Genomic DNA, 57,671 nt, shown 5'->3' on the forward strand with positions numbered 1-57,671 from the left:
CCAAGTTTATGAGATGGCTCTTTTTTTATTGTCTCCTCAGGCCGTCTCGGCGTTTATGTGCTTCATAGTTTGTCCGCCGAAAGTACTTGGCTGGGGGTGAATATGCCGGTGGCATATTCACCGGAACAAGACAAGCACCTGCTTCTGTTGTTCCGCGGCGTTAAAGCCCGGTGGCATATTCACCGGAACAAGACGGGTGCCATCCCGTCTTGCTCCGCGGTCGGCCTGGGACAGTGAAGTATTGTCCTGAATCAGGAAAGAAGTACTGTCTTTCGCGTCGCCACTTCACTAAAACAATTTTTTGCCATATTAAATTAGCGGAAAAGTCAAAACTCGCTTCGCTCAGACATTGACTTTTCTCGCTAAATTGTTTGAATACCAAAAAATCGTTTCTTTACGTTCAGTGGCTAAATGCTCAATACAGTAACTTCTTTCCCTTTATATCTGTTCCAACATATTTCTTCAGATGTGACAATTCACGCTCTGCTTATTCATGAAATCACCCGCATGTCACCCGCGTCTTTAATATGCTCAATACAGTATCTTCTTTCCTGTTATGTCACCCGCAACTTTTTTGTCTGTATAAAGGATTACGCCCACAAGTATCGAATATATCCACCCAAGGAGGGATAAAGATGAATTTAAAGCGGAAAATTCTTGGTTCTCTGTTGGGTATCACGATGTTGGCTACGGGCTTTGTGTCTGTAGGCCAGGCTTCGACGGATTTTCATGTGGATGCGTCAATAAAGCCTGTGCAGCTTTATGTAACCACTCAAACTACTGTGGACAGCGATGAAGATGGTGAGGTATTGCGCTCATCCATTGCTACCGTGGATATGGTTGGTTCGGGGGAGGATTTGGGCGTGGAGGCCCTTAAAAAGGCTCTGAACACCTATAACATTCAGGAAACAAAAAAATATTATGACATCAGAAATGGCATGATAAAGCAATCTGTCGCAGAACAGGTGATGCGCAAGGAAGGTGGCTCCACTTTTTTCCCGGTATATGAGGCCATGAAGGACGTCTATGTCAGACGGGCTGATACTGTGGCAGTAAGCCTTTTGGAGTTTTGCAGCTCCTATGAGGGTGGTGTCCATGGCATGTACGGTGTCTGGGGACGCAACTTTGATTCCAAGAGCGGCAAGGAGCTGAAGCTGAAGGACGTAATTAAGGATAAGAGCCTTTTAATTGCAGCTGTTGAAAACCAACTGCGGAGAGATTATCCAAATGCTTCCTTTATGGAAAGCAATAGCACTCTGATGCAGGAAACCGTGGAAAACATGATAAAGGATGATGTTATTCCTTGGACACTGGATCCTTGTGGCATTACTGTATATTTTAACCCTTATGCCATAGGCTCCTACGCCGAGGGCATGTTTACCTCCACCATTCTTATGGATGAATTTCCTGAGCTTTTCAAGGTAAAATATCGCAGCAGACCTGCATCCTACTGTATGGAGATTTACTCATATATGCCGTTACGGACAATTTTTGCAGATGGCAGCGGTACTTCCCTGTTTATTAATGATCTCTATGATGGTATTGTGGTTCAGACAGGCCCTAACCAGCTTAAGGATTTTAAAAAGAGCAGCCATATACGGTCTCAGTTAATCAGCCTGGCTGATGGCCGGCGTTATCTTTATGTTGATGGCATAGATGATGGCCTGGCATGGGAAAAGACCAGAATTTACGATATTACCTCCGGTGATCCGACGCCTGTATCACTTACTCCATGGTTGAACAGACGTGGGGATATACCTGAGAGGTTTAATCTGATAACGAAATATGATGCTTCCAAATGTGTATTTTACCCTATTGCCAATCCGGAGAATTTCGCCATGTCAGTGCTGGATGAAGGTTCCGGCAAGGCCAGCTTCCATTATTTCCGCATTGGCAATGATGGCAGACCGGTGCAGAAGGACATTGTAGATTGTAATTGTCCATAAAAGAATACTACACAAAATAATACTCCCCTATACTCAACAGGACTAAGCCTGCCAGTATAGGGGAGTTTTTATGTATATTTTTATTTGGATTCGTTCTTTAATTCCTTTTCGCTTCTATGGATGTCCAGAATCAGGTGCTTTACTACAACTATGCACGGTACTGCCATAAACATACCGGCGGTGCCCAGAATTTCTCCTCCCAGGACAACACCCAAAATAGTGGTAATAGGGTGTATATCCAAAGCCTTGCCCACAATATTTGGATAGATGAGATTGTGGTTGATCTGGGTCATTATGAGGTAGAAGCAGGCCGTCTGAATGACAAGATATGGCGTATCAGTGGCTGTCAGGGCTATACCGAAAATAGAAGCAACCGTTGGACCAAGGACTGGAACAAATTCGCAGATACCGCTGAGAACGGCGAATACAGAGGCGTATTTGTTGTCCATAATGGAGAAATATGAGTAGACTATTACGCCGGTTATACAGCACATGAGAAGCTGGCTGCGGATATAAATCTGCAGGGAGTGCAGTACGGCAGTGAAAAGATGGAAAATTCTAATCTTATCCCGCCGTGGGAAAAGATTGGCAATAAAATGCAGAATAGCCCGGCCATCCTTGAGAAGATAGAAGGTAACAAAAATTATGATTACAAAATCCACAACCTTATTGAAGGCAGATACTATAATCCTAAGGGATTCCCGCAAAAGATTGGAGCCCATTGAGGCTATTTCGCCCCACATATCATCAAAGCCGTTGTTGATGGATGGTATATTCTGAACGATTTGCATGTTCTGTATTCTGGCTGCCAGCCTAGGTAAATCCATAATAAAATTGGAAAAGGTTGGTACGAAGGATACAGAAACCACAGTGGCCAGCCCGAAGAGCATCAGCAGAAAGATGCCCAAAGCAAGGCCGGCGGCCGCAGGTCTTGGGATTTTTTTGGATAATTTATTGACCGGCTCTGCCAACAACAGTTGAATTAAAAGGGAAATAAAAAATATAAAGGCAAAGGCCGGGAAAAACCAGAAGCCTGAAGCAAGCGCCACAAAGGACACAGCCAGGACTATGGAAGTTTGACGGGCAGATATCATAAATTGCCCTCCTTTTATCAATTGGTGTACAGACTTAATTATACAGCAGTCCTTCAAATTTTTCCCTTTTTACAAGGAAAAAACTTCTAAAATAAAATATCATGTAAACAAAAACACTATACTGCTAAAAAATAAAGCCTTATCATGTATATTATATCATTTTAATAGGATTTTTAAAACATTGGCTTGCAAGGGATGCTTTTTCGGTATAATATTGTTTATAATGTTAAAAGAATGATTTTGAGGAGTATATTATATGGATAAGCTTTTAAATAAATATGCAAAATTGGTAGTAAAGACCGGTGTAAATCTGCAAAAGGGTCAGCTTTTGGTAATTAATTCCCCTATTGAGTGTGCGGACTTTGCCCGTCGGGTGGCCAAGGAGGGCTTTGAAGCCGGCTGTTCTGATGTAAAGATTAACTGGAGTGATGAAAAATTTTCCCGGATCCGCTTTGATGGGGCTGCCAATGAGATTTTCGATGAATTCCCTCAGTACCGCTACGATATGTTCATGAGCTTCAAGGAAAAGGGTGCAGCCATCGTGTCCATTCATGCCTCTGATCCTTCTATTTTCAAGGGTGTGGAGCAGGACAAGCTAAGACGGGCCCAGATGGCAGCAGGCCAGGCTTTGCTGGAATACCGTGGGGCTCTTATGAATAATGAGCTTCGCTGGTGCGTGGTATCCATTCCAACGGCCGCATGGGCCTCCAAGGTATTTAAGGATGCAGCCAATGCTGATGAGGCGGTGGACAAGCTGTGGCAGGCTATTTTTGCAGCGGTTCGCATTGATGAGAGCAATGACCCGATTGAGGCCTGGAATACGCATACGGCCTTTATGAAGAAGGCTACGGATTTCCTTAACGGGGAAAAGCTGGTATCACTGCATTATACCAGTGGTTTGGGAACTGACCTTACGGTTAAGCTGCCAAAGGGCCATATTTGGGCCGGCGGTGCTGAAATAGCCGCTGACAAGGTGGAATTTGTGGCCAATATGCCAACTGAGGAAGTATATTCCCTGCCGGACCGTAACGGAGTTGACGGTGTGGTTTATGCTTCCAAGCCGCTTATCTATCAGGGGAATGTAATTGATGGCATCCGCCTGGTATTTAAAGAGGGTGAAGTGGTGGAGTACAGTGCCACCAAGGGACAGGATTTCCTGAAGCAGCTGCTGGAAACTGATGATGGGGCCAAGCATTTGGGAGAGGTGGCATTGGTGCCGTATGATTCACCGATTTCCAACAGTGGAATTCTCTTTTATAATACCCTTTTCGATGAAAATGCTGCCTGCCATCTGGCCTTTGGCAAGGCTTATCCAACCTGTCTGGAAGGCGGGGAGAAGATGGATACGGTGGAGCTGGCAAAGCACGGGGTAAATGATTCCCTGGTTCATGAGGATTTTATGATTGGTACCGCGGATATGGAAATTGTAGGAACCAGAGCAGATGGCAGTACCGTTCAGATATTTTCCAAGGGTAATTTTGTAAATATTTAACATTATTTTAAGGTTAAATAAATATTATGTGATTAGTTGGTCGGGGGAAGTCGTTTTATGGGTGAGTATTTTAACAAGCAGGTGTTCAAGGCAGTATGGCCCATATGCTTTGGCTATATTCCCTTGGGGGTGGCCTGCGGTATATTGGGGCAGAAGGTGGGTCTGGATGCCTTTTTGATGGCCATGATGTCCATATTTCTGTTTGCCGGCAGCGGCCAGTTTATTGCCTTGGCCATGATAGGGGCAGGAACGGCCATTATTCCTATTGTAATAACCGTTGGCATTGTAAATCTCCGTCATATGCTTTATGGTCTTATTTTAAATCAGTATATTTCCAAGGAATCCTTACTGTACCGCATGATTTATGCCCAGGAAATAGTGGACGAAACCTTTGCGGTAAACAGTATCGAATTTCAGAAGCCCAACAGTACATGGAACCCGAAAAAGGCGACAGCCCTGAATTTTCTGGCTCACATGAGCTGGATGCTGGCAACGGTGGCCGGGGTACTGCTGGGAAGTGCAGTGTATATAGATACTGGTCTGGTAAGCTATGCCCTTATTGCCATGTTCATTGGCTTGTGGTCCTTCCATTTTAAGTCCGCCAAGCTGATTGGCATTGGTGTTCTGGGAGGCGGTCTGGCCTTGTTATTATCACTTTGGCTGGATAATATGCTTAATGTGGTGGTGGCCACCATTGTGGCAGCTGCCATTGGCGCGGTTATAGATAATGGCGAGGGGGTGGAAAAGAAATGAGCTATACGGATATACTGCTTTGTATCTTCGGGCTTTTCTGTTCCTCCTACATTTCCCGGATTTTGCCTCTGGCTGTCCTGGGACGGCGCCCGTTGCCAACCTTTCTTTCCCTCTGGCTGAAGTATGTGCCAACGGCGGTATTTGGTGCCCTTATTTTCGTGTCGATTTTTGGTGACGCCAGCAGCGGCTTTAGATTCAGCTGGACCAATGTGGAATTTTTGGCAGCGATTCCGGTGCTGATTGTGGCGGCAAAAACCAAAAGCCTTGCCTACAGCATAATTGTGGGCCTGGCCGGGTATTGGATACTGCAAAATTATATGGGATAAGATTAATCCGACAAAACTTAACTAAATAATCCTTAAAAAATATAGTCCCCGCGGGTAATAACGCCTGCGGGGACTTTTTATAGTTTGTGATGCAGTTACTTATTTTGTTGATGGCTTGGTGTCTTTCAAGGCCTGTACAACATCCATATATTCCTTTGATGTATCCTTGTCCATTTGATTTTTAATTTCCTTTTCGGCTTTTTTTATTGCTGAAGGGTCGGCCTTCTTAAAAATGCTTTTGGCACTGAGAAAAATGGATTTAAGCTCCTCCTGCCTTTGAGTCATACATTCTCTGACTATCTTTTTAAGATAATCATCAGTCAGGGTTTCCCTGTCGGCGGTTTTGGTGATGGACAGTATATGGTAATAAATAATGGCTACCACATATATTTCCGCTGCCTCAGAAGCAGCCCGCAGCATTCCACCGGCCAAGGCTCCAAAGCCCGGGAGGAATTTCACCATTTCAAAAATTCCTTTTTTGGCCAGCCAGAAAGCACCCAGCTCAGTTCCAATGGCAATAGCGATGGTTTTTATCTGGCTGTTACTGAACCTTATTCCCAGGCAATCGTTTATTTCCTTGAACATATAGAGATCATTTGCATATAAGGCCGCAAGGGAAGCACCGGGTATAGGTATAAATGAAGCTCCCATGGCCATCATGGCGTGCTTTTTTACAATGGCATTTATTTCTTCGGATAAAACGTGATTCCCCAAAGAATCAAACTGCTCCAGGGAAGATTGCAGTATTGTTGGGATTAAAATGTTGTCACCCATAATATACCTCCATAATCCAGATGCTTGATAATTACTTCGACGAATATATTATTTTTCCTTCCCGTTCATATTAGGCATTATTAGTAGTATAATTACCCCAAAAGGGAAAATATAGAAATGGTGGTGGATTACCGCAATGAATTTTGGACTTGAATGGAAAGAGCAGGATGCCATAAATTTACAAAACCGGTTTCGGGTAAAGCCAAACCAGATAATTTGTCTGAGCTTTGTGCTGATGATCAGCATTGGTACACTCCTGCTGACCTTGCCCATCAGTACCACCAACAATATGGGGCTGCATCCCGTGGATGCTTTGTTTGTTTCCACCTCGGCCTCCTGTGTGACGGGGTTGACGGTGGTGGACCTGAAAAATGATTTGACCCTGTTTGGAAAGATAGTTATGCTGCTGCTTATTCAGGTGGGGGGCCTGGGCATCATGACCCTGGGAACCTTGGTGGTTCACAGTATGGGGTACAGATTCCGCCAGTCAGAAAGCATGGTGCTGCAGGAGTCCTTAAATCAGGATTCTCGTACGGGCCTGTTTTCCCTTATCCGTCGCATGATAAAATACACCTTTGCGGTGGAGGGCTTTTTCTCTGTGGTTTTGGCCTGGCATTTTTACCCTGAGTACGGGTGGGACTGTATCGGCTATGGGATATTTCACTCTGTTTCCGCCTTTTGTAATGCGGGCTTTGATTTGTTCGGAAATTACGAAAGCCTGTCGGGGCGGCCGGATGACCTGTTTTTGATGGGCTGCCTTGGCACCCTTATTGTACTGGGCGGTATCGGCTTTACGGTAATGTATGATGTTATGCAGAACCACAGCTGGAGAAAATTTTCCCTCCATACCCAGATAGTGCTGGCTACAACAGTAGTTCTTATTGTGGTGGGGGGCTTGTTGATTTTCCTGGTGGACGGGCAAAATCCAAAAACATTGGCAAATCTGCCCCTTGATGTGCAGCTGGCCCAGTCCTTTTTTACATCCGTATCCTGCCGTACTGCCGGCTTTAACACCTTTGATCTGGGGGCATCTACCCAGATTACCCAGCTGGTGATGATAATTCTCATGTTTATCGGTGCTTCCCCACTGTCCACTGGTGGCGGTATCAAAAGCACTACATTTTTTATAATTATGCTGTCCATGTGGACTGTAATTCGGGGGAGAAACCAAAATGAAGTCTTTGGCAGAAGAATAGGCAAGAAATTGGTGTATCAGTCCTTTGCCATTTTTACCATTGCCACAATCTGGGTGGTAGCCGTGGGAATTGTACTGTCAGTTATTGATGGTGAGGTCCATGAGCTGGAAATGGTGATATTTGAAACTGTGTCGGCCTTTGGTACTGTTGGCATGGGAATAGGTATTACCAACGAGTGGAATATGTGGGGAAAACTGCTGCTGTCCCTTACCATGCTCATGGGCAGGGTAGGTATTCTGACATTTATTATGGCAGTTATCAAGCAAAAGGAATCTATTATTAAGTATCCAGAGGGTAACATTATGATAGGTTGAGGTAAAGAATATGAGAAGAAAAAGACAGTTTGCGATTCTTGGAATGGGACGGTTCGGCATAAGCCTTGCCGAAACCCTGGAAAGCATGGGCTATGAGGTTTTGTGCGTTGATGTGGATGAAAATCTGGTAAGTAAATTGGCCGAGCAGGTGTCAAGGATAGTCAGCTTTGATATACGGGATGCCAGGGCTTTTGACCAGGTGGGGATAGAGAGCTTCGATACGGTTATTATTTCCGCCAAAAAACTGGAGGCAAGCCTGATGGCCACCATGCTGTGCAAGGAGCGCAATGTTCCGGATATAGTTGTGAAGGCCATTGATGAGCGTCATGCTGAAATGGCCAAGAGAATGGGTGCCACCCAGATAATTTTCTCCGAGCGGGATATGGCCAGACGGCTGGCACTGCATCTGGTGGCTCCTAATGTTCAGGATTATATTGAAATAAACGGGGATATTAAGATTATTAACTTTAATGCCCCTGAAGATTTGTGGGGTAAAACCCTGCGGGATGCCAATCTGCGTGAAAGATATGCCTTAAATGTTATTGCAATAATTCATGAAAAGGCAACCCTTATTACGCCACCGCCAAGCTACGAATTTTGTAAGGGAGACAAGATTTTTGCCATAGGCTCCAACGAGGTGCTGGCCAAGTTCAGGCAGAATGTTTTGGCTTCCATGGAACAAGAATAGAGCATTTTGATTGTATTTGTGATATAATGTAACGTAGCATGTAAGTTAGTAAAATATTTTTGTTTTATAGGGGGATGACTATGTCTAATAAGTTTTGTCCAAGTTGTGGTCAGGCAGTTGAAGATAATGTAAGCTTTTGCCCAAATTGTGGCAGCTCTATCCAGGAGACTGTTCCTTCAACTAATGTAAATGAGAGTAATGGTTTTCAGCAGGATAACTCCTTTCAGCAGAATGACCAGATGAATCAGAATTACTACCAGCCAATGGGTGAGGCCGGCACTGCTTGGGGCCTTGGCGATGATAAAAAGCTGGTAAATAAGATTGCTTACGGTATTTTGGCAATTCTTTTGGGTGGTTTTGGTATTCATAAGTTTTATTCAGGCAAGACCATGTGGGGAATTATTTACATTCTGCTCTGCTGGACCGGTATTCCAGCCATCTTGGCTCTGGTAGAAGGTATTATTGGCTTGACCACCAAGGACGACGGTCAGGGCAACATCTATGCCTGATGATGAGCTTAAATTTATAATGCTCTTGTGATAGTTGCGCCCTGCATTGCGGGGCGCTTTTATATTTGGTGAATGGCAAGGGAAACGGAAGATATGGCAAAGATAAATTAATAGCAGGAAATAGCCTCCCATATATAGAATGATACGACATACATGAACTGTGCGGAGGCTTGTGATATGAAAAAAGTAATTACAATAAATAAGGATATACATTTATTTAAGGTTGTGCTGCGGGCACTTCTGTGTTCATTGCTTGCAATTTTTATCCTTTCGTCTTTTTCGCCAACTATGGCCAAGGACGAGACAACATGGATAATGGGATGGCATTATCTGGATCCCGCAAGCCTTCAATTCAGCGACAATTATCTTTATGCCAGTGATATTTATAATAATGGCCGCACCTCCCCAAAGGTAAATCAGCGGCGTTTTTATTTGGATACGAAAACGAATCGTGTAGTCTATGATTTTAATGATAAGGTTTTTGGCTGGTGCTTTAAAGGCCGGGTCAGGGAGAATGCCTTCACCTACAAAATGTGGCAGGTGATGAAGCCCTATATGAAAAATTTCCCAGTTTCCAGCTGGCGCCTTTGATTTTGCGCTAGTATGTTATATGGAGAGCAAGGCATGGATGGTCAGTGGGTTACAGATAATAAAATCAGCAAGGGTACGGGGGAATACTGGCGGGCCATTATTGCTCTTTTTTGTGGCAGTCTGGTAACCTTTGGGGCTGAGTATTGTGTTCAGCCGATTATTCCTGTGTTTACTGATGTTTTTGCCCTGGAACCGGCTACGGCCAGTCTGGCAGTTTCCTTTGGTACCGGGGGAATGGCCATAGCAATGCTGTTTATTGCGGAATTTGCCAAAAAGCTGCCCAGAAAAGCTGTAATGTCCATCGCTCTCATCGTATCGTCAGTTTTGGCTGTGGTTATGGCCTTTAGTGACTATTTTGGGCTGATTTTGCTGCTGCGGTTTTGCCAGGGCTTTCTGCTGGCAGGATTTCCTGCCATGGCCACGGCCTATATAAGCGAGGAATTTGACAGTGCCATTGTGGGGGCTGTGGTCGGCATATATGTTAGCGGCACCTCCATAGGCGGCCTTGCAGGGCGGGCACTGCTCAGCTTTTTTACGGATTTGTATTCCTGGCGCATGGCCCTGATCATACTGGGAGTGGCCTATGCCATAATCGGTGCAGCCTTTGTGTTTGTTTTGCCCAGAGCCAGGCATTTGATTGATGCAAAGGCTCCCATTTCCGGCATTGGTGAGTTCAAAAAGCTATTTGCCAACAGGAGATTAATGGCCATTTATGCCATTGCCTTCATGCTGATCGGTCCCTTTGTCTGTGCCTATAATTACATCAGCTACGTACTTTTGGCGGAGCCTTACAATCTTAATCAGACCACAGTGGGGCTCTTTTATCTTCTTTATCTGGTGGGGACTTTTTCCTCCACATTGATGGGCTGCTTATCGGACCGTATTGGAAATGGCAAAACCATCCTCGTTTCCATTGGGGGTATGCTGGGGGGAATAATATTGTCACTTTATCCGTCCCTGATGGGGATAATTGTGGGAATGGGAATAATGACATTTGGCTTTTTCGGGGCCCATGCGGCTGCCATCAGCTGGTCCTGCAAGGTAGATAAGAGTGATAAGGCCCGGATTACGGCACTTTATATGTTCTTTTATTATATGGGATCAAGCCTTATCGGGTCCGGGGGCGGCCTGTTCTTTTCCCGCTTCGGCTGGCCGGGAATAGTGTTCTTCCTCGTTGCAATACTATCCGTGGCCCTGACTGTGAGCTGGATATTATTAAAGCATGAGAGTTGATGCAGTATATTAATTGAATTTTCCTCCCGATTCCTATATAATATATGGGTATATTTTTTAAAAGACGAGATAATAAGTGAATTAAGTGGAGGAATAAACTTTGTCACAGTTGACTGATGAAATAAAGAGACGGCGGACCTTCGCCATAATTTCTCACCCGGATGCGGGTAAGACTACCCTTACGGAGAAGCTGCTGCTGTACGGTGGTGCCATTCATCTGGCAGGCTCTGTAAAGTCCAGAAAGACTGCCCATCATGCAGTTTCTGACTGGATGGAAATCGAGAAGCAGCGCGGTATTTCTGTTACTTCTTCCGTATTGCAGTTTAATTATGGCGACTATTGTATCAATATCCTTGATACCCCGGGCCATCAGGACTTTTCCGAGGATACCTATCGTACCCTTATGGCCGTGGACAGTGCCGTTATGATTATCGACGTGGCAAAGGGTGTTGAGGCACAGACCAAGAAGCTCTTCAAGGTCTGCAAGCAGCGGGGTATTCCAATTTTTACCTTTGTAAACAAGCTGGACCGCTTTGGCAAGGCTCCTATTGACCTGATGGATGAGCTGGAGAATGTGTTGGGCATCCGCTCCTATCCAATGAACTGGCCAATTGGCACTGATGGCAAGTATTTTGGCGTGTACGACCGCCAGAAGAAGCAGATTGAGCTCTTTGAGGATGATACCTCCCATGGTCAGAATACCCGTGCTTCCGTGACCGGTTCCCTTGATGATCCTGAGTTTGCCCAGATGCTGGGCCAGGAAGCCCATCAGACCTTGATGGACGATATTGAGCTGCTGGATATGGCCGGCGAGGACTTTGATCTGGAGAAGGTGGCCCGTGGTGAGCTGACCCCAATGTTCTTCGGTTCTGCCATGACCAACTTCGGCGTGCAGAATTTCCTTGAGGAATATCTTAAGCTGGCTCCGGAGCCACAGGCCCGTCAGTCCTCCGAGGGACTGATTTCCCCTGAGGATGACAAGTTCTCCGCCTTTGTATTCAAGATTCAGGCCAACATGAATCCGGCCCACCGTGACCGCCTGGCCTTTATCCGCATCTGCTCCGGCAAGTTCGAGCGAGGCATGAGCGTATATCATAAGCGCAGTGGCAAGGCTATCAAGCTGGCCCAGCCACAGCAGTTCATGGCCCAGGACCGTCAGATTGTGGAGGAAGCATATCCGGGGGATATTGTTGGTCTCTTTGATCCGGGTATTTTCGGCATTGGCGATACTCTCTGCGATAATTCCAAGAAATTTGAGTATGAGGCATTCCCGGTGTTCCCACCGGAGAAATTTGCCCGTGTAAGCGCCAAGGATACCATGAAGCGCAAGCAGTTTGTAAAGGGTATTGAGCAGCTGACCCAGGAGGGTGCCATTCAGCTATTCAGACAGGCCGGTGCCGGCATGGATTCCTTTATTGTGGGTACAGTTGGTACCCTGCAGTTTGAGGTATTGGAATATCGTCTGAAGAATGAGTACGGCGTGGATATCGAAATGAACATGCAGCCGTATGAGGTAGCCCGCTGGATGTCCTATGAGGATGGCCGTGAGGTGACTCCTGCCAGCCTCCGCGGTGCTGACCGCGGTATGTTCGTACTGGACCGTCGGGATAATCCTGTTCTGTTGGTCAACAATGAGTGGGCCTTGGGCTGGATTACGGACAATAATCCTGACCTGGAGCTTCATACAGTGCCTCTTGACCGCAAAGAAGTTTAATGACCAGAGGTAGGTAAGAACGTGGCTAATTTTTACATTGATTATGAAAATGTTCATAATGAAGGCCTGAAGGGCGTGGAAAAGCTCACTCCCGATGATACCATGTATCTGTTTTACAGCGACAAGGCAGATACCTTGAAGATTGATGTGGTGCAGAAGCTGCTGGCTACCCAGGGCAATATCCGTTTTATGAAGATTGAAAACGGTGTGGAAAATGCCTTGGATTTCCAGCTGATTACAGCTTTAATGTGCGACTACTCTGCTGACAACAATTATTACATCATCAGCCGGGACAAGGGCTACGATGCGGCCATCGCCATGGCCCAGCAGCGGGACCGCCGGGAGATTTTCCGTTGCAAGGACATAAGCTGGGCTATAAAGCATCAGAACAATGAGGCCATTGATGAAAGCGACCCTGAGGTGATTACGGAAATCACCGATGAGATTGAGATAATCCAGACTGTGGAGGAGCTGCTTTCAGATAATGACTATGGGGAAAAGGCAGACAGTTTGACTGAGGAACAGTCTCCGGCTCCGGAGGCGATGGAGGAGTCTCAGCCTGAGATTTCTGCTGAGGAAAAGGACAAGCGCTCCTATCAGTCCATCTGCACCAAGATTTTAAACACCATTAAAATCAATCATAAGGTGCCTCTTAATTATCATCAGGCAGAGCAGGTCTACAAGGCCTTGCAGCAGACCTCCACCAAGATGGAGTTTTACCGCAGCCTGAACAGCATCATGGGCCGCAAGGAGGGCAGTGACCTTTATCAGAAGATTAAGGCCATCTACAAGACCCTGCGGGGTATTTACAAGGCCTCTGTGGCGGCTGCTGAAATGGTGGAGGCAACTCCTGAGGCCATGGAGGCGGCCATCAAAAAGGAGCCTGCAGTTCGGGAGATTAACCTTGAGGGTATTGATTCCCAGCAGACCATGATGGAAATTGTTATGGAGGCTCTTTCTGAAGAAGCCCTGGCCGGTGAGGATGTGGAGGCAGAAGCGGCAGCCATTGTGGCGGCGGTAATGCTGGCATCCAAGGGACAGCCTTCCGAAGCACCGGCTGAAAAGGAAGCTGCCGGAAAAACGGCAGAGCCTTCAGCCAAACCGAAAAGAAACTATCGTCGTCCAAGGACACCAAGAAAAACGGCGACCAGAGGAGACAACAAGCCCGAGAAGGAGCAGCAGACAGAACCGGATGCCAAGTCCGAGGAAAAGACGGCACGGCCACGCCGCAGCTATCAGCGTCGCGGTACCCGCCGTACCGGAGCGGCAAATCGCCGAAAAACAGCACCAAAGGCTGAAAAAGGCACTGCTTCCAAAGAGTAATATTTGCAAAAATAGCAAATATAGCAACAATAGCAATAAATGAGACCCGATGGAGGGAATTTTTCTGTCGGGTTTTTCATTTTTATTCATAAATATGCAGGAATAATGGGCCCCTATAGAGAATTCAGAATTGTGTTTATTTTTTGCAAGATTGGGGGACCTAAATATGGAAATTAAGAACATTGGCTTTATTGGTACCGGAGTAATGGGCAGCAGTATGGCCCGTCATCTGAAAAATGCCGGCTTTAACGTGTCTGTGTACAACAGGACAAAGTCCAAGGCCCAGCCCCTTGTGGATGAGGGCATGAAATGGTGTGATACCCCGGCTGAGGCGGCAAAGGATGCGGATGTGGTGATTTCCATAGTAGGCTATCCGAAGGATGTGGAAGAGGTATACCTTGGGGATGAGGGTATCCTTTCAGCCAAGAAGGGTGGCATAGTCATTGATATGACTACCTCCAGTCCGTCACTGGCCAAGAAAATCTATGAGGCGGCCAAGGCGAAGGGGGTACAGGCTCTTGATGCGCCTGTGTCCGGCGGTGATCTGGGGGCAAAAAATGGTACCCTTGCCATTATGGTGGGGGGAGATGAGGGTGCATTCAATGATGCACAGCCAGTATTTGAGGCCATGGGGAAGACCATTAATTTCTTTGGCCCTGCCGGTTCCGGACAGTATACCAAGATGGCCAATCAGATTGCCATTGCGTCCGGTATGCTGGGAGTAGCTGAGGCTTTGTTCTATGCCAAGAAAATGGGATTGGACCCTCAGAAGGTGCTGGAAACTATCGAAACAGGGGCTGCCGGCTCCTGGTCCTTGTCAAATCTGGGACGACGCATGCTGAAGGAGGACTATGCTCCGGGATTTTATATCAAGCATTTTCTGAAGGACATGCGTATCGCCATTGAGTCCGCTGAGGAGGCCGGACTTGAACTGCCAGGACTTTTAAAGACAAAGGAGCTTTACGACATTCTTTCTGACAGGGGAATGGATGATAACGGCACCCAGGCTATTATCAAATGGTATTTAAACCAATAACTTAGGAAGGAACCTGGAAATCTTGAATATAGAAATTCAATTATGCAGTCTTTTTGTGGTAATTCTGCTGTCTGCGCTTTACTTCAAAAACAGGCGGTTGAAGCTTTATAAGGGACAGCTGTTTGTGGGTGTGCTTATAATATCCATCATGAATCTGTCCCTGGATATAATATCCCTGGTGTTTATTCATTTTAGGGATTATTTTACGGTGCCAGTAACACATACGGTGTGCAAGCTGTATCTTGTGGTGCTTATTCTGGAAATATGGATGGCCATGTGCTACACGACCTGTGATTTGATGACGGAGGTGCGCCACAGGAGATTTTGTCGCAGTCTTGGCATGATTACTCTGGTCTTTGGCCTGGTGACAATGCTTCAGGATATTGGAATTTATGACGTGGCCGGTGTGGTGTATACCTATGGTCCGGCTGTGTATCTTACTTATTTTTATGCCCTGATTATGTTGCCTGCCATTATACTTTGCACCATTATTTACAAAAAGAAGATGAACAGGCACCGCTGCCTGGGCATGAGGTATTGGATCACGGCCCTTGTGGTGGCGGCGCTTGTTCAGTTTGTGTACAACGATTTGTTGCTGGTGGGCTTTGCCACCTCTGTGGGCATAATTGTGTTGTTTGTAGGCCTTGAAAATCCGGAGCTGCAGCTGGACCGTCAGTATGGCTGCTTCAATAGTGCGGCTTTGGCAGAATTATTGAAGCAGTCTTTGGAGCGGAGAGAGAAATTTGCCCTGTGTGATATTGCCCTGGATAATGTAAGCATACTTAAAAACAAGACGGTTGATATCACCAAAATCCGCAAGGTGGGCAATAAGGTTATGGGCAGGAACCCGGATGTACTGGTTTTCAATAATCTGGATATGAATATTATCCTTATTGCAAAGGATATTAACGCTATAAGAAGGATTTTGCAGGATTATGTCAAATACTTTGGGGAGATGTCCCCTACAGGATTGGAATCCACCATCAGCATCATGCCCCGGGGGAATCAGATAAAGTCCGTGGATGACCTGCTGAAGCTCTTTGGCTATTGCCGCAGTCAAAAGAGTGCATCCATCAGCAATAATGTGCTCTTTGTCACCGACAAGGATGTAAGGGAATTCCATCTGATTGACAGCATGCGCTCCGAGATTACGACAGCCCTGGATGAGGACCGGGTGGAGATATTCCTTCAGCCGATTTACAACATCAAAAAGGGGAAATATACCGCTGCTGAATCCCTGGTGCGTATCAGAAAGCATGATGGGGAGTATCTTATGCCAAATCTGTTCATACCTGTGGCGGAGGCCAATGGCATGATTCTTGATCTTGGCAAGCGGGTAGTGGACAAGACCTGTTCCTTCCTGGCAGATGGCAAGGCCGTGGATCTGGGCTTGGAAACTCTCGAGATTAACCTTTCCATTTTGCAGTGTGAACAGCCTGATCTGCTTGAGGATGTGCTGGCTGTTATTGCCCGTCACGGCATTGAGCCCAAGTATCTGTGCATGGAGGTAACGGAAACGGCCTCCATTAATTCCAAAAAGCTTATTTTAAGCAATATGGAGAGCTTCAGGAATATCGGCATCAGATTTGCCCTGGATGATTTTGGCAGCGGCCAGTCCAATTTCACTTATTTGGCGGATATGCCTTTTGATATTCTGAAGCTTGACATGAACCTGATCAAGTCATACCAGGTAAGTGATCGGGCCCGCCACGTCATACAGGCTGTGGAGCGTATGGCTCACGAAATGGGCCTGGAGGTGGTGGCAGAGGGTGTCGAAACTGAAGAAGAATTTGACAACATGAAGAAATGTGGTGTAGACTCCATTCAGGGCTTCTATTTTTCAAAGCCATTGCCGGTTCCTGAATATATGAAATTTATTCGGGAGCACAACAGGGATGTATAGATGCTGTGGCCCTGGTATGATATTGTATGAAAGACCTTTAAAACTGTATCAGAAGTGGGATGATGAGTTTATATAGACATATTTTCCCATTTTTTTGATAAAAATTTAGTCTTAATTGGACAAAACACTTTCACTATGCTATTATACTAGCAGTGTAAGTAACTGAGAGGAGAAATGAACACTATGACAAAAGCAGAATTAGTTGCAAAGATTGCAGAGAAGGCAGAATTGACTCAGAAGGATGCAGGTGCTGCATTGAAGGCTACCATGGAAGCAATCCAGGAAGCTCTCGTTGCTGGCGACGCTGTACAGATGGTAGGCTTTGGTACCTTCAAGGTAAATGAGCGTGCTGCACGTACTGGCCGTAACCCTCAGACTGGTGAGGAGATTAAGATTGCTGCTGCAAAGGTTCCTGCTTTCAAGGCTGGTAAGGCTCTGAAGGATGCAGTTAACAAGTAATCTTTTACTAAAACTGTAAAACATGGCATTTGCCTAAAAACCCCTGATTTTGTATCAGGGGTTTTTGTTTTGCCAGCCTTGCAGGATTTTCCTGTCTGCCGTCGAAGTAAAAAAAGAATACCATATAGTGCAATGGAATTAATTTGCTGTAAGGACGGTGGTAGCAGTGCAGGATAGCGACAAGGAAATGGAAGTAACCATGGAAGAATTGGAGCCCACTCCCACTCTGCTGATTGTAGAGGACAATATTGTTAATAGGGAAATACTGTGCAATATTTTGGGGAAGCATTTTCATATAATTACAGCGTCCAATGGTTTGGAAGGGCTGAATTTTCTGCGGGAGCACCACAAGGAAATTTCTGTGGTGATTTTGGATATCAACATGCCGATTATGAACGGCTATGAGTTCATAGAGGCGGTAAAGGATGATATAAATCTTTTCAAGATACCTATTGTGGTCACTACTGTCCACAGCAGCATCAATGAAGAAATCCATTGTCTGGATATGGGAGTCTTTGACTTTATAGCCAAGCCCTATATTCCGAAGCTGATTCTTACCCGCATCAACAATATTATTCGTCTGCTGAAAAGTGAGCAGTCCATTGTGGATTCTACCACGGATGCCCTTACCGGCGTGAAAAACCGCAAGGGGTATTATGAGGACATTGAGCGCTTTGCAGCCTTGCCGGATGCGGACACCAGAAGCCTTGGCATTGTGTATCTGGACATTAACGGCCTGAAGCTGGTGAATGATGAGGAGGACCATACTGCCGGGGACCTTCTGATAAAATCCGTTGTTGATATTACCAGACAGGTATTTTATGATGCGGAAATTTACCGCGTGGGGGGCGATGAGTTCATTGTCCTGTCCTTTGATGAAAGTGAAAGCTCCCTGGGGAAAAAGGTCATGAAGCTGAAGACCTGCTGGACGGAAGCCATTTCCGCCTCTGTTGGCATGGTCCTGGTACATGGCCTGAAGGATATTGAGGCCGGTGTGGCAGAGGCTGACAAGAATATGTATGAGGACAAGAACAAGTTCTATGAGGGGAAGCCTGATCACAGCCTTTTCTTCAAGAAGGTTCTCAACACTGATATGGTACGGCTGATTGGCGCCATGGCCGACTTTTTGCCGGGAGGCTTTCTGGCATTTCGTCTGGATACGGGGGAGCTGGTGCATAACAACAGAGATGTTGCCGAGACCTTGGGCTACGATTCTGTGGAGGAAATGCAGCAGCTGGTTCACAACAACATAAAGTATATCGTTCATGCCGATGACTATAACCTTCTCCGGGCCGGCGTCAACGTGGTAAAGCACAGGGCTGGCGGCATCAACAGGGTGGAGCTGCGGCTTACCATGAAGAACGGCAACCTGAAGCTGGTAAAAATGGGCATAAAGGCAGTAAACACCGTTACCTTTGGTGAACTGGCATATGTATTCCTGATTCTGGACAGATTTTAGACAGGGATAGCAGTTGTCTTGGCGAATTAAATTTTATATAATTATAATAACTTAAAGGCAATGGGCGGAATGGAGGTGCTGAAGATGGAGATTGGTGGACTTGGCGGTTATGCGGTACAAGGCTATCAGGTCACTGATGGCAAGGGCGTGGGTCCTGAGCATCAGATCAAGCCCGGCAAGAAGTCTTCTCCGGCAGAGTGTGAAACCTGTAAGAACCGCAAATATACAGATGGCTCTGATGAAATGGTATCCTTTAAGGCCCCTGGACATATTGACCCTAACAATGCTGCGGCAGTGGTACTGGGCCATGAGCAGGAGCATGTTTCCAATGCCTATAATAAGGCCAGAAATAACAACGGCCATGTGGAACGGGCTACGGTCCGCCTGAAGACTGATATTTGTCCGGAATGTGGGCGTTCCTATATTTCCGGTGGCGAGACCAACACCCAGATAAAGTATTACAATGAGGATAATCCTTATCAGAAGGATTTAAAGCAGACTGATGCTGCCAAGTATCGGGGTGCTCATGTGGACATTGCCGCATAAGATTTGACGTAATAAAAGCCGGTTGCAGGATATGTGCAACCGGCTTTTTGGTGTGCCGTGAGTTTTATAACGAGCTTTAAGATGTCACCCCCCTCTTTAGGTGGGGGAAAACAAACTACAACAGCTGGCGAGCATATCTCCCAGCTCGTTGCGACACGAACGAAGTGAGTTAGTCCTTTAGGGAAACGCTAATTGGAAGATTTTTCTTCTAAAGAAGAAAAATTTGAACAATGGCGTTATATAATTTATGTTTCTTTGAGGGTGAAGGCGGCCAGCAGTCCCACCAGGGCGAAAACCGGCAGAATATAGAAGACGTATTCCAGACCCTGATTATCAGCCACCCAGCCCAGCATAGGCGCAATGACACCGCCGGCACTGAAGCCGATGCCCAGGGTAACCCCGGAGGCCATGCCGATATTTTTCTTTAAATATGTCTGTCCCAGCACTACCATCGGGCCCACACTGGCGTAAAGGGCGAAGCCGGCACAGCCCACAATAATGTAAAGCATGGCAGTATTATGGTTGAAATTAAAGGCTATCAGGGCCAGCCCCATAATAATCATGGAGACCTTCAGCACAAAGCTGTTGCCATGCCTGTCAGCGGCATAGCCACCCATCCAGTTGGTAAATATGCCCACCAGGGCCAAAACTGTAATGGTGACACTGCTGACAGTCTCGCTCTGGTTAAGTATATTAACGCAGTATAGAGGCAAAAAGGTGGTCAGGGAGGTGTAAAGGGCGGCCCGGACAATTACAAAAACCGTCAGACGGCTAAAGGCACTCCAGTCGTTTTTCGCCGGCAGAGGATTATCGGCAGCATTCTTTTTGGCAAGGTGCTTCACCATGCGGCCCATTTTTGGCATGAGCAGGGCTATGGCTGAGCTCATAATAATGCAGAATCCGCCAAAGAAAATAAGGGCATCCATTCCCCAGATGCTGGCCAGGGAAGCACCCAGAACAGGCCCGATACAGAAGCCTGCGCTGCCTCCTGTGGAGAAGATACTCATGCTGAGGGCCTTGTTGCCTTCTGCCAGACCGTTTACCATTTTGGCCGCCTCCGGGTGAAATATGGCATTGCCGATGCCCATAAGGGTTATGGAGACAAAAATAAGGGTGTAGTCATGTATAAAGGCTACGGAGCCCAGTGACAGGCCGCTGAGAAGAATTCCCAGGGGCATGAGATAGGCATAGGATTTTTTATCGGAAATGTAGCCTATAAGGGGCTGGATAATGCTGGAAAGAAAGCTGGAGGCAAACATAAGCCCGGCGGCCAGCTTGTAATCCATGCCGTAGATAGCCACAAAAAACGGCAATAAGCCCGGCAGGGCACCGGTATTTATATCACAGCTGAAATGACCAGCCGATAAAACGTAAAGATACTTTTTGTTCATGCCTCCATCCTTCCTTTCATGGTAAAAAAGCAAATAGCATCTTGCTAATGCAAAATGCTATGGGGTACTGAAGATGTTTAATTGGTAAAATACTCTTTCATTGATTCCAAAGAGATTTCAGACTGGTATTTTTCGTAGGCCTTTTTCCAAGGGTCCTGTCTGGTAATGATATCCCGTAACTGGGAAAGGGATTTTTTGTTGCACTGTTTTACAACTTCGTCGATAAGGGAACTGTCACCAATGTCAGGAATTTCCTCTCCATCATGTGGGATAAGTCCACCTTCAAATTCTTTGTATTCGTTGAAAACGTCTGTGACGACAACCCCCAGACTGCTTGCCTCCATGGTCTGCTCAAAGCATGGCTTGTTCAACTCCAGTAGGTACTTTGCCTGAATGAAATACAAAACATTTTGCAGCTTTGGATTTGTAATGTAGTACTTGTTTACAATGTAATCTGCGACTTTCCTTGCGTCCATTGTGGGTAAATCAATCCTTTCCTTTCTTTGTGCCCAACTTTTCCGGGTTTTATATTAAATGTACAAAAAAAATAATCATTTATGAGTGTTACAAAAACATCTGATAAATCAGCGATAAAATGTTATCAAATTCGAATGATGATGTCAACGAAAATAATATTTTACAAAAAAAGAGTCACATGATGTGACTCTTTTGTAGATTGCCTGTTATATTTTCGTGATTTATTAAAAAAGGTTAAAAATTTTCTCTGACAAAATTCTGGGCAAAATCCTCACATTCCTTTAAGCCATCGGCGTCAGGAGTGTTGTTTATCATTACCCCTTCCTTATAAACTTTTGCACCGTGCTCCCTGCAGCGCTGATGCCAATCCTGCAGCCATTCTCCGGAGCCCCAGCCGTAGGAGCCGAAAAGGCCTACAGGAATATCCTGGATATTGTTTTCTGCCTCCTGAAAGAATGGCTCGAATTCTGCTTCTTCCAGCACCTCACAGCCCATGGCAGAGCAGCCAAAGAGGAACCCGTCATAGCCGGCCATTTTATCAGCACTGAACTGGTCTACGGAATAAAGGTCTGTTTCTGCCCCGGCAGCCTTGGCACCGTCCGTCATGGATTCGGCCATGGCCTTGGTATTTCCGGTTCCGGACCAGTAAACAACAGCAATTTTCATAAATCATCAACTCCTATACATTTTTTAAAATATGAATATCTATAATTATGCGGCACTTATGAGATCCTGAAGACTTTCCCCGGACTTCAGGCGGGCACACATATTATTGATACAGTTGTTGTAGCACTCAAAAAGATGCTTTTGGGCAGCTTCGTTGGAATATACCTTCCAGAAGCCACTGTAGAGATAATTCTGCCCCTTGTTTTTGATAAAGCCCTGAACATCTGCCGGCGGGTACCCAAGAAAAATACCGATTTCATGGGGGAAGCCGTCACATTCCGCAATGCGTTTTTTCAGCCTGTCCAACAGGACTGGAAGGGATTCTTCACTGATTCCCTTTTCTACAGGGTAACCAAAGCTTTTTAGGATATCAATAGCCAGGGGGCGACGAAGAAGGCGGGTCAGGAGTTTTGGCCTGTAAAAAAGCATCAGGGCGTGGCGCTTTTGCCTGGACAGCATGAGATACTTTATCCCGTGGCACTTAAAGCACGTGTGGTGTTTTTGCATAAAATCCTGGAAGGAGTCATCAGAATTTATTTTGAAGGCCACCATGCTGCCGCATTTAATACCCTTGATGGTAGGTGCGCAGTGATACGCCATTTGATGCTCATAATTGTCATATAAATTATTCTTATTCATGGAAATTCACCCCCTTGGCTATTTGATATTCTTTCTCAATTACAGCTTTAGTATAGCATATATGAGAATGGTTATCAATAGCAAAAAGACAAATTGTTCAATATCTTTTTGGGGGTATAAAAAAAGAGCCACATAATGTGACTCTTTCTGGTATTATTTTTCGCCCAGCTCCAGCATCAGCCTTGCCACCATGGCTTCACTGGTGAGCATGCCGCCGGATATTACCCCGTGCTTTAGGGCGGTGATGCCCACCTCGTAGCGGTCCATGTGGACGCCGTCGTTTATGCATTGGGTGGCACCGACGATTTTTACTCCCTTGGAGATGGCATAATCAATGGCTGGCAGGAGGTTGCCCGGTGATTCAACTCCCGGAATGCCGCCGGAGCCAAAGAGATTCAGCACCATGCCGCGGCAGCCTGCGTCCACCAGTGCCCTGATATACTCATTTTTATAGCCGGGCACCAGATCCACAACGACCACTCTGGTATCCATTTTGTCCCGTATCCGCAGCTTGTCGCCCGTTGACGGGTGTGGATTTTCTTCCAGATATTTGTCGTATTCCGGGTTAAATTTCAGTACGCCGTCCTTCAGCTCGGCCACCTCAGGGGCATTAATGCTCTTAAAGGCATAGAATGCCTCCGTATGTAGCTTCTTGACAGTATTGCCCTGAATAAGCCTGCCGTAAAAGGCCAGATATACACCGGGGCGTCCCTTGGCAGCCGCAGTAAAGGCCGTGATGAGGTTGTCGGGGGCGTCGGAGCCTTCCTCGGTAAGGGAAAGCTGGGAGCCTGTTATGATAACCGGCTTGTTTAGATTCTCCAGCATATAATACAGGGCCGAGGATGTAAAGGCCATGGTATCCGTGCCGTGGCTGATGACAAAGCCGTCGTACTTATCGTATTGGTCCTCCACGGTGCGGGCCATCTTAACCCAATGCTCCGGCTGGATATTGGTGCTGTCCAGCTTCATCAGCTCCAGGGTGTCAATGTGGCAGATTTCCCGCAGGGCAGGGACATGCTCAATAAGGCCTTCCCCGTCAAGGCCTGGCATCATGCCCTTTTCGGTCTGGACGGAAGCAATGGTTCCGCCGGTTGCAATAAGCAGTATTTTTTTCATGTCAAAAACTTCTCCTTCGTCTCCATCAAAGGAATCTTATTCTAATAATGATTATACTGCTGTTATGTAAATTTTCCAAAAATTATCTGTATAGGCAGGAAAAATAGGGCTTGGTAGTGAATAATAGAAACATGCTTAAAGTGTGTCCCTATGTATGTATTTTGGAATTTTGAATTGCAATAATCTATAGATAGGAGTGATGTGTATGGCAGAGCCTATGGTTGAAGTCTTCATATTTGAGACCAGACAGTTTCTGGAACAGCTGGAACAAATTGCTCTTGGCAGTGAGGAGCAGGGCGGTTTCAGTGAGGAAGACGTCAACGAAATCTTCCGTGCCATGCATACTATTAAGGGCTCAGCGGCTATGATGATGTTCGATCAGGTATCGACATTGGCTCATTCTGTAGAGGATATTTTCTTTTACATTCGTGAGCTCAAGCCTGCCAAGGTAGACGCTACAGCCATTACCGACATTGTCCTCAATGCCGTGGATTTCATGCGCATTGAAATGGACAAGCTGGATGCCGGTGGTACTCCGGACATGAGCAGTGAGGAGCTGAGAGCCTATACCAAGGATTTCCTCAGGAACATGAAGCTGGACAACGGCCATGATCCTGATATTGACCTTCGTAAGGCCAAAAATGCCAAGAAGAGCAGCGAAGCCACCGGGGAGGGTGCTTCGGCACCGGCTCCTGAGCCTGAGCCGGAGAAAAAGCAGTACTACATTGGTGCGGCCAAGCCTGCGGCTCCTGCACCGGCAGCAGAGGGCACCAGCGGCACACAGCACGTTTTTGAAGCCACCGTTTTCTTCCAGCAGGGCTGCGAGATGGAGGAGGTTCGTGCCTTCGGCGTAGTCAACAACATGAAGGAAAAGGTTAAGGAGCTTCATTATCTGCCGGAAAAAATTCTGGAGGATGAATCAGCCACTGACACTATCCGCAATATGGGCTTCCGCCTGTTCTTTACTACGGACCTGAATTATGATGAGGTAAAGGCAGAGCTGGACCAGACCATTTTCCTTGACCGCCTTGAGCTGAAGGAAGTGGGCAGCGTTGCTGAGCTGGAATATTGGCCTTCCCAGGAGACCATTGCCATTACGGCTTTGGAGAATTCTGAGCCTATTAAGCCGGATATGCCACCGGTTCAGCGGGATTTGTCCGGTCCGGTGAAAAAGCCGGCACCAGCCAAGGGCGGTGATGGAGCGCAGATGATTACCGTCCGGGTGGACAAGCTGGACAAGCTCATGGATCTGGTGGGCGAGATGGTTATTGCCGAGGCCATGGTTACCCAGAACCCTGACCTTAAGGGCATGGAGTTGGACAATTTCGCCAAGGCTGCCCGTCAGCTGCACAAGATTAACGGGGAGCTCCAGGACAGCGTTATGGCCCTTCGCATGGTGCCATTGGAGGGTACCTTCAAGAAGATGAACCGCATTGTCCGGGATATGACCAAGAAGCTGGGCAAGAAAGCCCGTCTTGTGCTGGTGGGTGAGTCCACAGAGGTGGACAAGAACATCAACGAGCATATTTCCGACCCGCTTATGCATATTGTCCGCAATTCCGTGGACCATGGCATTGAAATGCCGGAAGTGCGGGTAGAGGCCGGCAAGGAGGAAATGGGTACGGTTATCCTTTCCGCGGAAAATGCCGGCGGCGAGGTTGTTATTAAAATCAAGGATGACGGCGGCGGACTTAACAAGGAGAAGATTTTGGAACGGGCCCGCAAGAACGGAATTCTCACCAAGCCGGAATCCGAGCTTACAGACAGAGAGATTTATTCCTTCATATTTGCCCCTGGCTTTTCCACCAAGGAGGCTGTTACGGAGTTTTCCGGCCGCGGTGTTGGCATGGACGTGGTTGTGTCCAACATCAAGTCCTTGGGGGGCAAGGTTATTGTGGACAGTGAGCCTGGTCAGGGCAGTACCACCACCATCAAGATTCCGCTTACCTTGGCCATTATTGAGGGAATGTCAGTTTCCGTGGGCGGTTCCCGCTTCACGGTGCCAATAAATTATATCAGCCGTTCCTTCCGTCCGGAGGACGGGGCCATTTTCAGGGATCCGGACGGCTCCGAAATGATTATGGTTCAGGGCAAGTGCTGTCCTGTAGTAAGGCTGTACGATATGTATGGTATTCCTGATGCAATTCACGAGCCGACTGACGGCATATTGCTGCTGTTGGAGACGGGGGATTCCCGGTTTGGAGTGATGGCCGATGAGCTTCTGGGAGTACAGGAAATTGTGGTTAAGCCTGTACCGAAGTACATCAGCCGCATGATGAAGACTACCGGCATCAGTGGCTGTACCCTGTTGGGTGATGGCAGCATCAGTCTGATTATTGACCCGCAGCAGGTACATAACATTATTTTTGACTAACCGGGAGGGATAATAGTGGAAGATGACAAGCTGTTAATGGAGGATGAGGACACCCAAAAGGACAAGTACCTCACTTTTACCTTGGGGGACGAGGTTTACGGTATCGACATAAAGGTTGTAATTGAGATTATCGGCATTCAGAAAATTACTGTGGTGCCGGAGGTACCGGAATATGTCAAGGGTATTATCAATCTTCGGGGCAAGATTATTCCTGTGGTGGATATGCACCTTCGCTTCCGCCGTCAGGGCAAGGAATATACTGACAGGACCTGTATTGTGGTCATTGATGTCAATGATGTGCTGATTGGCCTTATTGTGGACGGGGTTTCCGAGGTGTTGACCATTGATGAAAAGAATGTGGTTCCACCGCCGGAGCTTAAGGCCTCCCAGAACAAGTATATTCGCAGCATCGGCAAGATTGGCGAGAGCGTAGTCCTTCTTCTGGATTGGATGAAGCTTTTCAGCGAGGATGACCAGAGCCTGTTTGATGATATGAGCTCCGAGGAGACCGTGGAACAGGCAGCAGAATAAGAGATATTTGAGAAAATGGAGTGTATTCAAAATGATGTTTTTCAAAAATCTTACAATTGGTGCTAAACTAATAACCCTGGTTGTTGTTCTTGAGTTGATAATCGTGGCTGTATCCTGGCATGGCATTTCCAACACCATTACAACAGCCGAAAAATATGATAATTTAATAAAGATGGATACCCAGGCGGCCATCAGTGCCAATTCCATGGGTATGCATCTCAATTCCGCCCGCAACCATTACATGATGGCTATGGACAAGCTGGATAATGCCGAAACTCAGGCCTATCTGGCAAAAATGAAGAAGGATTTGGAGGAGTGCGACAAGGATCTGGCTGACCTTAGTGCCATGGCTGAGAGCCAGGCAGGCAAGCAGATGATTGCCGGCATTCAGAAAAATTTTGAGACCTATCGTACTGGGGCCATTTCCAGCATTAACCAGAAGCTGGAAGGCACCCTTACGGAGTATGATGCAGTGGAAGCAAGACAGGACAGAATTGCAGAGAGCCTTTACGGGGAAGTAAAGAAAATCGCTGATATGGGCGAGCAGGCTGCTGCCCAGGAGGTTGTGAAAATCTCGGATGAAAACCGCAGCAGCATTACCAAGAATATTGTTATTGCCCTGGTTTTGATTATTATCTCTTTGGCCGCCGGTGTGTATTTCTCCCGGGATCTGTCCTCCCGCTTAAAGGAGCTGGGGGCTGCAGCTGAACGAATTGCTGAGGGTGATCTCACCACTGAGGTCAAGACCAGCACCGGTGATGAGCTGGGAGACGTGGCCGCCAATTTTGAGATCATGCGCCAGAGAGTCCATGAGTCCGTGTCGGATATTCATAATGTGGCAGACCAGGTGGCTGCAGGGGCCAAGAATGTTTCTGATGCCAGCCTGGGCCTTTCCCAGGGGGCTACAGAACAGGCGGCTTCTGTGGAGGAATTGTCTGCTTCCATCAGTGAGATTGCCTCCCAGACTGCCAGCAATGCAGAAAATGCTGAGCGGGCCAATGCCCTTACCCATAATTGCCGCAGCCATGCAGAGCAGGGCAATGAGGACATGAAGTCCATGCTCAATGCCATGGAAGAAATCAATAATTCTTCCAACAATATTTCCAAGATTATTAAGGTTATTGATGAAATCGCCTTCCAGACCAATATCTTGGCCCTTAATGCCGCTGTGGAGGCCGCCCGGGCAGGACAGCACGGCAAGGGCTTTGCTGTGGTAGCTGAGGAGGTCCGCAATCTGGCGGCCCGCAGTGCCAAGGCGGCCAAGGAAACCACGGATATGATTGAGGGTTCCATCGACAAGGTTAATGTGGGACGCAATATTGCCAATAAGACTGCTGAAGTTCTTGGGGCTATCGTTGGTGATGTGGCCGATGTGGCTGATATTGTAGAGGGAATTGCCAAGGCCTCCAATGAGCAAAAGCTGGCTATTGACCAGATAAATCAGGGGGTTAACCAGGTTTCTCAGGTGGTACAGTCCAATTCTGCCACCTCTGAGGAGGCTGCTTCCGCCAGCCAGCAGCTCAGTGCCCAGGCTGACCGCATGAGAGAGCAGGTTAGACATTTCAAATTAAGCTCCTCCGTGGTAAACTTTAGACATAAGGACACACCAAGTGCTGTTCCTGTGTATCCGGATAAGCCTAAGGAGGCAGAGGTTCAGTCCAGTGTCCGGAGAAATGAGGTCAAGCCAATGGTTAAGCCGGCTGCACCCGGTGTAAAGCCAAAGACTATTGCTCTTACAGATGAAGAGGGCTTCGGTAAATACTAACTTTTACGAGATTTCGGAGACACCACACTATGAACCAGTCCTTGTTCCAGCAGTTTGCGGCTTTGGTGACAGCGAATTTCGGTATTCAGCTGCCACCGGAGAAAAAAGCTCTTTTGGAAAGCCGTTTATTCAAATTAAAAAATGATAATTTGGGCAGACCTGAGCTGGCCAGTGACGAGGCCTTTCTGAAATATATCAAGGAAGACACCACTGGCAAGGGCTTGGCCATGCTGGCAGAGGCTATAACTACCCACCATACGTTTTTCATGCGTGAGCCGGATCACTTCTCATTCTACGAGAAGGAGGTTCTGCCATATCTTGAGAAAAGCATCCGTGATGGAGATGTAAGAACCTGGTGTGCGGCTTCCTCCACCGGGGAGGAGGCCTATACCCTGGCCATGATGCTTGAGGACCACTTTGGTTCCATGACTGGCTGGGAGACTACTCTTTTGGCCACTGATTTATCAAAGGATGTATTGGAAAAGGGCAAGGCAGGCATTTATGCCGCCGAATCTGTCAGGACATTGCCTGCAATTTGGCAAAACAGCTATTTCCATCGTGTTCCCGACGGGAATTATCAGGTGGTGGACAAGCTGCGCCAAAAGGTGTTGTTTCGTCAGTTTAATCTCATGACACCGGTATTTCCATTCAGGAAGCCTTTTCATGTAATTTTCTGCAGAAATGTTATGATATATTTTGATGCTCCCACTAGGGAAAATTTGGTCCGGAGATTTGCAGATTTTCTGGAGCCGGGAGGTTATCTTTTTATTGGTCATTCAGAGGTTATTGACAGGCATAAGAGTGATTTTGATTACGTTATGCCGTCCATTTATAGAAAGAAGGGGGCGTTCACATGAGTGATTTGAAAATTCTTATTGTGGATGATTCCCTGTTTTTTAGGGAAGCCCTGGCAAGGGGACTGGCTTCCAATATTTCGGGTACCATAGAAATAGAGAAAGCTGAAAATCCATTTGAGGCAAGGGACAAGATATTGTCCTTTGACCCGGATGTTATGATTCTTGATGTTGAGATGCCTAAAATGAACGGCATTGAGTTTTTGCGCCGTCTTATAGTGCAATATGCATTGCCCACAGTGGTATTGAGCTCCAGGCCTGCCTACAAGAATCTGGCCTTGGAGGCCGGAGCCTTTTCCTTCATAGAAAAGCCTTCCATGACCTTGGGCAGCGGCGATTTTATGAAGAAAGTGGCAGAACAGGTGGTAATGGCCAAAAAGCATGAGGAGATGCTTATTTCGGAAAGCCAGGGGCAGGATAACGCAGCTGAAGCACCACCAGCCCCGGAACCAAAGCCTGAGCCGGTGCAGCCTTCTGTGTCATCCATACAGCAGGCTAAACCAGCCGTACAGCCACCCAAAACGGACGTACAGCCCACCAGATCTGCTTCGGATAAGGTGGTTACACCGCTGTTTCAAAACTATGGCAGCCACGAACAGGTTTCGCAGCACCTTAACCGCGTGGTATCCAACATGAAGGCCATGACGGAAATTGCCAAGCAAATGAAAAGCGATAAGCCGGAGCCACAGTCGGTGCCTCTCAGTTCTCTGAAGACACCTGTACCGCCCAGAAAAGTGGAGCTTATTGCCATAGGCGCCTCCACCGGTGGTACGGAGGCTCTGTCAAAGATATTGCGGGAGTTGAGACCGCCCCTGCCGCCTATTGTTATTGTGCAGCATATACCACCCATGTTTTCCAAGCTGTTTTCTGACCGCCTCAACAATGAATGTGTGGTCAATGTCAAGGAGGCGGAGGACGGGGACCGTCCGGCGCCGAACTGTGTTTATGTTGCTCCAGGCAACAAGCAGATGCGGGTAAACAGCGTGGGCGGTTTGATGTCCCTGGATGTTAAGCCGGGACCTAAATACGGTGGTCATTGTCCGGCAGTTAATGTATTATTTAAGTCAGTGGCCGAGAATATTGGCGATCGGGCCATGGGTGTTATTCTCACCGGCATGGGTGAGGATGGTGCCGAATATATGTTGAAAATGCGTGAAGCAGGCTGTGTAACTTTGGGGCAGGATGAGGCCAGCAGCGTGGTTTATGGTATGCCAAGGGTTGCCTACGAAAAGGGCGGCGTAATGCTCCAGGTTCCCCTCAATGGCATGGCAATGATGATAACGGCTGTAGCAAATTATAAGTAAGGAGGGAGAGCTATGATGGAACAGCATGATATAGTAATTGATTATGGCTCTCTCCAGGATATGCTGGGCGGTCTGGGTGACAGCGTGATTATGACCGACATCAAGGGAATGGTCATTTTCATGAACAAGGCCGCCGAGGAACTTTTTGAGTATCATTTTGACAGTGAGGTGCCCGTCAGTGTCAGCGATGTTATGAGACTGGAAAATGTCGACACCCGGGAAAGAATTATAAGCCCTGTTATCCGGGCCATGCGCACCAGAAAAACCATGGGGCTTTCCAAGAATATCGGCTTTGCCCGGTCCGACGGTGCAGTATATCTTTCAGCCACCTGCTCTCCTATTATTGACAGTGAGGGCGTTGTTAAGGGCTGTACTGCCATTGTCAGGGATGTTACCAGAATCCGCACACTGGAGCGCAAGGTGGAAACGGACCATTACTATATGCGTTCCGTATTTGAAGCGGCAAAAATCGGTATTATCACCCTTAACGTCCGTGGTGAAATAATGGATATCAATGATCCTGCCCTGGAAACTATCAATGAGGACTATATTGATATTATGGGCAAGCAGTTTGGTGATGCCATTCACTGCGTCAACAGTATTTTCCACGGCTGCGGCAAGTCAGAGCACTGCAAGTTCTGCGTTGTCCGCAACAATATAGAGTCCGCTATTTTGGATGATACCTTTACGGTGGATTTTGTGGTGGCAATCCAGATAAAGGGCGTCAAGGAGCCGGTATGGCTTCAGATGTTTATTACACAGCTGTGGAATGGCAAGCAAAAGCAGATAGTACTTACCATGCTCAATATTTCCAAGCGGAAGCAGAAGGAGCATGAGCTTCAGGAGGCCCGGCGACATGCGGAGGTGGCCAGCACCACCAAGACCCAGTTCCTGGCCAATATGAGCCATGAAATCCGCACTCCTATAAATGGTATGTCCGGCATGATAGACCTGACCCTGAAGACCTCCCTTACGGATGAGCAACGGGAGAATCTTACAGCGGCCAAGCAATGCTCGGAGGATCTTTTGCGTATAATTAATGATATACTTGATTATGCCAAGCTGGAAAATGGCAAGATGCGTCTGGAGAACATTGACCTTGATCTCCATGAGCTTCTCAACAGGGTTAGCAGCCTTCACAGCCAGACAGCAGAAAACAAGGGGCTGACCTTTACCAGACCAAATATTGAGGCCTTGCCAAGATATGTGCGGGGCGATCCTCTCCGTATACGGCAGATACTCCATAATCTGCTGACCAATGCACTGAAATTTACCATGAAGGGGGGCATTACTCTTGGTGCCTATACCTTTGACCGTGGCCAGCAGCCATATCTGGAATTCTATGTGGAGGATACGGGTATCGGCATGACCATGGAGGAGCAGGCCAAGCTGTTCAAGCCGTTTAGCCAGGTGGATGGTTCCACCACCCGCCGCTTTGGTGGTACGGGGCTGGGGCTGATGATAGTCAAGGAGCTTGTTTCCAGTATGGGAGGCGAAATAGGGGTAAGCTCACGCCAGAATAACGGAAGCCGCTTCACAGTGCTGCTGCCTTTGGTTCTGGCGGAAAAGGCCGATTTGGAAATGAAGGATCAAACGGTATTTATGAATCCATATTCTCCACAATCCTCAGGGGGAGATGAAGGTGAACCGGATGACGAGCCATTGTTGCCGGGACTTGGTACCAGTGATGAGGATGAGGACGATATCAGCGATCTGCTTAAATACTGTGAAGAGAAATTGAGTGATTAGGGGGTTACATATATGAGGATTTTAATTGCCGAGGACGACAGAATAAGCCGCAGCTTCCTGCAGAAGTTTATGGCGACCTACGGAGAGGTTGAGGTGGCTGTAGACGGCATGGATGCCATTGATATTTACATGGATGCCATAAAGGAGGGCAAGCCCTTTGACCTGCTCTGCCTTGATATTATGATGCCGAAGGTTGATGGCCTGAAGGTGCTGAAGGTAATCCGACAGCTGGAGAACCAGAATGAAAAGGCTTCTGACAAGAAAATCAAGATTATCATGATGACAGCTTTGGCAGATATTGGCTATGTGGATGAGGCTTTCCGTCTGGGCTGTGATGCTTACGCTTCCAAGCCGGTGGACACGGAAAAGGTAGAGGAGGCTATGCGCAATCTGGGGCTGATTTCGGAAGAGAAAAAGGATTGATGTAAGTTTGAAGTATTGGGGTGTTTTGTAAGTTTATGCGTTTAGTGACCGTTGATTTAGGGGAGAACAGTTATAATATTTATATAGGAAATAATTTGCAGGCTGAGATAGTGGATTTCTGCAAAAAAAGCAGCTTTTCCAGCCGAGGCCTGATAATTACGGATACCAATGTGGGTCCTCTTTACGGGGATAAATTAAAGGCCATGCTGGCTGATGGGGGGGTGGATGCGGAAATTTATGCCATTGAGGCAGGGGAAAGCTCCAAGTCCCTTGGTAATTTTGAAAAAATCATGACCCGTTGCATTGAGCTGGGCCTTGACAGAAAATCACCTATATTTGCCCTGGGGGGCGGTGTAGTTGGTGATCTGGCGGGCTTTGCGGCTGCCTCCTACATGCGGGGAGTGCCTTTTGTGCAGGTGCCAACCAGCCTGTTGGCCCAGGTGGATTCCAGCGTGGGGGGCAAGGTGGCAGTAAACCATACCTTGGGCAAGAACCTTATCGGTGCCTTTTATCAGCCCAAGGCGGTATTTATGGATCTGGATTGGTTAAGGACGCTGCCGAAACGGGAGATATACACCGGTCTGGGGGAAATTATAAAATACGGCATCATATATGATAATGAATTCTTCCGCTTCCTTGAGGAAAACGTGGATGAGATCCTCAGTCTGAATAATGAAGCGGCAGCCCACATGACGGCCCGCTCCTGTGAAATAAAGGCAGCGGTGGTCAGTGAGGACGAGAAGGAGTCCGGTCTGCGGGCTATTCTGAATTTTGGGCACACCATGGCCCATGCGGTGGAGAAAAACACCGGCTATACCCGTTACAACCATGGTGAGGCAGTGGCCATTGGCATGATCTGTGCAGCACATATCAGCCGGGCACTCAGGCTTGTTGATGATGCTTCCTTTAAACGGGTGGAAAAATTAATTGGAATAATGCAGCTGCCGGCCAAGGCCGAGGGCTGTGACATAGATACTTTGTATGAAGCAATATTCCACGATAAAAAGACGGTAAACGGTCAGGTTAAATGGGTGCTTATGGATGGAGAAATCGGCAAGGTGCGCATTACCAAAGAGGTTCCTGAGGCTGTGGTGAAGGAAGCCATGAGCTATTGTTTGGCGTAAAAAAATAATTTAAATTTTGCTTGCTTTTGCCAATTTTGCGTGATATTATACTAGGGTATGTGAGTGGTCCTCTGGACAAGGCTATATTAGAATTCAACACTTGCCAAGAACACTTGAATAGAGGAGGATATACAATGAACATTATTCAGGAATTAGAGAAAGAACAGCTCAGAAATGACATCCCAGATTTCCAGCAGGGTGACACTGTACGTTGCCATGTAAAGGTTGTCGAGGGTTCCCGTGAGCGTATCCAGGTATTCGAGGGCGTTGTTATTGCACGTTCCGGTGCTGGCGTTCGTGAGACTTTCACCGTTCGTCGTATTGCCAGCGGTGTTGGCGTAGAGCGTACTTTCCCAGTACACTCCCCAAGACTCGATAAGATTGAAGTTAAGCGTCGTGGTGTTGTTCGTCGCGCTAAGCTGTACTATCTCCGTAACCTCACTGGTAAGGCTGCTCGTATCCGCGAGAAGCGCTAATGTCAGAATTGAAAAAGGGACTGTATTTCAGTCCCTTTTTTTCTTCTCGTAGTAGAGAGTGTTAAATGAGACTAATTCAGTGGGTAAGAGGTGATTTAGTTTGGGTCAGTTGGGTACTGAAATAAGAGATTGGGTTATTTCCATAGCTGTTGCCATAGCATTGGCTATGTTTATTCGTACTTTTGTGGTGGAGCTGTATCTGGTAGATGGTCCGTCCATGATGCCAACCCTGGAGCATCAGCAGCGCCTTGTAGTAAACAAGTTTATCTATAAGATGCGTGCGCCTGAGCGGGGGGAGATACTTATCTTCCAATACCCTAGAGATAAGAGCCGTGACTTTATCAAGCGGGTTATTGCCGTTCCTGGTGATACCATTGAGATAAAGGATCACAATGTTTATGTCAATGGAGAGCTCCAGAATGAGGATTATATCCTGGCCAAGAGCCGCATGGATTATCCAAAGACCACTATTCCGGAAGGACACGTATTTGTAATGGGCGATAACCGCAACAACTCCGAGGACAGCCGATTCCCGGATGTAGGCTTTGTGCCCTATGATTTGTTAAAGGGTAAGGCCATGCTGGTATTCTGGCCATTGTCTGCATGGAAAACCTTGCCTTGATAAAACTGGAATCAGTAATGAATACACCGGGATTGTTTCCGGTGTATTTTTATGCGCAAAAAACGGGACTATATACCTACAACCTCTGTGGTAATTAACAATTATTTTTGATAAAATATGCTTATCGATAAAGAGGATATCTTTGGGTGTGTATGAGCTTTGGAGGGGTATACTGTATGCACGATGCACATGAGATGCGTCAGCTCTTTATGAAGCGGCTTTTGGGTAGCTGTTATCATAAAGTTGTACATGTAAATTTGCGTAAGGATAGCTTTCATATTCTCAAGCTGGATGAGTTTGAACGTCAGCATACGGCTATTGATTTAAATAAAGCAAGTTTAAGTGAGTGGTTTAATGACTTCGTCAACAGTGGAATGTGTCACGAAAGCGTTAGGCAAAGATTTGTGGAGTTCGCTTCACCAAATAATTTAAGACGGCTTTGCAAGAAATGCACTGAGGGCTCGGTGCAGATTGTTTATTTGCGTCTTATGGGTAAGGACGGAAATTATCAGCCGGCTATATTGGAATTTTTCCCTGATATGGACGACAATTTTTCAGGGTTTATTACGGTGCGTTCTTTTGTATCCAGCACTGCCATCAGCAAGCGCAATATGCTGGACGATGTAGAGAACCGTAAGCATGACGACGGAAGCAAATATGACCGTTTGACTGGCCTGCTGAACCGACGGGCTTTCTGTGAGCGGGCAGATCAGATTATGGCTGAAAATCCTACGAAGAAATATGATATTGTAGTTTCTGATGTGGTGGATTTCAAGCTGATAAATGAACATTACGGCTATGAGGCCGGTGATAAGGTTATTACGGAAATCAGCGAATGGCTCCAGTGCAATAAGGGAGATAATTTCCTTCTGGGCCGCTATGGCGGTGACCAGTTTGTCACCTTTATGGAGCATACGGGGATTTTGACGGATGAGTTTATTCGCTACATCTATCAGTCTGCCCGGGAAGTTATTTCCATGAAGGATCTGGTATTCCGGCTGGGAATTTATGAGAACGTGGACAGCTCTGTTTCTGCGGCTATTGCCTGTGACCGGGCTATCATGGCCCTGCAGCCTATCAAGCACCAGTATGGTAAGCTGTATGCCTTCTATGAGGATAGCATGCTGAGAGATCTGGAGCGTTATCGCCGCATGGAAAAGGATATGCGCAATTCCCTGACCATGGGTGAGTTTTATCTGGTGTTCCAGCCTAAGCATAATGCCAGCACCGGTGAGCTGGAGGGGGCCGAGACTCTGCTGCGGTGGAACCATGCAGAGCTGGGCAGCATTTATCCAAACGAGTTTATTCCGATTATGGAGGACTGTGGCTTCATCGTTGAGGTGGATATGTATGTCTGGGAGCAGACCTGCAAGTGCATCAAACGATGGACACAGCAGGGAATCCAGCCAGTACCTATGTCGGTAAATTTCTCCCGTCTTAATTTCCGCGAGCCGGACTTTGTTCAGCGGATTATTGAGATAACGGACAGATATGGCATAGACCGTTCCCTGCTGCATTTGGAGATTACGGAGAATCTCTTTGAGGCAAGTCTGAATGAAATGCAGAAAACCCTGCAGGCATGCAAGGACAATGGCTTTAAGATTGAGCTGGACGATTTTGGCTCCGGCTATTCCTCCTTAAATGTTTTAGGTGATTTACCACTTGATACAATTAAGCTGGACAAGTCCTTCATGAATGAGCTGAGCGACAAGAAACGCAGCAACATTCTTTTGGGCTGTATCAGCCTGGCCAACAGCCTGGAGCTGAACACCATAGTGGAAGGGGTAGAGTCCCAGGAGCAGATGGATATGCTGCGCAGTTATGGTGCCAATATGATTCAGGGCTTCTATTTTTCCAAGCCGATGAGCGAGGAGGACTTTACAGCCTATATTTGCAAGCATTCTCAGAATTGCCAAAAAACATTAAGATTTCACTAAATAATATGAACCCTGTGTCAGGTCAGTAAATATATGGCCGGCATAGGGTTTTCTTATGTTCATCTAATGTATGATGGCGTAAGATGTGGTATAATATCAGACGTGTTAAACAATGTTTGCGTAAGGGAGGTTTTTTTATGCTTAGCAAAAAGGTTTATATCGTAGTGATGTGTTTAGTGTTATGTCTGGGCCTTATGGGAGCAGCCAGTGCAGCCCCAAACGGTCAGTATAGCGAGTCGTCTATAATATCCGTGGATGGATATGGTACGGCAACCACCAGCCCGGATATGGCTAATATAAGAATCGGTATTGAGTCCACGGCCAAGGATGCCAAGCTGGCTCAGCAGGAAAATGCCACCAAGATGGCTTCTGTCCTGGAGGCCATAAAGGCTTTGGGAATTGAGGACAGCAATATCAAGACTGCTTTCTTTGATTTAAGCCCAATTTATAATTATCCTGAGGGCAAATCTGCGGAAGTGGTGGGTTACACTGCTACCAACTATATTGCGGTAAAGGTTAATGATGTGACCAAGGCCGGCACAGTTATTGACAAGGCCCTAAACAACGGTGCCAACCGCATTGACAGCCTTAGCTTTGATGTGAAGTCCCCGGAGGGATTGCGCAAGGCAGCCCTTAAGAATGCCGTTCAGGATGCCAGAAACAAGGCAGATATTCTTGCCGGAGCTCTGGGAGTGCGGATTACCGGTATCAAGCTGGTTACGGAAAATGTTGGATCTGTTACCGCCAGAGAAAACAAAATGATGGGCACCGGTGCCCGTGATTTTGTGGCAGCCAGTGCGGTAGCTACCCCGCTGGAGGCTGGAACCATTGACGTAAAAGCCACCGTGCATATTGACTATATTATCGAATAAAAAATAAAAATTTGGGAGTTTTTTGATGAAAAAGCCACGTTTAGAGGCCATAGAGTTTATCCGGGGTATTTCCATGCTGGGAGTAATCGGGATTCATATTGGTTCTGCCTATCTTGGGCAGCACCTTACTCCGGAGGCCCCCGGCAATGCCCATCTGGTGGCATTACTTGAGATATTTACAAGATTCAGCGTACCGATTTTCTTCTTTATTTCAGCCTTTGGCCTGTTTTACAATTTGGACATGGCCAAGCCCTTTGTTTACAAGGATTTTTTAAAGCGCCGTTATAAGGCCGTAGTGGTGCCTTATGTGGTGTGGTCCCTGTTTTATATCCTGCACTATTGCGTGCTGTGGCAGGATTTTGGGCCTCTCAGGCTGATTACCATATTGTATGATCTGTTTTTCGGCCTGGCAAATTATCAGCTGTACTTTATGGTGCTGCTTATCTGGTTCTATTTGCTGATGCCAATATGGGTATGGGCGGTAAGACGGCTTAATATTTCTCGGCTGGCCCTGCTGCTGGTATTCCAGATAGCCATCAACTACTATCTGTGTTTTATGTGGAATGCCTGGGCAGTGGAAAACCCTTATCTTAAGCCATTTGCCATGTACCATCTGAATTACTGGGTAATTCATTATGTATTTATCTTCCTGCTGGGTGGCTATCTGGCAGTGAATATGGATAAATTCATGACCTTTATGGAAAATTATCGTGGTGGTATTGTAGCTTTTTTCTGGCTGTCTCTGGCCGGACATCTGGGCTACTACTATTATTTGCTTCATAGCAAGGGCTATACCCCGTTGGAGGGCGTCAACACAGCCCATCAGCTGTGTCCAACTGGTATTATCTATACCCTGGGAGCCTGCCTGTTTTTCTTTACGATTTTCACCATCTGGAGACTGCCGGATAGATTGAAGCCGGTGCTGTCCCTTTTGGGAAAGCATTCCTATTTCATGTATCTGGCCCATCCGGTGGCAATTACCTATATTTCATTGTATTATGAGCATATAGGCTTGAGAATCCATGCCTTTACGGCAGTAGTGATGTATTTTCAGGTTGTAATATTTACTTTGCTGGCGGCTGTGCTTATGCGCCGTCTGGGGGAGATTATCCCTGTTATCAATAAGGCTACCATTGGGATATATCCTAAGAAAACAGCATAAGAAGGGCTCCCCGGCGGGAGCCTTTTTACTAAGACTTATTCAATGGGTTCATGGAGGAGAGAATGGAGACTTCGTATATAATTATTGTGCTTTTGCTGATTGTTGTCGGCCTTTTGGTTTCTTTGGTAATGAAGAAGCCGGACAATTCCCATGCTGAGCAGGTGCTGTGGAACATGCAGAAGGCCCTGGGGGACAGCCAGCAGATGACCAAGGAGGATATCTGCCGCAATATCATGCAGCTGGATAACGCCAACAGCCAGAATCTCAAGGAAATCAAGGATATTGTGGACCGGGGACTGGTGTCGGTGCGAAATGAAACGGAAAAGGGCATCGCATCTGTTCGGGGAGATTTGGACAAGAACCTTAAGGAGATCAAGGGCGTGGTGGATGAACAGCTTCAGACAGTCCTGGAAAAGCGGATTACCGCTTCCTTTAAGACCGTCAGCACCCAGCTGGAGCAGGTTTATAAGGGTCTGGGCGAAATGCAGGCCCTGGCCAGTGATGTGGGCAGCCTTAAGCAGGTCCTCAGCGGCGTAAAAACCCGTGGTGTACTGGGTGAGTACCAGCTGAAAAGCATTCTGGTGGAGATTTTGACCACAGAGCAGTTTGAGGAAAATGTGGAAACGGTGCCTAATAGCGGTAAGCGGGTGGAATTTGCCATCAAGCTGCCGGGAATGGACGGGGAAACTGTCTATTTGCCTATAGACGCCAAATTCCCAATGGATTCCTATAACCATCTTCTGGAAGCCCAGGATACCGGGGATAAGGCCCTCATTGATCAGGCCCAGAAGGAGCTGGAGAACCGTCTGGATGGCGAGGCCAAGGATATTTCCACCAAATATCTGGCACCGCCTCATACCACCAGCTTTGCCATTATGTTCCTGCCAATAGAGGGGCTCTATGCCCATGCGGTGGACAGCGGCATGGTGGAACGGCTTCAGCATAAGTACAAGGTCAATATTGCTGGGCCAAGCACCATGGCAGCCATGCTGAACAGCCTGCAGATGGGCTTTAGAACGCTGGCCATTCAGAAGCGGTCCAGCGAGGTGTGGAAGACCCTGGGAGAGGTCAAGAGCGAATTTATTAAGTATAATGCGGCTATGGACGCTCTCCACAAGCAGTTTGGTCAGGTGACCACCAAATTTGATGCTTTGGTAAATACCCGCACCAACGTGCTTATGCGTAAATTCCGGGATGTGGAGGCCATGCCGGAGCTGGAGGATAATCAGGATGAATAAGGTGGAGGGTACAATATATGGATGATACGTTGCTGAATCTGGCCATAGTGCCGGGATTAGGTTTTTTGTATTATATTTATACTCTGGACAAGATCGAAAAAGAACCTCCGGAGCTGCTGATAAAGCTGTTTCTTTTTGGCGCAATCTGCTGCTTTCCGGCGGTGGTGGCAGAGGTGGCGGCCGGTGGTATCCTGACGGCAATGCTGGAGGAAGGCTCTGTGGAGTACGTCTTTCTTGAAGCCTTCCTGGGAGTTGCTTTGATGGAGGAGGGCTGCAAGCTTTTTGCCTTGAAGCGGCTGACCTGGACCAACCCTCATTTTAACTACCGCTTTGATGCCATAGTTTATGCTGTCTGTGTCAGCATGGGCTTTGCAGTGCTGGAAAATATCTTCTATGTACTGGATGGCGGCCTTGAAACTGCTGTGGGCAGGGCATTTACATCAATTCCGGGGCATGGCATATTCGGTATTTTCATGGGCATTTATTACGGTCAGGCCAAGGAATATCTGCATCGTATGAACCGCACTGTCAAGGATCGGAGCCTAAAGCTGGCCCTGATTGTGCCGACACTGCTGCATGGGTTCTATGATTTCTGCCTGCTGACAGAGGATGACGTCATGATAGGTGTATTCCTGGTTTTCCTTGTGGGACTCTATATACACGCCTTTTTTGACCGTCCGCCGCATGTCCAAGGAGGACCATCGAATATATTACTAATGGATTAAACTGAATTGAGTATAAGGAGTGCTTTTGTGGCCTGCAAGGCCCGAAGGTACTCCTTTTTGTTATGTAGAAATTTATTTTGGTATGTATCAAAATATATGTTGATTTTTTCGAGTAGGATATATACAATTACTGTAGGTAATTACAATTACCCACAGTAAGGAGTAAAGATATGATTTCTACTCATAAATTTATCACCAACATAGATAGATACATCATTCCATGTATTGCCAAGGGAAAACCATCAAAGGATACCCTTGAGGCTTATCTGAAGCATATCCGTCTTTTTCTTAATTGGTGCCACCGGGATAACCGCCACCCACTGAACATGACGGAAATGCAGATCAGCATGTACTATCAGGAGCTGGTAGACAGAGGATACAAGCCCTTGACCATCCACATAAAGATGGCTGCCGTAAAAGCCTTTTATCGGGCTGCCCTGCAGCAGGGGCTTATGTTTAATAATCCCTGCGACCATATCCAGACCCAGGGGGGTAATCCGCCAACCCTAAGATACTATCTTGATGTGGATCAGCTGCAGGTGGTTTGCAACACCTATATGGATGAGCCGGAGCCATTTATCCGGCACCGTAATACGCTGATACTTTATCTCTTTAGCGTGGAAGGACTGCGTCCAATTGATATTTTCCGGCTTAATATGCAGGACATAGACTGGGAGCATTTGACCATAAGCATTGGAACAAGCAGGCTGGAAAGAGAAGAAATATATCCCTGTGCAGAGACTATGGACATATTAAAGGATTATATAAAAAGCATTCCGGACAATATCACTGATATGCTGGAAAACCAGCTGGCACCTTTAATAATTTCCAATTCCCGAAATAATTATGGTGGCCGTCTGTCCCGTAACGGCATGCGGCTTATTATTAATACAGCTCTGGACAAGGCCGGGCTGAAAGTATCCGGTTCTTCAGCCAATCTCCTCAGAAACAGCTGTGGCACAAATCTTTTTAAGGCCACCAATGATATTAAGCTGGTTCAAAAAACATTGCGCCAGCAGAATGTAAGCTCAGCCTTAAAATTCGCAGCAGACAATAAAACCTTAAGCCAGCGGACCACATCAGTTATTGCTCCAAAGCGTAATAAATAGGCGTTCAGGGCCGTTTCTGACTATCTTTTATTTTACTTCCGATAAATTATCATTATCGGAAGTAAAAATGCAAAATTCACTATCTTTAAAAAATCCCCTATCCCAATCTACAAGAATAATAGTTAAAAAACTACTTTTTCCACACTCCCAAAGCAAAAAAGCCTTATGTTCTCGCAGGAAAAACAGAAGGCAAAGTCGAAGTAAACAGTTAAAGTTGATTTCTTCAATACATAATCTTTCCGGGATATTACAGGGAGTGATTATACATGAAACAGCATAGACCAATACAAAAATCTTTTCTGCTGGCCACCGGGCTGCTGCTGATAGCTGTGCAGCTTCTTTCCTATTGGATGATGCTTGCCCAGGCCAATCAGAATGAAACCACCCCCCAGCAAAAAACCGTCAGGGTAGCAACCTATGATGCAGATGAAATTTTCGTACTGGACACTGTTAATCACAAGAATAGCGGTTATGCCTATGAATATTTAGAAACCATTGCCAAATATGCCGGCTGGGATTTAAATTATGTGATTTATCCCGGCTTTACAGCCTGTATTGACGCTGTAAAAAAGGGCGAAGCGGATTTGGCCTATGATGTGAGCTACACCGAAGAACGGGCCCAGTATCTGGCATTTCCGAATGAGCCTATGGGGGTAGAAAACTACTATCTCTATTTCCTCGATACCAACAAAAATATTATTTCCGGCAATCTGGATACTCTGCAACATAAAAAAATCGGTGTTTCCAGAGGTACCAAGCAGATCAGTATTCTAAAGGAATGGCTTGCCAAGAACCATGTTGATGCGGAAATCGTGGAATATGCCAACAGCGCCGGACGCAGGGCGGCCCTTTGGGCTGGTGAAGTGGACCTGAATCTTATTGCCAACAGATACAACAAGCCCCATTTTGTTGCCTTTGGCAGTATCGGTGAGGACAATTTCTATCTGGTAGTGAACAAGGCCCGGCCAGATATTCTGAAGGAGCTCAATAATGCCCACAGAACCATGATGTCCATAAATCCATATTTCCTTACAGACATCAGCAAGCGTCATTTTGCCTATGCATCCATCAGAAAAAGCCTTACAGAGCCTGAATTAAAGTGGCTGGAGGATCATCCTGTCATTCGGGTAGGCTGTCTTATTGATGACCCGCCATTCACTTACACTGATCCTAAAACTCAGGAGATAAAAGGTGTTTATGTAGATACCCTGCATCGAATTTTTGATGTATTAAATATTGAAGACTATCATCTGGAATTTAAAATGTATTATTCCCAGGATGATATGCTGATTGCCCTGCGAAATAATCAGATTGATCTTATTTCCCAATATTACTTCGATTATAATAAGGCTGCCATGGATAATGTCATTATATCCTCTGATATTTACGATGCCCAGATAGGTATTGTCCGCAAGGCAGGCACTTCCTACAGTGATGCCTTTGAACGGCTGGCCTATGAAAAGAAACGTAACAAGGGCTATGCAGGGATAAAATATCCGGAGGCCACCTTTATTCCTTGCAAGAACCTTTTGGACTGCCTGGATGAGGTCAATAAGGGCAATGCCACTGGCGTAATCGGCCTCAGCTCTACACTTGCTATATATACCCAGGCATATCCGGAGCTGGAATATACTCCTTTGATGGATACTGTCCCTATCGCCTTTGCCACCTCCAAGGACAACAAGTCTTTGATTACCATGCTGGACAAGGGCCGGGGACTCATCAACAACGGCGAAATTGATGCCATGCTGGCCGGTCATCAGCCTATGGCACCATTCTCCGTTCATAAATTTATCTCCAATAATCTGGCGGCATGTATTTTGGGCCTTATAGCCCTTATGTCAGTTATTATGGTATTCCTGTTTATGACGGTAACCAACCGTCGGTTAAAGGCGAAGAACCAGCTCATTGACGATCAAAATACCGCCCTGAAGGAATATCAGGCCAAGCTTACCCAATCCCTGGAGGATGTGCAGAAGGCCGACAAGGCCAAGACCTCCTTCCTTTTCAATATGTCCCATGATATCCGCACACCAATGAATGCTATTATCGGCTTCACCGGATTATTGGAAAAAAATATTGATAACAAGGAGCTGGCCCTTAGCTATATTGACAAGATTCAGTCCTCCAATAATTTCCTCCTGTCCCTTATCAATAACGTACTGGAAATGGCCCGTATTGAAAGCGGCAAGGCAACTGTCGATGAATCCTATGCGGATATTAATCTTATGATGCCTGAAATCGGGGCAATTTTTGAACCGCAGATGAAGGAAAAAGGGCTTGATTTCAAATGTTCACTTAATGTGGAGCATAATCATGTCATGCTGGACACCACAAAGGTCAGGGAAATACTTCTTAATCTCATCAGCAATGCTCTCAAATACACTCCATCCGGAGGCAGTGTAACCTTTGCTGTTACAGAAGAGCCGTCTGCTGCTCCTGGTATGAGCACATATAAAGTGGTAGTTGCAGATACGGGTATTGGTATGCCTAAGGATTTCCTTGAAACTATCTTTGATGCCTTTACCCGGGAAAAGAATACCACCCAAAGCGGCGTTATCGGCACCGGCCTGGGCATGCACATAGTTAAAAAGCTGGTTGATTTGCTGGGTGGCACCATTAATATTGAAAGTGAGCTGGGAAAGGGTACCACCATCACTCTCCTTATGCCTACCAAGCTTGCTTCGGAGCATCTCCGCAAAATTACTGAACGGGAAAATAAGGAAATCGATACCTCGAAATTTAAGGGTATGCGCATTCTGCTGGCTGAAGACAATGAACTGAATGCAGAAATCGCCCAAACCATTCTGGAGGATCAGGGCTTTAAGGTTGAGCACGCCCATAATGGTGTTGAAGCCGTTGATATGCTGAACAGCTCTGAGCCTGGATATTATGACCTTATACTTATGGATGTGCAAATGCCGCAGATGGATGGCTATAAAGCCACCATTACCATACGGGGCATGAAGGATCCTGTCCATTCCAGTATTCCTATCATTGCCATGACAGCCAATGCCTTTGACGAGGATAAGCGGGCTGCCCTGCTGGCAGGCATGAATGCCCACATTCCAAAGCCATTTGATGTACATAAGCTCTTTGGCACCATTGAAATGGTACTGAAGCACAAGGACTATTATATCCGCAGCCATGCAATGGACAGCTTCAGGGAAAAATATGAGGCTATGGGGCTGAAATGCGGTTACCTCATTTTCCGGCCGAACAAGATGGAAGAAACCATCTACACTGACGAAACCGTACTGGATATATTTGGCTGCTCCAGCTTTGAGGATTTCACCAATTATGCCAAGGGTTCAGTAAAGAATATTGTTATCGTCAAAGAGCGGGAGGATGTATCCAGCAAGGTACATGAAATGGAAAGTGCCTCCTATATTGGCAATTTTAAATTCAGCATTACCAGACAGGACGGGGAAACCCGAAATCTGGATTCCATCGGCTGTCGGGCCTATACCGGTGAAGAAATAGTTTGCTTCGTTTACGTGGTAGACATCACCAACACCAATCTGTAGCCCTTACGCCAATAAATTGCATTCCACAAATTAAAAGGCATATACCCGACGCATTATTGCGTACAGGTATATGCCTTATTTTTTGTGCCTTGTCCTTATTTTTTCTCAGATAAGGGATTCCAGGGTACTGAAGAGCTCACGGATATCAATAGGCTTGGAGATATGCCCGTTCATCCCCACGTTCATGGCCTTCAGCTTGTCCTCTGCGAATACGTTGGCTGTCATGGCTATTATCGGTACCTTCTTACAATACTCATTGTCAAGTTCCCTGATTTCCTTGGTAGCCTCATAGCCATCCATTACCGGCATCTGAATATCCATCAGTATGCCATCATATTGGCCGGCCTTGGCAGCCTTCATCTTCTCTACTGCTTCTTCACCATTTACAGCCACCTCTACCTTAAAGTTGGCCCCCTCCAGCAGGGCTGTGGCAATTTCCTGGTTTATAATATTATCCTCCACCAGCAGCAGGCTCTTACCTGTAAAATCGTAATCAACCTTTTTGTGCACTGCCACATCGGTATCCTGGTGCATTATGGTCTTAAATTCAAGGGTTACTACAAATCTGGTACCCTTGTTCAGCTCACTGTCAACAGTAATCTTTCCGCCCATCATGTCCACAATGCTCTTGGTAATGGACATTCCCAGGCCTGTCCCCTGAATACCACTGACAGTGGTATTGCGGGCCCGCTCAAATGGTACAAACAGCTTGTCTATAAAGTCCTTGTCAATACCAATGCCCGTATCCTCCACATGGAATTCAAAAGTGGAACGGTTGGCATCGCTGGCCGGCTTCTGAACAAGGCTGAATCGCACCTCGCCCCCCTCAGGGGTAAACTTCACAGCATTGCTGAGCAGGTTCAGCAGAACCTGCTTTAAGCGGAGACGGTCACAGAGAACCGTGTCATCCATAATACCATTGGTATCAATCAGCAGCTTCAGCTTGTTCATCTCCACATCAGACTGGAGAATGGACTTCAGCTCATCCACAAGGGCTATGAGATTGGTAGGCTGTGGGTCCAGCTCAATGCGGCCGCTCTCAATGCGGCTCATATCCAGCACATCATTGATAAGGCTCAGGAGATGCTTGCTTACCAGCTTGATCTTTTTCAGATATGCCTTTACCGCCGGCGCATTTTCTACATTTTCCTCAGCCAAGGCTGTATACCCCATAATTCCATTCATTGGTGTGCGGATATCGTGGGACATATTATTAAGGAAAATACTCTTGGCCTGGCTTGCCTGCTGGGCCTTTAAAAGTGCTTCCTCAGTCTTGTTGATCATATCCTTGTATTCGCCAATATCCTGCAATACACCATAGAGGCTCATAGGAGTACCATCATTGCGCCGATTCAGGCGAGCATAGGTGCGACACCACACATAGCCCCTGTCCTTTGTCTTTATTCTCAGCTCATGGTCCACAATATTTACATCATCATTGGCACCATGGAGAATTTCCCATATATATTTGCCACCCTCCTTCAGGTCATCAGGATGAATGAGGCTCACCACAGCCTCCAGGGTATCCGGAATTTCCTTAATGCTGTCATACCCCAGAATATGGCGCAGGCCGTCACTCCAGGTTACGTTGTCCACATTGCCCACCGGATCAAATTCAATAAGCCAGTTGGCAGATTTCAGGGCCTCGTGGTTATTCTCAATAATGGAAATAGCCCGGCGCTGCTTTGCCAGCAGTTCCCTGACCTCATCATTTCTGGTAATGAGCTGCTCATTGGCATAGGCCTGCTGCTCATTGGCCATTATCAGCTCATCGTTGGCAACCTTCAGCTGATCCGTCTGTACCCGCAGCATCTGATTAACCTTGGCCACCCGCTTGCGGTTTCTGGACAAAATGTACATATTTGTCAAAATCAGCAGGAATATCACTGCCAAAACAACCAGAGCCCACCAATAATCGGCCAGTATATCAGCCGTAGTGGAACGAACCGAAGAAAATACACTGGTAGAAATATCCTTGTCAAAATCCCTCTGGTCCAGGCTGATAATCCCCCGTTCCAAAATGGACAATAAGCGGACATCACTGCGACTAACTGACAGAACTACACCAACATCAGTGAAGCTGTCAACTTCTGTCAGATTATTATAATTGTTGTTCCGCTGGAGATATTTACGAAGAACATACTCGTTGGAAATAGCTGCATCAACGTCACCATGCTTAACTGCCTCCAGAGTCTCCTCCACAGTTTTATAATATACATATTCGTATGTCTTTTCTCCATCCTCCATCATAAAAATTGATGTAGCTCTTGGCTTGTTGACAGATACCGCTACCCGCTTGACATTTTCAACGTTAAAATCCTGCCGCACTACCATCCGGAGTCCCACATTTAAAATGTCATTGGTCTGGGATATGCCCATCTTTTCAGCCCACCACAAATCCTTGTAGAAGCCAAAGGCAGCATCCACTTCTCCCTGCACCACAGCATTTTTTAATGATATTCCGTCAGGATATGGCACATAAGTAATTATTGACGGGTCCACTTCAATATTATTGCATATAGCCGTCATTACTTTTGTAATGACTCCATCAGGAATATCACTATCCTTGTTTTTACCGCTAAATGGCATATTATTGGAAAAATAGCCAATACGCAGGCTCTTTTTATTATAAAGCCATTCCCGGTCCTCCGGTGAAATACGCGGGTTCACCATAGCCTCCCGGAAATATTTATATTCCATATCATTTCTAAAGGAAGGATGTGAATCCATTATTATAGGCTGAGCCCGATTAAGCTCCTCCACCAGGTCTGTCCTCTTTTTGGAGGTAGCCAGATAATAATCGGAATCCCCCAACAAAAGCACATTGGAAATTCCCTCCAGCTTTCCTTTAAAATGAGTCATTACCAGGGCATCAATCTCACCATCCATCAGTGCCTTAATCTTGTTGGCACTGCCACCGGACATTTGAAGGATTTCACAATCCAAATTGTTGTCACGAATCCAATCCTCCAAGAGCTTGACCTGGATGGACTTCTCCTCTACGCCAATTACCTTCCCATTAAATGTACTTAAATCCGTACTGTCTATCTGGTTATTATCAGTCTTTACAGCAATATAATATATTTCCCGGCCCATGCCATCCTTTGGATAGTTAATCTGTAAGGCACGTTCCGGGGTGTAGGAAACATCCGTCATCAGGTCGATTTCCCCTGCAAGGAGCTTTTTATAAAGGTCAGACCAGCTGCCATATACATATTCATAACGCCAGCCAGTATAATTGGCCACGGCCTGAAGATATTCATAGCCGTAGCCGGACTTAACGGCGCCATCCTCTGCGCCAATCATAAAATTGCCATCATTAAAGTAACCCACCTTGACCACTTTTCCGGTCTGAGGTGCGCTGATGTCCATGTCTGCTGGAGTAATTTCAACTGGCCTTGGACTGCCACAACCGGCGAAAAAACATAATAGCAGCATCATACATATCGTGAGCAGACGTTTATTCATGGTTAATCACCTATTGCAACATTCCATCAGGCTTCACATTCATAAGAATCTCCCTGACCAGTTCCTCTTCCAGTTTATTTTGAAATTCTGCCATGGCCTTTTCTTCTTCTGCCTTAAATTCCTTGCGCCCGATGGCATTGCCATCCTTCAGCCCCACTGCATAGCCACTGTCGTAGCCCACAGTAAAACAATCCTCCGCCACGGAGTGAATGACCTCCTTAAGGCTGTTACGAAATACTTGCTGAAGCTCGGCATCCACCTTGTAGCGCACAAAAACACCGGAAAGCATCCGGGCCAGCAGATCCTGCTTGCCCAAGGTATCCTCCGACAGAAGCTCCTTTAAAGGAACCTCCTTGACGTTATTGATTTCTACTGTCTTTGTTTTCGCAACCATAATAATCCCTCAATTCTGTGTGTCCGGGTTGCTAAACTAGCCTCTTCACCTTTCTTTCTCACTGCTCTATACCTTCGACACTGCCCCCTGTTTTTCCTGCCACAATTTGTCCGATGTTAACGGGCGCTAAGACTCCACCTGTATAAGTATTCATTTTATGATTGTAAACTTGTATACCTATGTGTTAAAATACTAAAGTATGATTGAATTTTTATAGGGGGTCTATGACTAATGGAAAGAGAATCCTTCCAGTCTCGGCTGGGATTCCTGCTGGTAAGTGCGGGCTGCGCTATCGGCATTGGTAATGTATGGCGTTTTCCATACATCTGTGGTGAGTACGGCGGTGGATTGTTTGTACTTATCTATTTATTATTCCTGTTGATTATGGGTGTGCCTGTACTGGCAATGGAGCTGTCTGTAGGACGTGCAAGCCGTAAGTCTGCATACCTTGGTTTTAAAAAGCTGGAGCCGGAAGGCACCAAGTGGCATATTCACGGTCTCACCAGTATTCTGGGTAACTACATCCTCATGATGTTCTACACCGTGGTATCCGGCTGGATGCTTGACTATTTCTTTAAGTTCATTCGTGGTGAATTTGTGCCGGGCATGACCACTGAACAAATCGGCAATGTTTTCGGCAATATGCTGGCTGACCCAGTGGAGCTGGTATTCTGGATGCTTCTGGAGGTAGCCATCTGCTTTGTTATTCTCAGCGCCGGTATTCAGAGTGGTCTGGAGAAGGTTACCAAGATTATGATGGGTGCCCTGCTGGTGCTTATTATCGTTTTGGGCCTGCACAGTCTGGTTCTGCCGGGTGGTATGGAGGGTCTGTCCTTCCTGCTGCTGCCTAGTCTGGACGGTGTAAATCAGCACGGCTGGTGGACAGTTATTTCCGCTGCCATGAATCAGGCCTTCTTTACCCTGAGTGTTGGTATGGGTTCCATGGAAATCTTCGGCAGCTACATTGACAAGCACAATTCCCTTCCTGGTGAGTCTGTGCGCATTGCTGCCCTTGATACCATCGTAGCTATTATGGCTGGTCTCATTATTTTCCCAGCCTGCTTCGCTTATGGTCTGAGACCGGATGCCGGCCCGTCTTTGTTGTTCATTACCCTGCCTAACGTATTTATGGATATGACTGGTGGTCTTATCTGGGGAGCATTGTTCTTCCTCTTTATGACCTTCGCCAGCTTCTCTACAGTATTGGCAGTATGCGAAAATATCATTTCCTTCTGCATGGATACCTTTAACTGGGGCCGCAAGAAGGCCGCTATCATCAACGGCTTCATGGTAGGTCTCCTGAGCATTCCTTGTGCTCTGGGCTTTAACGTATGGGAAAGCCTGACCATTATCGGCAACCGCGGCGTGCTGGATACCGAGGACTTTTTGGTAAGTAACCTCATTCTGCCAATCGGTTCTTTGATCTTCCTGCTGTTCTGCGTATCCAAGTACGGCTGGGGCTTCAAGAACTTCTTTGAAGAGGTTAACACCGGTGACGGCATGAAATTCCCAACCTGGGTAAAGGGTTATTTCCAGTGGATTCTGCCAATTATGCTCTTTGTAATCATTGTGCAGGGCTTAATTCAGTAAAATTGCAAGCTAATAGGGACTGGGATTTATGTTCTCAGTCCCTTTTTTCGTGCTTTATTTATGCCTCTATTTATACATTTTTTATTTATGCCTTTATTCAAATTTCTTCAGGGCCGGACCATTCAAGTAATCACAGCAGTCCCCCTGACGATAGCCCTTTTCTTCCATTTGCCGTATAATGCCGTCCCGAATCTTGAACCAGCCCGTGGACCAGTTGCTGAAAAGCGTATTTTCCGCCGGAGCCCTACCAATTACCCGCTGCAGAACAATATCCGGGGACAGATGCCGCAGGAACAAAATCACCCGCTTTTGGTATTCGTCACGGCCAATAAGCTCCAGCTCCCCCTTTTCATACTGCTCTGCCATAACCGTGCCCTTGACTATATAAAGGGCATGGAGCTTCACCTGATCCAGCTTTAGGGCCGACATGATGTGGGCCGCTTCAATGGCATCCTGGTCCGTATCCCATGGCAGATTTAGTATAAGATGGGCACAGGTCTGAAGCCCATAGGCTTTTATCCTCAATATAGCATCAATGAATTCCGCCAGGCTATGGCCCCGATTAATCTTATCCAGGGTATGGTAATTGACAGACTGGAGCCCCAGCTCCACGCAAATATCTATGTTGTATTTGCGGGCTATATCCTGCATGGACTGCAAATAATCATCACGAATACAGTCCGGGCGGGTGGCAATATACACCGCCACTACCCCCTCGGCCCTGGCCGCCTCCTCCAGATAAGCCGAAAATCTGTCCAGTGGCAGATAGGTGTTGCTGAAATTCTGGAGATATGGAATAAATTTCGTGGCCTTGTACTTGGGCACAATATGGGCCTTGTTGGTCTCTATTTGCTCCGTTACGGTCATATCCGCCGGCAGATTTTCATAGCCGGTGCCAATTTCCCCACAGAAGGTACAACCGTCCATTCCACAGGAACCATCCCGATTTGGGCAGCTCACCGGCAAGGCAACTGGCAGCTTGTAGGTCTTCTCCCCATAGCGGTTTATTAGATATTCTGAAAAGGTATTATATACTGATTGGGTCATATTATTCCACTTACATACTCCCTTATTACTCATTTTTTAGGCCTGTGCCTGCTGACAAAGAATGTTTACCGTAGTCTCATTTAGTCTCATTCATACATGAGATTTAATGAGACTAATTTGATACTATAATGAGACTCTTCTATAAAAACATAGTAATTCTGCGTTTGAACGTACATTTTCCAATATAGTAAAAATGAGACTGAGATGAGACTCACCATTATAGTTTCCACACAGATTTATTTTTATCATAAGAAGCACCTGTAATTTTCTTTATTTTGGCATAATCTCTAAATACAGTAGCCCTTGAAATATCAAACTCGGCCATCACCTGTTCTACCGTTAAATGTTTATTTTCACAAATCAAATAATAAATAGCCTGCTCTCTTGCTGACAGTGTCTTTTGATTGGCTGCTTCCTTAGCAGCTTCTTTATTCAGTGGGATTGTAATCTTAAAAACATCATCTTCAAACAGCTCTGGTTTACCGCCATCCGAAAAAATTGGTGTATACTTGTATAAATTAATTACCCCCGAACCAATTGTATCAGTTCGTCCTATATTAGCAAAGAAACGCTGAATAATAGGATTTTTAGGATAAGGCTGAAATTCATCCTGCATTATATTGCCATGCCGTCTCGGAATGCACCAATTTTCAGTTTTAAGCCAATCCTTTTCAATAATCACCTTTGCCGGATAGGCACTGGAATAGTCTCGATGAACAAGAATATTGCCTATTACCTCTCTGGATATTAGGTCCCTAACGCTTGTATTAACATTATTTATCAAATGAAACTTATCTGAGGTATGCTTAGCAACAAATTCCATCAAAAGGTCATAAGCTTCTATAAGGTTGGTTGTAACCAGCAGTCGGTCATCATAACGTTCCATATTTTCAACTCTATAAAGAGCATCCGTCACATATCCAGGACAGCAGGAACTAATTACTTCATCCTTTCCTAAAAGCAAAACCGCAGCAAGATTGTATCCTTCCATCCCTGAAGAAAAGTCTTTCTCCCATAATCCTGCACTTTTTAGCAAATCTTCATCGTTTAGTTCAAGCCAAGGATGATCCGGCTTTTTACTCTTTGCTAAATTTCTTATTTTTTCAAGCAAATCCATTCTTAACTCTGCAGTTGTTATATACGGAAAAATCTTTCTTTCTACGTAGGTATTACTTTTCCTATTGTACAAATTCTGTAACTGAATAGGCGAATCCGTTATGTCCATATCACCATCTTCATTACGGTCATAAATCCTGTTTGCACATTTCTCGACAGTTGATGTAGGCGGTACATAAACCCATAAAAGAGTCATTCCATAATACTCAATCTCTTCAATAGACAAATACAATGTAGGATACATCTTATCTGGATTATTAAGCTGATTAACAAAGTTCTTCTTCATATCCTTAATCAGCTTTTTGTTAATACCTATTGGCTTTCCACTATCATCAACACCTAGAATAATATATCCACCATACCTATTAGAAAATGAACACACTGTTTCATAAACATCATCTCGTATCCCATTCTGGCAAGCCTTATATTCTACTGTAATTTTCTCATCTTTCGTGAGAAGCTCTCTCATTTTTTCACTTGTCATTAATAAACTAGCTCCTTCCACGTTTTTTATAATTACAGGATACTTTTTCTTTCATCTACAAGGTATCTTGAAACTCCCTTATTTCGTTTAATATACGTACAATTTTTTCTTTTTCTGTATTAAAATCTAGAATTTTCTTAGTACGTGAAGATGAACTATGAGCCACTTCGCCTCTTTGTGAACCAAGCGAATCTAATTCATTCAAAAAAGCTTGATCAAAAATTTCCATATCATATCCTAATGGTTTATAAAGTTTCTTTAAATCTTTTTGCTTGATTCCATGATTTCCGTCAATATTATGTTTGTAATCAGAAATTACTTTCATTGCTTTTGTTTCAATAGAGTCATTAGTCTCTATTGGTTTAGTTTCTAAAAATAAAGCTGCCAGATTTTTGTTAGCTATATTTGAGCTAAGCCATTCTTCTTTTCCTTTTTCTAAAAGATTACGTGCAATTTGCTCAATATAATCCTCAAATTCTGCATGACACAAAACAATCATGGCTCGCACCATATCTTGTTCTTTCGGTGTTGGCATGCTCGTCGGTTCCTGCTCAAAATAAAAATTACTTATTATCTCATTAATTCTTTTTTCTAAAACTTCATATGATTCTGATCTATCATCCATAATTATTCGCTCACCTCAATAGCAGAACCATTATTTTTAAATTTTTGAAGTTTTCCAATCTCTTTATTCGAGTCAATTTCCATAAGCAAATCAGCAAACTGATTAAACCTTCCAACCACTTTTTCCGTCATTTTAGGATAGCTTTCAATTGTTTGTATAAATTCTTGCTTGTCATTAAGTTCAATGAACTTTTTAGTAAATATATCACAATCTTTTTTTATCCTATCTCTAATAATTGGATTGGAAAAATAGAAAGAAAACAATTCGAATATGCACCTATTAAAGGATCTAGATGATTCTCCATTCGAATATCTACCAAAAGGATGTTTTTCGAACAACTCATAGGCAAATTTAATTGCTTCTTCTAATTGTGTAAAATCATTCTTAATACTATCTTTCTTTTCGTTCCATGTACGATTTAGTTTTTCACAAGTAGAATCCATAAATTCTTTTAAATTACCTTTATACTCCAAAATATAGTACTTAAACGCAAAGTATCGTAAAGCCAATTCAACATCTCGCATTCGTTTATCTGGCTGTTTATTACCTAACATTTTTCTAATGTATTCACTGTCAGCTGAAGCATTATCAAGATAATTGAGAAATTCTCCTGGTTTTAAAGCTTGTCTCAACTCCTGTGGTGATAATTTTTTGCTTCCTGTATTAAGTCTTAAAAATACAGTATACAAAAAATCCTCATCTGGCCAATTTTTGATCACTACAGTTCGTATTGTTACATTTTCTATGTTTGAAAGATATCGTTCTGGTATATCAGAATATTTCTTTTTATTCAAAGAATCTAATATTTCCAGCCCCTGCAACGAAAGAATTTCATAATCCTTACCATTCAATTCATTTTTTATAGAATCACAGCCAGAAAAAAACTGCATAATACTGAGTAGGCGTTGTTTTCCATCAATTACAATATAATGATTTCTATTTTTCCTATCTTCTGCTAAAACAATTGGAGGCACAGGTATACCCAACATTAAAGATTCAATCAATTTGCTTTTCTCTTTTTTAGTCCATGCATCTCGTCTTTGAAAATTTGGATTCAAATCGATATTTCCCTTTGCCGTTTGACGCGCAATAGTTTCCGCTGTCCAATCCGTTCCCCATACAACAGCATTTGAGAAATCGACTTCCTTCGCAGCCTGATCCTCTTCATCTTCTTCCATTACTTCATCGATTAGTATTTCTTTTTCATCCATATTCTCACCTCAAAATTGCTTAGCCTTATTCTCTATGAATAATTAGGTCTATTCTTCTCTTAAATCTTGCTTACTACTTTCTGCCAGCATAATCCATAATTTTAAGCTATTTTTCATTCTTGACCCTATTTTTATGATATTCATTAAACCATTAACACCTCCATTATAACACGAAACCATGAGATAATAGGCCTTCGAAATCAAAAGATTACATAGAAATTGCCCCAGCTGAGTACAATCGATAAAAGTGCAAGTCCCCTATGATGATACATCATAGGGGACTTTTATGGATGAATACAGACCTCACATCTTTCAATCACCATTCACCTTACCAAAACATTCTCTCAGCTTTAAATATTATTTTTCCTCATGATAATGTTGAGCCATTGTTCATTTTCCCTACCAACTCGCACATCACCAGTTTGCCATTCATCAATAATCTCAAGTTCATTATATTCTTCCAATAATGCAGCTAGTGACTCCGCCGTCATATCAGTAAAATATCTACCATTTCTCTGGCCTTCAAAATTACCATATTTAAAAGATGTATAAAAAATGCCGCCACATTTAAGCGCAACAACAATTCTTCTTAACACATCTTTAAGCTCTGCAAGTGGTAAATGAAGAATAGAGGCACAGGCCCAAATCCCATCATATTTTTCACGCTCTGAAAGTTCATTAAACAAGTGATGCTTCACCTGGATACCAGCATATCGACTTGCTATGCTGCATAACTCCGGTGAACCATCCCAAGCCTCAACCATAAGCCCCACCTCAACAAATGCCTTTGTATCACGCCCAGCACCACAACCAAAATCTAAAACGACTCCCTTGGCTGGCAGCTTTTCAATAAATTTATTTCGTATTTCAGAAAAGTCCACTTTCTGAGTTTGTGTTGCAAATTCATCAGCATTATCAGCATAATAATCCAATGTTTTCAATACTGCTTCTTGTATCACTGAACCAACTCCTAGTTTTATTCTGACAAATTATCTTTATTTTTATATCTCCGCCAATAATAATCCTGCACTCTATAGGCAAGAATGTCCTTTACATGCTCATATATACCTGACATAGAAAGAATTTCTTTGACTCTATCATCAAATTCCAAAAAATTCTCGTCAGTAACAGGCTGATCCTTTACGTAGCCAGCCCCAGAATTCTTTAAAAATTTTATAGGCATTTCTATGATTTTCCTAGTATGCCATCTATCATCCAAATTCAAATAATCAGTATATGACGCCACATCACTTAAATCTCGCCAATTACGATTATATCCGAAAAAGGACTTCCAGCGAAGTAAAACTTCTTCCTTTGACACAGATTCTTTTATCCGTCCATTATCAAGAAATGACTCCAAGACTGGCATTTTATACACCTTTGTCATATTGGTATTTTCCAGCCAATTAATAAATTCCCTGCCATAACATTTGATAATATCATTCTCCTCAGAAGTAAGACAGTCGTGTCTATTTAAAAATCCAAGGTAATCTTTAAATGGATTTATCTTTGGCTTGCTCATACAAATAGAATATATTTCACCGCTCATTTGATTAAACAATTCCAACCTGGTAGGATGCCTACCACCTAGTTCAGTACAAATACGTTGAAATTCTTCATCTACAATTGCAGCATAATTCTGTTTTTTACTTTTAAGTTTTTCAAGAAGATCGATAAGCCGAACGTCAAAGTCCACAAAACAATTATCAGGATATGGCGTTTCTCCAGACACATGGTAACCACTATCTTTTTTAGTATCCCTTCCATATTGATAATCACTCGTCAAATATGTTTGCACTCTATCAGCATTGATATAATTTCCTATAAAGTCCAATACCACAAGATAATCTTTTCCATGATATTGTCTAAGCCCACGCCCCAACTGCTGCAGGAACACCACCGGTGACTCAGTTGGCCGGAGAAACATCACCAAATCAAGGCCCTTTATATCAACACCTTCGTTGAACATATCTACTGAAAAAATGATTTCAAGCTGACCTCGTTTCAATTCCTCCAGCGCTGTATCTCTTTCCTTTGCATATGCTCCTTTTTCACCACTGTAAACAGCTGCAGCATTTACTCCATTTTCACAAAAATATTGTGCCATAGCCTCAGCATGTTCCCGGGAGCAACAAAATCCTAATGCTTGCCTACGGGCAAATTTACGATAATTTTCCATTATAAGCGTATTACGGGAACCATTATCTAAATAAGCTCTAGTTAGGGACTGAATTTGATAATGTCCTGCATTTCTCTCTACATCATTATAATCTGTATCATCATAAATTCCATAATAATG

At 45.5% G+C, this 57,671-nt stretch carries 49 protein-coding genes (1 of these 49 running past the window's edge); 34 read left to right on the forward strand and 15 right to left on the reverse strand.

Annotation, left to right across the window (positions count from 1 at the left end):
* The first annotated feature begins 635 nt into the window (after nucleotides 1-635).
* Nucleotides 636-1,946, forward strand: a complete 1,311-nt coding sequence (locus tag D081_RS07070; protein WP_158087591.1) for an RsiV family protein — start codon at nucleotides 636-638, stop codon at nucleotides 1,944-1,946.
* Between the two features lie 80 nt (nucleotides 1,947-2,026).
* Here the strand turns inward: D081_RS07070 and D081_RS07075 are convergent, their stop codons facing one another.
* Nucleotides 2,027-3,040 (reverse strand): AI-2E family transporter, encoded by a 1,014-nt coding sequence (locus tag D081_RS07075; protein WP_085023492.1) that lies wholly within the window; start codon nucleotides 3,038-3,040, stop codon nucleotides 2,027-2,029.
* 256 nt (nucleotides 3,041-3,296) lie between these two features.
* Here D081_RS07075 and D081_RS07080 point away from each other — a divergent pair, with 256 nt between their 5' ends.
* From D081_RS07080 to D081_RS07090, 3 genes are read left to right on the forward strand one after another with little or no spacing between them, the layout of a single operon-like run.
* Entirely contained in the window at nucleotides 3,297-4,532 is a 1,236-nt protein-coding gene (locus D081_RS07080; RefSeq protein ID WP_085023493.1) for an aminopeptidase, read from the forward strand.
* A gap of 57 nt (nucleotides 4,533-4,589) precedes the next feature.
* Nucleotides 4,590-5,285 carry an AzlC family ABC transporter permease gene (locus D081_RS07085; protein WP_085023494.1) on the forward strand — a complete coding sequence of 232 codons (696 nt, stop codon included), beginning with the start codon at nucleotides 4,590-4,592 and terminating at the stop codon, nucleotides 5,283-5,285.
* Nucleotides 5,282-5,611, forward strand: coding sequence for an AzlD domain-containing protein (locus D081_RS07090; protein ID WP_085023495.1), 330 nt, complete (start codon nucleotides 5,282-5,284; stop codon nucleotides 5,609-5,611). Before D081_RS07085 ends, D081_RS07090 begins: the two co-directional genes overlap by 4 nt.
* Nucleotides 5,612-5,710: 99 nt before the next feature.
* Here the strand turns inward: D081_RS07090 and D081_RS07095 are convergent, their stop codons facing one another.
* On the reverse strand, nucleotides 5,711-6,385 hold the full coding sequence (locus D081_RS07095; protein WP_085023496.1) for a YcjF family protein: 675 nt from the start codon (nucleotides 6,383-6,385) through the stop codon (nucleotides 5,711-5,713).
* A 136-nt stretch (nucleotides 6,386-6,521) separates the two neighbouring features.
* On the opposite strand from D081_RS07095, the gene D081_RS07100 reads away from it, so the two are divergent.
* From D081_RS07100 to D081_RS07155, 12 genes are all read left to right on the forward strand, one after another.
* Nucleotides 6,522-7,895, forward strand: a complete 1,374-nt coding sequence (locus D081_RS07100) for a TrkH family potassium uptake protein (protein WP_085023497.1) — start codon at nucleotides 6,522-6,524, stop codon at nucleotides 7,893-7,895.
* 10 nt (nucleotides 7,896-7,905) lie between these two features.
* Nucleotides 7,906-8,583, forward strand: a complete 678-nt coding sequence (locus tag D081_RS07105) for a TrkA family potassium uptake protein (protein ID WP_085023498.1) — start codon at nucleotides 7,906-7,908, stop codon at nucleotides 8,581-8,583.
* An 80-nt stretch (nucleotides 8,584-8,663) separates the two neighbouring features.
* Nucleotides 8,664-9,092, forward strand: a complete 429-nt coding sequence (locus tag D081_RS07110; RefSeq protein ID WP_158087592.1) for a TM2 domain-containing protein — start codon at nucleotides 8,664-8,666, stop codon at nucleotides 9,090-9,092.
* A gap of 177 nt (nucleotides 9,093-9,269) precedes the next feature.
* Nucleotides 9,270-9,683 carry a hypothetical protein gene (locus D081_RS07115; protein ID WP_085023500.1) on the forward strand — a complete coding sequence of 138 codons (414 nt, stop codon included), beginning with the start codon at nucleotides 9,270-9,272 and terminating at the stop codon, nucleotides 9,681-9,683.
* A gap of 33 nt (nucleotides 9,684-9,716) precedes the next feature.
* The gene (locus tag D081_RS07120; protein WP_158087593.1) at nucleotides 9,717-10,916 is read left to right on the forward strand and encodes an MFS transporter; all 1,200 of its coding nucleotides are present in this window, start codon (nucleotides 9,717-9,719) and stop codon (nucleotides 10,914-10,916) included.
* 100 nt (nucleotides 10,917-11,016) lie between these two features.
* Nucleotides 11,017-12,630, forward strand: a complete 1,614-nt coding sequence (locus D081_RS07125; protein WP_085023502.1) for a peptide chain release factor 3 — start codon at nucleotides 11,017-11,019, stop codon at nucleotides 12,628-12,630.
* A 21-nt stretch (nucleotides 12,631-12,651) separates the two neighbouring features.
* Entirely contained in the window at nucleotides 12,652-13,953 is a 1,302-nt protein-coding gene (locus tag D081_RS07130; protein WP_085023503.1) for a PIN domain-containing protein, read from the forward strand.
* A gap of 166 nt (nucleotides 13,954-14,119) precedes the next feature.
* Complete coding sequence (locus tag D081_RS07135; RefSeq protein WP_085023504.1) at nucleotides 14,120-14,989, forward strand: NAD(P)-dependent oxidoreductase; 870 nt, start codon at nucleotides 14,120-14,122, stop codon at nucleotides 14,987-14,989.
* A 22-nt stretch (nucleotides 14,990-15,011) separates the two neighbouring features.
* Nucleotides 15,012-16,892, forward strand: a complete 1,881-nt coding sequence (locus D081_RS07140) for an EAL domain-containing protein (RefSeq protein ID WP_085023505.1) — start codon at nucleotides 15,012-15,014, stop codon at nucleotides 16,890-16,892.
* Nucleotides 16,893-17,075: 183 nt separating this feature from the next.
* Nucleotides 17,076-17,351, forward strand: coding sequence for an HU family DNA-binding protein (locus D081_RS07145; RefSeq protein WP_027396493.1), 276 nt, complete (start codon nucleotides 17,076-17,078; stop codon nucleotides 17,349-17,351).
* 166 nt (nucleotides 17,352-17,517) lie between these two features.
* Nucleotides 17,518-18,810, forward strand: a complete 1,293-nt coding sequence (locus D081_RS07150; RefSeq protein ID WP_085023506.1) for a response regulator — start codon at nucleotides 17,518-17,520, stop codon at nucleotides 18,808-18,810.
* Between the two features lie 84 nt (nucleotides 18,811-18,894).
* Nucleotides 18,895-19,356: a hypothetical protein gene (locus tag D081_RS07155; RefSeq protein ID WP_085023507.1), complete on the forward strand. Its 462-nt coding sequence runs from the start codon at nucleotides 18,895-18,897 to the stop codon at nucleotides 19,354-19,356.
* Between the two features lie 245 nt (nucleotides 19,357-19,601).
* On the opposite strand, the gene D081_RS07160 is transcribed toward D081_RS07155, so the two are convergent.
* The 5 genes from D081_RS07160 to D081_RS07180 all read right to left on the reverse strand — a co-directional run bounded on the left by D081_RS07160 (nucleotide 19,602) and on the right by D081_RS07180 (nucleotide 23,645).
* A complete protein-coding gene (locus D081_RS07160; protein WP_085023508.1) occupies nucleotides 19,602-20,747 on the reverse strand; it encodes an MFS transporter in 1,146 nt (381 codons plus the stop codon).
* A gap of 77 nt (nucleotides 20,748-20,824) precedes the next feature.
* Nucleotides 20,825-21,223 (reverse strand): Panacea domain-containing protein, encoded by a 399-nt coding sequence (locus D081_RS07165; RefSeq protein WP_085023509.1) that lies wholly within the window; start codon nucleotides 21,221-21,223, stop codon nucleotides 20,825-20,827.
* Nucleotides 21,224-21,458: 235 nt separating this feature from the next.
* The gene (locus D081_RS07170) at nucleotides 21,459-21,890 is read right to left on the reverse strand and encodes a flavodoxin (protein WP_085023510.1); all 432 of its coding nucleotides are present in this window, start codon (nucleotides 21,888-21,890) and stop codon (nucleotides 21,459-21,461) included.
* Nucleotides 21,891-21,935: 45 nt separating this feature from the next.
* Entirely contained in the window at nucleotides 21,936-22,529 is a 594-nt protein-coding gene (locus D081_RS07175; protein WP_085023511.1) for a DUF3793 family protein, read from the reverse strand.
* A gap of 153 nt (nucleotides 22,530-22,682) precedes the next feature.
* Nucleotides 22,683-23,645 (reverse strand): asparaginase, encoded by a 963-nt coding sequence (locus D081_RS07180; RefSeq protein ID WP_085023512.1) that lies wholly within the window; start codon nucleotides 23,643-23,645, stop codon nucleotides 22,683-22,685.
* A gap of 205 nt (nucleotides 23,646-23,850) precedes the next feature.
* Here D081_RS07180 and D081_RS07185 point away from each other — a divergent pair, with 205 nt between their 5' ends.
* The 17 genes from D081_RS07185 (at nucleotide 23,851) to D081_RS07265 (ending at nucleotide 45,437) form a co-directional block, all read left to right on the forward strand.
* Nucleotides 23,851-26,019: a chemotaxis protein CheA gene (locus D081_RS07185; protein WP_085023513.1), complete on the forward strand. Its 2,169-nt coding sequence runs from the start codon at nucleotides 23,851-23,853 to the stop codon at nucleotides 26,017-26,019.
* A 15-nt stretch (nucleotides 26,020-26,034) separates the two neighbouring features.
* Complete coding sequence (locus D081_RS07190; protein WP_233127451.1) at nucleotides 26,035-26,550, forward strand: chemotaxis protein CheW; 516 nt, start codon at nucleotides 26,035-26,037, stop codon at nucleotides 26,548-26,550.
* A 31-nt stretch (nucleotides 26,551-26,581) separates the two neighbouring features.
* Nucleotides 26,582-28,315, forward strand: coding sequence for a methyl-accepting chemotaxis protein (locus tag D081_RS07195; protein ID WP_085023514.1), 1,734 nt, complete (start codon nucleotides 26,582-26,584; stop codon nucleotides 28,313-28,315).
* A 29-nt stretch (nucleotides 28,316-28,344) separates the two neighbouring features.
* Nucleotides 28,345-29,172 carry a protein-glutamate O-methyltransferase CheR gene (locus D081_RS07200; protein ID WP_085023515.1) on the forward strand — a complete coding sequence of 276 codons (828 nt, stop codon included), beginning with the start codon at nucleotides 28,345-28,347 and terminating at the stop codon, nucleotides 29,170-29,172.
* Nucleotides 29,169-30,473, forward strand: a complete 1,305-nt coding sequence (gene cheB / locus D081_RS07205) for a chemotaxis-specific protein-glutamate methyltransferase CheB (RefSeq protein WP_085023516.1) — start codon at nucleotides 29,169-29,171, stop codon at nucleotides 30,471-30,473. Before D081_RS07200 ends, cheB begins: the two co-directional genes overlap by 4 nt.
* Before the next feature lie 12 nt (nucleotides 30,474-30,485).
* On the forward strand, nucleotides 30,486-32,222 hold the full coding sequence (locus D081_RS07210) for a PAS domain-containing hybrid sensor histidine kinase/response regulator (protein WP_085023517.1): 1,737 nt from the start codon (nucleotides 30,486-30,488) through the stop codon (nucleotides 32,220-32,222).
* Nucleotides 32,223-32,234: 12 nt separating this feature from the next.
* Complete coding sequence (locus tag D081_RS07215; protein ID WP_085023518.1) at nucleotides 32,235-32,645, forward strand: response regulator; 411 nt, start codon at nucleotides 32,235-32,237, stop codon at nucleotides 32,643-32,645.
* 35 nt (nucleotides 32,646-32,680) lie between these two features.
* Complete coding sequence (aroB, locus tag D081_RS07220) at nucleotides 32,681-33,769, forward strand: 3-dehydroquinate synthase (RefSeq protein ID WP_085023519.1); 1,089 nt, start codon at nucleotides 32,681-32,683, stop codon at nucleotides 33,767-33,769.
* Nucleotides 33,770-33,903: 134 nt separating this feature from the next.
* Entirely contained in the window at nucleotides 33,904-34,245 is a 342-nt protein-coding gene (gene rplS / locus D081_RS07225; RefSeq protein WP_085023520.1) for a 50S ribosomal protein L19, read from the forward strand.
* A gap of 100 nt (nucleotides 34,246-34,345) precedes the next feature.
* The gene (lepB, locus tag D081_RS07230) at nucleotides 34,346-34,867 is read left to right on the forward strand and encodes a signal peptidase I (RefSeq protein ID WP_143272152.1); all 522 of its coding nucleotides are present in this window, start codon (nucleotides 34,346-34,348) and stop codon (nucleotides 34,865-34,867) included.
* A gap of 176 nt (nucleotides 34,868-35,043) precedes the next feature.
* Nucleotides 35,044-36,804: a bifunctional diguanylate cyclase/phosphodiesterase gene (locus D081_RS07235; protein WP_158087594.1), complete on the forward strand. Its 1,761-nt coding sequence runs from the start codon at nucleotides 35,044-35,046 to the stop codon at nucleotides 36,802-36,804.
* A 137-nt stretch (nucleotides 36,805-36,941) separates the two neighbouring features.
* Nucleotides 36,942-37,676, forward strand: a complete 735-nt coding sequence (locus tag D081_RS07240; RefSeq protein WP_158087595.1) for an SIMPL domain-containing protein — start codon at nucleotides 36,942-36,944, stop codon at nucleotides 37,674-37,676.
* A 25-nt stretch (nucleotides 37,677-37,701) separates the two neighbouring features.
* A complete protein-coding gene (locus D081_RS07245) occupies nucleotides 37,702-38,838 on the forward strand; it encodes an acyltransferase (protein ID WP_085023523.1) in 1,137 nt (378 codons plus the stop codon).
* Between the two features lie 62 nt (nucleotides 38,839-38,900).
* On the forward strand, nucleotides 38,901-40,076 hold the full coding sequence (locus D081_RS07250) for a DNA recombination protein RmuC (RefSeq protein WP_085023524.1): 1,176 nt from the start codon (nucleotides 38,901-38,903) through the stop codon (nucleotides 40,074-40,076).
* A gap of 17 nt (nucleotides 40,077-40,093) precedes the next feature.
* Entirely contained in the window at nucleotides 40,094-40,801 is a 708-nt protein-coding gene (locus D081_RS07255) for a PrsW family glutamic-type intramembrane protease (RefSeq protein WP_085023525.1), read from the forward strand.
* Between the two features lie 170 nt (nucleotides 40,802-40,971).
* Nucleotides 40,972-41,910: a tyrosine-type recombinase/integrase gene (locus D081_RS07260; protein WP_085023526.1), complete on the forward strand. Its 939-nt coding sequence runs from the start codon at nucleotides 40,972-40,974 to the stop codon at nucleotides 41,908-41,910.
* Nucleotides 41,911-42,176: 266 nt separating this feature from the next.
* The gene (locus D081_RS07265) at nucleotides 42,177-45,437 is read left to right on the forward strand and encodes a transporter substrate-binding domain-containing protein (RefSeq protein ID WP_085023527.1); all 3,261 of its coding nucleotides are present in this window, start codon (nucleotides 42,177-42,179) and stop codon (nucleotides 45,435-45,437) included.
* A gap of 105 nt (nucleotides 45,438-45,542) precedes the next feature.
* On the opposite strand, the gene D081_RS07270 is transcribed toward D081_RS07265, so the two are convergent.
* Together D081_RS07270 and D081_RS07275 are read right to left on the reverse strand one after the other, a co-directional pair.
* Entirely contained in the window at nucleotides 45,543-48,905 is a 3,363-nt protein-coding gene (locus D081_RS07270) for a transporter substrate-binding domain-containing protein (protein ID WP_085023528.1), read from the reverse strand.
* Between the two features lie 10 nt (nucleotides 48,906-48,915).
* Nucleotides 48,916-49,299, reverse strand: a complete 384-nt coding sequence (locus D081_RS07275) for a hypothetical protein (RefSeq protein WP_085023529.1) — start codon at nucleotides 49,297-49,299, stop codon at nucleotides 48,916-48,918.
* A 231-nt stretch (nucleotides 49,300-49,530) separates the two neighbouring features.
* Between D081_RS07275 and D081_RS07280 the strand changes: the two genes are divergently transcribed.
* Complete coding sequence (locus D081_RS07280; RefSeq protein ID WP_085023530.1) at nucleotides 49,531-50,889, forward strand: sodium-dependent transporter; 1,359 nt, start codon at nucleotides 49,531-49,533, stop codon at nucleotides 50,887-50,889.
* 93 nt (nucleotides 50,890-50,982) lie between these two features.
* On the opposite strand, the gene D081_RS07285 is transcribed toward D081_RS07280, so the two are convergent.
* The 6 genes from D081_RS07285 to D081_RS07310 all read right to left on the reverse strand — a co-directional run.
* Nucleotides 50,983-51,969, reverse strand: a complete 987-nt coding sequence (locus D081_RS07285; protein WP_233127452.1) for a TIGR01212 family radical SAM protein — start codon at nucleotides 51,967-51,969, stop codon at nucleotides 50,983-50,985.
* A gap of 184 nt (nucleotides 51,970-52,153) precedes the next feature.
* Entirely contained in the window at nucleotides 52,154-53,536 is a 1,383-nt protein-coding gene (locus D081_RS07290; protein ID WP_085023532.1) for an RNA-binding domain-containing protein, read from the reverse strand.
* A gap of 55 nt (nucleotides 53,537-53,591) precedes the next feature.
* On the reverse strand, nucleotides 53,592-54,161 hold the full coding sequence (locus tag D081_RS07295; RefSeq protein WP_085023533.1) for a HEPN domain-containing protein: 570 nt from the start codon (nucleotides 54,159-54,161) through the stop codon (nucleotides 53,592-53,594).
* A 2-nt stretch (nucleotides 54,162-54,163) separates the two neighbouring features.
* A complete protein-coding gene (locus D081_RS07300) occupies nucleotides 54,164-55,372 on the reverse strand; it encodes a DUF262 domain-containing protein (protein WP_085023534.1) in 1,209 nt (402 codons plus the stop codon).
* 350 nt (nucleotides 55,373-55,722) lie between these two features.
* Nucleotides 55,723-56,331: a bifunctional 2-polyprenyl-6-hydroxyphenol methylase/3-demethylubiquinol 3-O-methyltransferase UbiG gene (locus D081_RS07305; RefSeq protein WP_233127453.1), complete on the reverse strand. Its 609-nt coding sequence runs from the start codon at nucleotides 56,329-56,331 to the stop codon at nucleotides 55,723-55,725.
* A gap of 17 nt (nucleotides 56,332-56,348) precedes the next feature.
* Nucleotides 56,349-57,671, reverse strand: partial view of a DEAD/DEAH box helicase family protein gene (locus D081_RS07310; protein WP_233127454.1) — the 3' portion only. 1,224 nt of this gene lie beyond the right edge of the window; the window shows 1,323 of its 2,547 coding nt (coding positions 1,225-2,547); the start codon falls outside the window, past its right edge; the stop codon is at nucleotides 56,349-56,351.

Source organism: Anaerovibrio sp. JC8 (assembly GCF_002100115.1).
Classification (GTDB): Bacteria; Bacillota; Negativicutes; order Selenomonadales; family Selenomonadaceae; genus Anaerovibrio.

Excerpts from the sequence above, each read along its gene's own strand:
- D081_RS07070 (WP_158087591.1), top strand. The coding sequence starts at position 636 with ATGAATTTAAAGCGGAAAATTCTTGGTTCTCTGTTGGGTATCACGATG.
- D081_RS07075 (WP_085023492.1), bottom strand. The coding sequence starts at position 3,040 with ATGATATCTGCCCGTCAAACTTCCATAGTCCTGGCTGTGTCCTTTGTG.
- D081_RS07080 (WP_085023493.1), top strand. The coding sequence starts at position 3,297 with ATGGATAAGCTTTTAAATAAATATGCAAAATTGGTAGTAAAGACCGGT.
- D081_RS07085 (WP_085023494.1), top strand. The coding sequence starts at position 4,590 with ATGGGTGAGTATTTTAACAAGCAGGTGTTCAAGGCAGTATGGCCCATA.
- D081_RS07090 (WP_085023495.1), top strand. The coding sequence starts at position 5,282 with ATGAGCTATACGGATATACTGCTTTGTATCTTCGGGCTTTTCTGTTCC.
- D081_RS07095 (WP_085023496.1), bottom strand. The coding sequence starts at position 6,385 with ATGGGTGACAACATTTTAATCCCAACAATACTGCAATCTTCCCTGGAG.
- D081_RS07100 (WP_085023497.1), top strand. The coding sequence starts at position 6,522 with ATGAATTTTGGACTTGAATGGAAAGAGCAGGATGCCATAAATTTACAA.
- D081_RS07105 (WP_085023498.1), top strand. The coding sequence starts at position 7,906 with ATGAGAAGAAAAAGACAGTTTGCGATTCTTGGAATGGGACGGTTCGGC.
- D081_RS07110 (WP_158087592.1), top strand. The coding sequence starts at position 8,664 with ATGTCTAATAAGTTTTGTCCAAGTTGTGGTCAGGCAGTTGAAGATAAT.
- D081_RS07115 (WP_085023500.1), top strand. The coding sequence starts at position 9,270 with ATGAAAAAAGTAATTACAATAAATAAGGATATACATTTATTTAAGGTT.
- D081_RS07120 (WP_158087593.1), top strand. The coding sequence starts at position 9,717 with ATGGATGGTCAGTGGGTTACAGATAATAAAATCAGCAAGGGTACGGGG.
- D081_RS07135 (WP_085023504.1), top strand. The coding sequence starts at position 14,120 with ATGGAAATTAAGAACATTGGCTTTATTGGTACCGGAGTAATGGGCAGC.
- D081_RS07145 (WP_027396493.1), top strand. The coding sequence starts at position 17,076 with ATGACAAAAGCAGAATTAGTTGCAAAGATTGCAGAGAAGGCAGAATTG.
- D081_RS07155 (WP_085023507.1), top strand. The coding sequence starts at position 18,895 with ATGGAGATTGGTGGACTTGGCGGTTATGCGGTACAAGGCTATCAGGTC.
- D081_RS07160 (WP_085023508.1), bottom strand. The coding sequence starts at position 20,747 with ATGAACAAAAAGTATCTTTACGTTTTATCGGCTGGTCATTTCAGCTGT.
- D081_RS07165 (WP_085023509.1), bottom strand. The coding sequence starts at position 21,223 with ATGGACGCAAGGAAAGTCGCAGATTACATTGTAAACAAGTACTACATT.
- D081_RS07170 (WP_085023510.1), bottom strand. The coding sequence starts at position 21,890 with ATGAAAATTGCTGTTGTTTACTGGTCCGGAACCGGAAATACCAAGGCC.
- D081_RS07175 (WP_085023511.1), bottom strand. The coding sequence starts at position 22,529 with ATGAATAAGAATAATTTATATGACAATTATGAGCATCAAATGGCGTAT.
- D081_RS07180 (WP_085023512.1), bottom strand. The coding sequence starts at position 23,645 with ATGAAAAAAATACTGCTTATTGCAACCGGCGGAACCATTGCTTCCGTC.
- D081_RS07185 (WP_085023513.1), top strand. The coding sequence starts at position 23,851 with ATGGCAGAGCCTATGGTTGAAGTCTTCATATTTGAGACCAGACAGTTT.
- D081_RS07195 (WP_085023514.1), top strand. The coding sequence starts at position 26,582 with ATGATGTTTTTCAAAAATCTTACAATTGGTGCTAAACTAATAACCCTG.
- D081_RS07200 (WP_085023515.1), top strand. The coding sequence starts at position 28,345 with ATGAACCAGTCCTTGTTCCAGCAGTTTGCGGCTTTGGTGACAGCGAAT.
- cheB (WP_085023516.1), top strand. The coding sequence starts at position 29,169 with ATGAGTGATTTGAAAATTCTTATTGTGGATGATTCCCTGTTTTTTAGG.
- D081_RS07210 (WP_085023517.1), top strand. The coding sequence starts at position 30,486 with ATGATGGAACAGCATGATATAGTAATTGATTATGGCTCTCTCCAGGAT.
- D081_RS07215 (WP_085023518.1), top strand. The coding sequence starts at position 32,235 with ATGAGGATTTTAATTGCCGAGGACGACAGAATAAGCCGCAGCTTCCTG.
- aroB (WP_085023519.1), top strand. The coding sequence starts at position 32,681 with ATGCGTTTAGTGACCGTTGATTTAGGGGAGAACAGTTATAATATTTAT.
- rplS (WP_085023520.1), top strand. The coding sequence starts at position 33,904 with ATGAACATTATTCAGGAATTAGAGAAAGAACAGCTCAGAAATGACATC.
- D081_RS07235 (WP_158087594.1), top strand. The coding sequence starts at position 35,044 with ATGCACGATGCACATGAGATGCGTCAGCTCTTTATGAAGCGGCTTTTG.
- D081_RS07240 (WP_158087595.1), top strand. The coding sequence starts at position 36,942 with ATGCTTAGCAAAAAGGTTTATATCGTAGTGATGTGTTTAGTGTTATGT.
- D081_RS07245 (WP_085023523.1), top strand. The coding sequence starts at position 37,702 with ATGAAAAAGCCACGTTTAGAGGCCATAGAGTTTATCCGGGGTATTTCC.
- D081_RS07250 (WP_085023524.1), top strand. The coding sequence starts at position 38,901 with ATGGAGACTTCGTATATAATTATTGTGCTTTTGCTGATTGTTGTCGGC.
- D081_RS07255 (WP_085023525.1), top strand. The coding sequence starts at position 40,094 with ATGGATGATACGTTGCTGAATCTGGCCATAGTGCCGGGATTAGGTTTT.
- D081_RS07260 (WP_085023526.1), top strand. The coding sequence starts at position 40,972 with ATGATTTCTACTCATAAATTTATCACCAACATAGATAGATACATCATT.
- D081_RS07265 (WP_085023527.1), top strand. The coding sequence starts at position 42,177 with ATGAAACAGCATAGACCAATACAAAAATCTTTTCTGCTGGCCACCGGG.
- D081_RS07270 (WP_085023528.1), bottom strand. The coding sequence starts at position 48,905 with ATGAATAAACGTCTGCTCACGATATGTATGATGCTGCTATTATGTTTT.
- D081_RS07275 (WP_085023529.1), bottom strand. The coding sequence starts at position 49,299 with ATGGTTGCGAAAACAAAGACAGTAGAAATCAATAACGTCAAGGAGGTT.
- D081_RS07280 (WP_085023530.1), top strand. The coding sequence starts at position 49,531 with ATGGAAAGAGAATCCTTCCAGTCTCGGCTGGGATTCCTGCTGGTAAGT.
- D081_RS07285 (WP_233127452.1), bottom strand. The coding sequence starts at position 51,969 with ATGAGTAATAAGGGAGTATGTAAGTGGAATAATATGACCCAATCAGTA.
- D081_RS07290 (WP_085023532.1), bottom strand. The coding sequence starts at position 53,536 with ATGACAAGTGAAAAAATGAGAGAGCTTCTCACGAAAGATGAGAAAATT.
- D081_RS07295 (WP_085023533.1), bottom strand. The coding sequence starts at position 54,161 with ATGGATGATAGATCAGAATCATATGAAGTTTTAGAAAAAAGAATTAAT.
- D081_RS07300 (WP_085023534.1), bottom strand. The coding sequence starts at position 55,372 with ATGGATGAAAAAGAAATACTAATCGATGAAGTAATGGAAGAAGATGAA.